Origin of the sequence: Pseudomonas sp. 31 R 17 (assembly GCF_900004915.1) — a bacterium.
Lineage (GTDB): Bacteria > Pseudomonadota > Gammaproteobacteria > Pseudomonadales > Pseudomonadaceae > Aquipseudomonas > Aquipseudomonas orientalis_A.
Map to the genome: position 1 here is coordinate 146,263 of NZ_CVTN01000062.1, position 49,746 is coordinate 196,008.

The 49,746-nt window shown below is 61.7% G+C and carries 44 protein-coding genes (1 of these 44 only partly in view); 23 read left to right on the plus strand and 21 right to left on the minus strand.

Annotated elements, in window-relative coordinates; genetic code table 11:
• The 3 genes in view from dgcB to BFP89_RS10645 are tightly spaced (at most 10 nt apart) and all read left to right on the plus strand, a layout consistent with a single transcriptional unit that may run on beyond the window.
• Positions 1-827 carry the 3' portion of a dimethylglycine demethylation protein DgcB gene (gene dgcB / locus BFP89_RS10635; RefSeq protein ID WP_065885438.1) on the plus strand. 1,117 nt of this gene lie to the left of the window's left edge, so the window shows 827 of its 1,944 coding nt (coding positions 1,118-1,944); its start codon lies off the left edge, out of view; it ends in the stop codon at positions 825-827.
• On the plus strand, positions 827-2,047 hold the full coding sequence (locus BFP89_RS10640; protein WP_065885439.1) for an electron transfer flavoprotein subunit alpha: 1,221 nt from the start codon (positions 827-829) through the stop codon (positions 2,045-2,047). Before dgcB ends, BFP89_RS10640 begins: the two co-directional genes overlap by 1 nt.
• 10 nt (positions 2,048-2,057) lie before the next feature.
• On the plus strand, positions 2,058-2,828 hold the full coding sequence (locus BFP89_RS10645) for an electron transfer flavoprotein subunit beta (RefSeq protein WP_065885440.1): 771 nt from the start codon (positions 2,058-2,060) through the stop codon (positions 2,826-2,828).
• 841 nt (positions 2,829-3,669) lie between these two features.
• Here the strand turns inward: BFP89_RS10645 and gbcA are convergent.
• Complete coding sequence (gene gbcA / locus BFP89_RS10650) at positions 3,670-4,965, minus strand: glycine-betaine demethylase subunit GbcA (RefSeq protein ID WP_065885441.1); 1,296 nt, start codon at positions 4,963-4,965, stop codon at positions 3,670-3,672.
• 282 nt (positions 4,966-5,247) lie between these two features.
• On the opposite strand from gbcA, the gene gbcB reads away from it, so the two are divergent.
• Positions 5,248-6,348 (plus strand): glycine-betaine demethylase subunit GbcB, encoded by a 1,101-nt coding sequence (gbcB, locus tag BFP89_RS10655; protein WP_065885442.1) that lies wholly within the window; start codon positions 5,248-5,250, stop codon positions 6,346-6,348.
• Here the strand turns inward: gbcB and BFP89_RS10660 are convergent, their stop codons facing one another.
• Together BFP89_RS10660 and BFP89_RS10665 are read right to left on the minus strand one after the other, a co-directional pair.
• Positions 6,349-7,164, minus strand: a complete 816-nt coding sequence (locus tag BFP89_RS10660; RefSeq protein WP_065885443.1) for a nitrilase-related carbon-nitrogen hydrolase — start codon at positions 7,162-7,164, stop codon at positions 6,349-6,351.
• A gap of 2 nt (positions 7,165-7,166) precedes the next feature.
• Positions 7,167-8,603, minus strand: a complete 1,437-nt coding sequence (locus BFP89_RS10665) for a purine-cytosine permease family protein (protein ID WP_065885444.1) — start codon at positions 8,601-8,603, stop codon at positions 7,167-7,169.
• Between the two features lie 275 nt (positions 8,604-8,878).
• On the opposite strand from BFP89_RS10665, the gene BFP89_RS10670 reads away from it, so the two are divergent.
• A complete protein-coding gene (locus BFP89_RS10670) occupies positions 8,879-10,696 on the plus strand; it encodes a flavin monoamine oxidase family protein (protein WP_065885445.1) in 1,818 nt (605 codons plus the stop codon).
• A gap of 67 nt (positions 10,697-10,763) precedes the next feature.
• On the opposite strand, the gene BFP89_RS10675 is transcribed toward BFP89_RS10670, so the two are convergent.
• A complete protein-coding gene (locus BFP89_RS10675; RefSeq protein WP_065885446.1) occupies positions 10,764-10,967 on the minus strand; it encodes a hypothetical protein in 204 nt (67 codons plus the stop codon).
• A 187-nt stretch (positions 10,968-11,154) separates the two neighbouring features.
• Positions 11,155-12,195: a threonine aldolase family protein gene (locus tag BFP89_RS10680; protein WP_065885447.1), complete on the minus strand. Its 1,041-nt coding sequence runs from the start codon at positions 12,193-12,195 to the stop codon at positions 11,155-11,157.
• Between the two features lie 90 nt (positions 12,196-12,285).
• Here BFP89_RS10680 and BFP89_RS10685 point away from each other — a divergent pair, with 90 nt between their 5' ends.
• The 8 genes from BFP89_RS10685 to fdhA all read left to right on the plus strand — a co-directional run bounded on the left by BFP89_RS10685 (position 12,286) and on the right by fdhA (position 22,273).
• Positions 12,286-13,014 (plus strand): TraX family protein, encoded by a 729-nt coding sequence (locus BFP89_RS10685; protein WP_065885448.1) that lies wholly within the window; start codon positions 12,286-12,288, stop codon positions 13,012-13,014.
• 236 nt (positions 13,015-13,250) lie between these two features.
• Positions 13,251-14,504 (plus strand): serine hydroxymethyltransferase, encoded by a 1,254-nt coding sequence (gene glyA, locus BFP89_RS10690; protein ID WP_065885449.1) that lies wholly within the window; start codon positions 13,251-13,253, stop codon positions 14,502-14,504.
• A gap of 22 nt (positions 14,505-14,526) precedes the next feature.
• Positions 14,527-15,777 (plus strand): sarcosine oxidase subunit beta, encoded by a 1,251-nt coding sequence (locus BFP89_RS10695; RefSeq protein WP_010207084.1) that lies wholly within the window; start codon positions 14,527-14,529, stop codon positions 15,775-15,777.
• A 15-nt stretch (positions 15,778-15,792) separates the two neighbouring features.
• A complete protein-coding gene (locus BFP89_RS10700) occupies positions 15,793-16,095 on the plus strand; it encodes a sarcosine oxidase subunit delta (protein ID WP_065885450.1) in 303 nt (100 codons plus the stop codon).
• On the plus strand, positions 16,092-19,109 hold the full coding sequence (locus BFP89_RS10705; protein ID WP_065885451.1) for a sarcosine oxidase subunit alpha: 3,018 nt from the start codon (positions 16,092-16,094) through the stop codon (positions 19,107-19,109). Before BFP89_RS10700 ends, BFP89_RS10705 begins: the two co-directional genes overlap by 4 nt.
• 116 nt (positions 19,110-19,225) lie before the next feature.
• Complete coding sequence (locus BFP89_RS10710; RefSeq protein WP_065885452.1) at positions 19,226-19,858, plus strand: sarcosine oxidase subunit gamma; 633 nt, start codon at positions 19,226-19,228, stop codon at positions 19,856-19,858.
• A gap of 161 nt (positions 19,859-20,019) precedes the next feature.
• A complete protein-coding gene (purU, locus tag BFP89_RS10715; protein ID WP_016977808.1) occupies positions 20,020-20,877 on the plus strand; it encodes a formyltetrahydrofolate deformylase in 858 nt (285 codons plus the stop codon).
• Between the two features lie 196 nt (positions 20,878-21,073).
• The gene (gene fdhA, locus BFP89_RS10720; protein WP_065885453.1) at positions 21,074-22,273 is read left to right on the plus strand and encodes a formaldehyde dehydrogenase, glutathione-independent; all 1,200 of its coding nucleotides are present in this window, start codon (positions 21,074-21,076) and stop codon (positions 22,271-22,273) included.
• A gap of 158 nt (positions 22,274-22,431) precedes the next feature.
• On the opposite strand, the gene BFP89_RS10725 is transcribed toward fdhA, so the two are convergent.
• Entirely contained in the window at positions 22,432-22,890 is a 459-nt protein-coding gene (locus BFP89_RS10725) for an anti-sigma factor domain-containing protein (protein WP_065885454.1), read from the minus strand.
• Positions 22,891-23,014: 124 nt separating this feature from the next.
• Between BFP89_RS10725 and BFP89_RS10730 the strand changes: the two genes are divergently transcribed.
• Positions 23,015-23,587 carry a DUF2780 domain-containing protein gene (locus BFP89_RS10730; protein WP_065885455.1) on the plus strand — a complete coding sequence of 191 codons (573 nt, stop codon included), beginning with the start codon at positions 23,015-23,017 and terminating at the stop codon, positions 23,585-23,587.
• On the opposite strand, the gene BFP89_RS10735 is transcribed toward BFP89_RS10730, so the two are convergent.
• The gene (locus BFP89_RS10735) at positions 23,584-24,471 is read right to left on the minus strand and encodes an acyltransferase (protein WP_065885456.1); all 888 of its coding nucleotides are present in this window, start codon (positions 24,469-24,471) and stop codon (positions 23,584-23,586) included. The genes BFP89_RS10730 and BFP89_RS10735 overlap by 4 nt on opposite strands.
• A gap of 231 nt (positions 24,472-24,702) precedes the next feature.
• Here BFP89_RS10735 and BFP89_RS10740 point away from each other — a divergent pair, with 231 nt between their 5' ends.
• A complete protein-coding gene (locus BFP89_RS10740) occupies positions 24,703-25,158 on the plus strand; it encodes a retropepsin-like aspartic peptidase RloA2 (protein ID WP_065885457.1) in 456 nt (151 codons plus the stop codon).
• Positions 25,159-25,177: 19 nt separating this feature from the next.
• On the opposite strand, the gene BFP89_RS10745 is transcribed toward BFP89_RS10740, so the two are convergent.
• The 8 genes from BFP89_RS10745 to BFP89_RS10775 all read right to left on the minus strand — a co-directional run bounded on the left by BFP89_RS10745 (position 25,178) and on the right by BFP89_RS10775 (position 34,110).
• A complete protein-coding gene (locus BFP89_RS10745; protein WP_065885458.1) occupies positions 25,178-25,807 on the minus strand; it encodes a glutathione S-transferase in 630 nt (209 codons plus the stop codon).
• 107 nt (positions 25,808-25,914) lie between these two features.
• On the minus strand, positions 25,915-26,085 hold the full coding sequence (locus tag BFP89_RS28920) for a hypothetical protein (protein ID WP_165386097.1): 171 nt from the start codon (positions 26,083-26,085) through the stop codon (positions 25,915-25,917).
• Positions 26,082-27,185 (minus strand): PepSY-associated TM helix domain-containing protein, encoded by a 1,104-nt coding sequence (locus BFP89_RS10750; protein ID WP_065885459.1) that lies wholly within the window; start codon positions 27,183-27,185, stop codon positions 26,082-26,084. Before BFP89_RS10750 ends, BFP89_RS28920 begins: the two co-directional genes overlap by 4 nt.
• 63 nt (positions 27,186-27,248) lie before the next feature.
• Complete coding sequence (locus BFP89_RS10755) at positions 27,249-29,687, minus strand: TonB-dependent siderophore receptor (RefSeq protein ID WP_065885460.1); 2,439 nt, start codon at positions 29,685-29,687, stop codon at positions 27,249-27,251.
• Between the two features lie 218 nt (positions 29,688-29,905).
• Positions 29,906-30,874: a FecR domain-containing protein gene (locus BFP89_RS10760; protein ID WP_065885461.1), complete on the minus strand. Its 969-nt coding sequence runs from the start codon at positions 30,872-30,874 to the stop codon at positions 29,906-29,908.
• On the minus strand, positions 30,871-31,389 hold the full coding sequence (locus BFP89_RS10765; RefSeq protein WP_057723624.1) for an RNA polymerase sigma factor: 519 nt from the start codon (positions 31,387-31,389) through the stop codon (positions 30,871-30,873). The genes BFP89_RS10760 and BFP89_RS10765 overlap by 4 nt, the downstream gene beginning before the upstream one ends.
• Positions 31,390-31,483: 94 nt before the next feature.
• A complete protein-coding gene (locus BFP89_RS10770) occupies positions 31,484-32,191 on the minus strand; it encodes a 3'-5' exonuclease (protein ID WP_065885462.1) in 708 nt (235 codons plus the stop codon).
• On the minus strand, positions 32,188-34,110 hold the full coding sequence (locus BFP89_RS10775; protein ID WP_176718409.1) for a putative nucleotidyltransferase substrate binding domain-containing protein: 1,923 nt from the start codon (positions 34,108-34,110) through the stop codon (positions 32,188-32,190). Before BFP89_RS10775 ends, BFP89_RS10770 begins: the two co-directional genes overlap by 4 nt.
• A 244-nt stretch (positions 34,111-34,354) precedes the next feature.
• Between BFP89_RS10775 and BFP89_RS10780 the strand changes: the two genes are divergently transcribed.
• The gene (locus tag BFP89_RS10780) at positions 34,355-34,801 is read left to right on the plus strand and encodes a response regulator (protein ID WP_065885464.1); all 447 of its coding nucleotides are present in this window, start codon (positions 34,355-34,357) and stop codon (positions 34,799-34,801) included.
• A gap of 178 nt (positions 34,802-34,979) precedes the next feature.
• Here the strand turns inward: BFP89_RS10780 and BFP89_RS10785 are convergent, their stop codons facing one another.
• A complete protein-coding gene (locus BFP89_RS10785) occupies positions 34,980-37,157 on the minus strand; it encodes a malate synthase G (protein WP_065885465.1) in 2,178 nt (725 codons plus the stop codon).
• Positions 37,158-37,520: 363 nt separating this feature from the next.
• Between BFP89_RS10785 and BFP89_RS10790 the strand changes: the two genes are divergently transcribed.
• Positions 37,521-38,033 carry a glycine cleavage system protein R gene (locus tag BFP89_RS10790; protein WP_065885466.1) on the plus strand — a complete coding sequence of 171 codons (513 nt, stop codon included), beginning with the start codon at positions 37,521-37,523 and terminating at the stop codon, positions 38,031-38,033.
• Between the two features lie 110 nt (positions 38,034-38,143).
• Here BFP89_RS10790 and rarD read toward each other — a convergent pair whose 3' ends face one another.
• The 5 genes from rarD to BFP89_RS10815 all read right to left on the minus strand — a co-directional run bounded on the left by rarD (position 38,144) and on the right by BFP89_RS10815 (position 44,420).
• A complete protein-coding gene (gene rarD / locus BFP89_RS10795; protein WP_065885467.1) occupies positions 38,144-39,028 on the minus strand; it encodes an EamA family transporter RarD in 885 nt (294 codons plus the stop codon).
• Positions 39,029-39,218: 190 nt separating this feature from the next.
• Positions 39,219-40,193 (minus strand): serine/threonine protein kinase, encoded by a 975-nt coding sequence (locus BFP89_RS10800; protein ID WP_003176519.1) that lies wholly within the window; start codon positions 40,191-40,193, stop codon positions 39,219-39,221.
• A 689-nt stretch (positions 40,194-40,882) separates the two neighbouring features.
• Positions 40,883-42,781 carry a PhoX family protein gene (locus BFP89_RS10805; protein ID WP_065885468.1) on the minus strand — a complete coding sequence of 633 codons (1,899 nt, stop codon included), beginning with the start codon at positions 42,779-42,781 and terminating at the stop codon, positions 40,883-40,885.
• A 79-nt stretch (positions 42,782-42,860) separates the two neighbouring features.
• A complete protein-coding gene (locus BFP89_RS10810; RefSeq protein WP_065885469.1) occupies positions 42,861-43,625 on the minus strand; it encodes a TOBE domain-containing protein in 765 nt (254 codons plus the stop codon).
• A gap of 57 nt (positions 43,626-43,682) precedes the next feature.
• Positions 43,683-44,420 carry a ComF family protein gene (locus tag BFP89_RS10815; RefSeq protein WP_065885470.1) on the minus strand — a complete coding sequence of 246 codons (738 nt, stop codon included), beginning with the start codon at positions 44,418-44,420 and terminating at the stop codon, positions 43,683-43,685.
• A gap of 92 nt (positions 44,421-44,512) precedes the next feature.
• Here BFP89_RS10815 and bioB point away from each other — a divergent pair, with 92 nt between their 5' ends.
• The 6 genes from bioB (at position 44,513) to BFP89_RS10845 (ending at position 49,488) form a co-directional block, all read left to right on the plus strand.
• Positions 44,513-45,568, plus strand: coding sequence for a biotin synthase BioB (gene bioB, locus BFP89_RS10820; RefSeq protein WP_065885471.1), 1,056 nt, complete (start codon positions 44,513-44,515; stop codon positions 45,566-45,568).
• A gap of 144 nt (positions 45,569-45,712) precedes the next feature.
• Positions 45,713-46,894: an 8-amino-7-oxononanoate synthase gene (bioF, locus tag BFP89_RS10825; RefSeq protein WP_065885472.1), complete on the plus strand. Its 1,182-nt coding sequence runs from the start codon at positions 45,713-45,715 to the stop codon at positions 46,892-46,894.
• Positions 46,887-47,618 carry an alpha/beta fold hydrolase gene (locus tag BFP89_RS10830; protein WP_065885473.1) on the plus strand — a complete coding sequence of 244 codons (732 nt, stop codon included), beginning with the start codon at positions 46,887-46,889 and terminating at the stop codon, positions 47,616-47,618. Before bioF ends, BFP89_RS10830 begins: the two co-directional genes overlap by 8 nt.
• A complete protein-coding gene (gene bioC / locus BFP89_RS10835; RefSeq protein WP_065885474.1) occupies positions 47,611-48,423 on the plus strand; it encodes a malonyl-ACP O-methyltransferase BioC in 813 nt (270 codons plus the stop codon). Before BFP89_RS10830 ends, bioC begins: the two co-directional genes overlap by 8 nt.
• A complete protein-coding gene (gene bioD / locus BFP89_RS10840) occupies positions 48,420-49,100 on the plus strand; it encodes a dethiobiotin synthase (RefSeq protein WP_065885475.1) in 681 nt (226 codons plus the stop codon). Before bioC ends, bioD begins: the two co-directional genes overlap by 4 nt.
• Before the next feature lie 106 nt (positions 49,101-49,206).
• Positions 49,207-49,488, plus strand: a complete 282-nt coding sequence (locus tag BFP89_RS10845; RefSeq protein ID WP_065885476.1) for a pyrroloquinoline quinone biosynthesis protein PqqE — start codon at positions 49,207-49,209, stop codon at positions 49,486-49,488.
• Positions 49,489-49,746: the final 258 nt, after the last annotated feature.

Sequence of the window (49,746 nt, forward strand, 5' to 3'; positions counted from 1 at the left end):
TCGCCCCCGGCGGTCGCCTGAACTGGGCGGCGGACCTGAACCTGCCGCTGCTCAGCGACAAGAGCAGCTGCGACGTGCTGTTCTGGGTCGGTGACGGTGCCTTCGACATGCGTAACCAGCGCACCCTGCGCGCGTTCGTCAAGGTGCTCAAGGCCGCCGGTGTGGACTTCGCGGTACTCGGTCTTGAAGAGCGCGACAGCGGCGATGTGGCGCGGCGCCTGGGCGATGAAGCGACGTTCCAACTGCTCGCCTCGCGCAATATCCAGACCCTGGCCAGGTACAGTTTCAAACGCATCGTCACCTGCGACCCGCACAGTTTCCACGTGCTGAAAAACGAGTACGGCGCCTTCAACGGCAACTACCTCGTGCAGCACCACAGCACCTTCATGGCCGAGTTGATCGGCGACGGCGCGCTGAACCTGGGCCAGCACAAAGGCACCAGCGTGACCTACCACGACCCGTGTTACCTGGGCCGCTACAACGGTGAATACGAGGCGCCGCGCCAAGTGCTGCGCGCGCTGGGTATCGAGGTCAAGGAAATGCAACGTTCGGGCTTCCGTTCGCGCTGCTGCGGCGGCGGCGGCGGAGCACCGATCACGGACATTCCCGGCAAGCAGCGTATCCCGGATATGCGCATGGACGACATCCGCGAAACCGGCGCCGAGCTGGTGGCCGTGGGTTGCCCGCAGTGCACCGCAATGCTCGAAGGCGTGGTCGAACCGCGCCCGCTGATCAAGGACATCGCCGAACTGGTGGCCGACGCGCTGCTTGAAGACGCTGCGCCTGCGAAGGCGCCCCCCAAACGTGAACCTGCGGAGGTGCACTGATGAGCGACATTATCCGCCGCGACCCACGGGCCGAATGGATCGCCCGCAATCGCCTGCACCCGCTGCATGCGGCGATGCAGCCGGTGCAACAGAGCTGGATGGGGCCTAACGGCGTCATCCGCAAGAATGTGCACGGTGTGGGGTTTATCGGCCCCAACGGCATCAAGCGCATTGACCGCAGCGGCGCGCAACAGGGCGGTGCAGCCAAGCGTACGGCGGCGGTGCAAGTGCAACTGCCGCTGCATCAGGTTGCGGCGCCGGCGTTCTACATCAACGTGGTGCCGGATATGGTCGGCGGCCGCTTGAGCAGCCACGACCGCGATGTGCTGGGCCTGGCCCGACAACTGGCCGGCAGTGACGGCGCGGTACTGGCGGTGGTGTTTGGTGAACACAAGGAAAATGCATTTGCCACCGCCGGCGTAGACCGCCTGCTGGTGCTGGACGGTCATGAATTCGACGGTTATTCACCGGAGCAACGCGTCCAGGGTCTGCGGGCTGTGGATAACCAGTTCAACCCGCGTCACTGGTTGCTGCCCGACAGCCGCAGCGGTGGCGGTGAACTGGGCCGCCGTTTCGCCGCCAGCCTCAAGGAACGCCCGGCTACGCGGGTGTGGCAGATCAAGGGCGAGTCGTGTATCGGTCGCGCCGGAGCGGGCCAGGAAGATTTGGCGCGGCCGCTGCCGCGCCTGATTCTCGCCGCCGTCGAATGCGCCGATCCGGTCAGCGAGACGCGCCATGAAGTGTTGCCCGTGGAGTTATCCACAACCCTGGCACGCAGCCTGCCGCGTATCGAAGACCTTGGCGCGGTGGCAGTGGACCCGGCGGCGATTCCGATGGCCGAAGCCGAATTCATTTTCTCCGGCGGTAACGGCGTGAAGGATTGGACGCTGTTCCACCAGACCGCCGCCGCCCTGGGCGCCACCGAAGGCGCTTCACGGGTCGCGGTGGACGATGGCTTCATGGCGCGTGATCGCCAGGTCGGCGCCAGCGGCACCTGGGTCACGGCGCGGGTGTACGTGGCCGTGGGTATTTCCGGGGCGATCCAGCACCTGCAAGGCATCGGTGCCTGCGACAAGGTGGTGGCGATCAACCTCGACCCCGGCTGCGACATGATCAAGCGTGCCGACCTGTCGGTGATCGGCGAAAGCGCCGCGATTCTGCACGCCTTGATCGCTGCGGTCGAGGCCTACCGCAACGGCGCCAAGCGCGATGCAGCCTAGGGACATGACCATGACAACCAATGTAATCAGCCTGGTATCCATCGGCGCCCATCCCACTTCCGGGCGCCCGCGCCGTGCCGAACAGGATGCGCGTGCCGTCGAGCTTGGCCTGCAAATGGCTGGGGATAAGTTGCAGGTGCTGCACGCCGGCGACATCAGCGAGCCGACCTTGCGCAGCTACCTGGGCATGGGATTGGCGCAACTGCATGTGCTGGAACAGCCGGCCGGTGCCGATGCGTTGCCGGTGTTGAGCGACTATCTGCGCGACGCCGGCGCCCAGGTGGTGCTGACCGGCAGCCAGGCGGAAACTGGCGAGGGCTCGGGCATGCTGCCGTTCCTGTTGGCCGAGCAACTGGGTTGGCCGCTGATTGTGGGGCTGGCTCAAGTCGAGTCCATCGACGCCGGTGTGGCTCATGTGCTGCAGGCGTTGCCACGCGGCCAGCGACGGCGCCTGAAGGTACGCCTGCCGTTTCTGGCGACGGTGGATAACGCCGCCCCCAAGCCGCGCCAGAGTGCCTACGGCCCGGCGCAACGTGGCGAGCTTGCCGCCCACGACGTCGAAATTGAACAGGATGAGTTATTCACAGACGCGCTGCTGCAACCGGCCAAGCCACGGCCCAAGCGCCTCAAGGTGATCAAGGCCAAGAGCGGCGCTGATCGCATGAAGGCCGCAACGGCCAAGGCCAGCGGGGGCGGTGGGCAGGTGCTCAAGGGCGTGAGTCCTGAAGAGGGCGCGCAGGCCATACTCAAATTGCTCATAGAAGAAGGCGTCGTACGCTGATCCGCTGTAGGAGCGAGCTTGCTCGCGAAAAACGTTAACGATAACGCAGCGTGTCCGGTTTTAACGCGGCGCTCTCTGGTTCTTCGCGAGCAAGCTCGCTCCTACAAATGTTTACTCACAATCGCTGTTGATGCGCCTGTGGATAACCTGTTCGCGGTTGTCTACACCCCCAGTGCATCATGCCCTGCAGCCCTCTGTACGAAAAATAACCAGCCTAACTGGCGGTTTTTCCTGAGGTTTTTCCCGTATCGACGCACAGACTTGCCCCCAAAGTCTGTTGGCGCTTCTGTGGATAAGATGTTCGCTGTCGGCTGGGGGCCTTATAGATAAAGGCTTTGCTCGATACGATCAAAATATGATCAATTGTCGTGTTTACCTCTCTAAACACCCCTGAATCCCCCGGGATATGCAGCTTTGAGGTGGTTTTCCACAGTGTGGGCAAAGTTGCCCCCAAAGTCTGTTGGTGCTTCTGTGGATAAGGTGTTCGCGTACCGCTGCAGGGCATGTAGCCCGTGGCTTTCAATGGATTGATCAAAAAACGATCAGGCGCGTGTTAAATCCATGAATATGAATAAGTCACGGTTTTTCCTGGTTTAATTTTGAAGGCGGCCGGCAGTTGCCCACAATTGCTGTGGGTGGCTTTGTGGATAAGTTGTTGGGTAACCGCTGAAGCGCCCAGCCGCAGCGGGCTAGGCTATTGTTGCTCAAATTTTGAACAGCTCAGATTCTTAATGTGGGAGGGGGCTTGCCCCCGATAGCGGTGCATCAGCCCATGAAGTTGCCGGCTGAACCACTGCAATCGGGGGCAAGCCCCTCCCACATTTGATCCACGGTGTGTCAGTTACTCGTGCGCGGCCACGCCCTTGAGGTAAGGCGCAGGCGCTGCCCCCAGGTTGTTGAGCATGCGCTCGCTGTACCAATCCACAAAATTCACCACACCGAATTCATAGGTCTTGGAGTACGGCCCCGGCTGGTAAGCGGTGGAGTTGATGCCGCGCTGGTTCTCTTCGGCCAGGCGCCGATCCTGGTCGTTGGTGGCGTCCCACACCTGGCGCATGCGCTCCACGTCGTAGTCCACGCCTTCCACGGCGTCCTTGTGCACGATCCACTTGGTGGTGACCATGGTTTCCTGGGCGCTGATCGGCCACACGGTGAACACGATGATGTGGTCGCCCATGCAGTGGTTCCACGAGTGGGGCAGGTGCAGGATTCGCATCGAGCCCAGATCGGGATTTTTGATCCGGCCCATCAACTTGGCGCAGCCCTGCTTGCCGTCCAGGGTCATCGACACGGTGCCCTTGAGCAGCGGCATGCGCACGATGCGGTTACGCAGGCCGAAGCTGGCGTGGGCGTAAGGAATCTTCTCGGCATCCCAGGCGGCGGCGGAAGCGGCGACGTGGTCCTTGAACGCCTGGTCGGCGCGCGGGTCGGTGACGTCGTCCCATTCCAGCAGGGTTTTCAGCAGTTCCGGGTGCGACGCGTTGCAGTGGTAGCACTCGCGGTTGTTTTCCAGCACCAGCTTCCAGTTGGCTTTCTCGAACAAGGTGGTCTGGATCGCCACCTTGGTGTTCTCCATGTCGTAGGGTTCCATGTAGTGGTTCAGGGTCGACAGGAAGTCATCGATGGCCGGCGGGTTCTCGGCCATGCTGATGAAGATGTAGCCGCCGGCGGTCTTCACGTTCACCGGTTTGAGGCCGTACTGCTTCATGTCGAAGTCGGCGCCCATCTCGGTGCCGGCAAACAACAGGCGACCGTCCAGCTCGTAGGTCCACTGGTGGTAGTGGCACACGAGCTTGGCAACCTTGCCCTTGTCGCTGGTGCACAAGCGCGAACCACGGTGACGGCACACGTTGTGAAACGCATGCACCACGCCTTCGGCGCCACGGATCACGATGATCGGGTTCTTGCCCACTTGCAGGGTCAGGTAGTTGCCCTTGGTGGGGATTTCGCAGGTCATGCCGGCGATCAACCACTCTTTCTGGAAGATTTCCTGCATGTCGATATCGAACAGCCGCTCATCAGAGTAAAACGGCTGCGGCAGCGAATAGGTGCGTTCGCGCTCTTGCAGCATGTGCGCGGTGGCCTTGCGTGCGGGTTCCAGCGGATCGCCCAAGCTTAAGGTTGCGGTGACGTCCATCGTGTATGTCCTCATGGCCATTCTGTGTGGCCGGCGAATAGTGGCTGATCAGGTTTGCAGCAAGGCGTAAAGAACGCATCTTTGTTGGGAGCGAGTGTGGGCCCGGCGTGGGGTCGAACCTTATCCATGGGCGACATGGCCCAATCTGATCCCGACGCGCAAGCCCCTGTCGTTGGGGGCTGGTCGCGGTAAGTATGTGAATGTCGCAGATAGGTAAATGGGCGATTCGCGCGTTACGCAGAATCGCCACCATAAGGCCGAGCCTCGGCGGTGGAGAACAACATGTCCAATAATTTCCTGAACCCGGTAACCACCCAGACCTGGGCCAATGGTCGGCACATTGTCCGTTGCGTCAAAGTCATCCAGGAAACCTGGGACGTGCGCACCTTCTGTTTCATGGCCGACCAGCCGATCCTGTTCTTTTTCAAGCCGGGGCAATTCGTCACCCTGGAGCTGGAGATCGAAGGCCAGCCGATCATGCGCTCGTACACCATTTCCAGTTCGCCGTCGGTGCCCTACAGCTTCTCGGTGACCATCAAGCGCGTGCCGGGCGGCCGCGTTTCCAACTGGTTGCACGATACGCTGCATGAAGGCCAGGAGCTGGCGGTGCACGGGCCGGTCGGGCTGTTCAATGCGATCGACTTCCCGAGCCCCAAAGTGCTGTACCTGAGCGGCGGCGTCGGCATCACGCCGGTGATGTCCATGGCACGCTGGTTCTACGACACCAACGCCAATGTCGACATGACGTTCGTGCACAGCGCCCGTTCACCCAAGGACATCATCTACCACCGCGAGCTGGAACACATGGCGTCGCGGATCGACAACTTCAGCCTGCACCTGATCTGCGAAAAGCATGGTCTTGGAGAGCCCTGGGCCGGCTACCGTGGCTACTTGAACCACAAGATGCTGGAACTGATGGTGCCGGACTTCCTGGAGCGCGAAGTGTTCTGCTGCGGCCCCACGCCGTACATGAGCGCGGTGAAGCGCCTGCTGGAAGCCGCCGGTTTCGACATGACGCGCTATCACGAAGAGTCCTTTGGCGCGACGCCGGCGGAAGCGCGGGCCGACGCGGTGGAGCAGGCCGAACAAGCGGCGGATGCGCCGGAAGTCGACCTGGCGGACCTGCACCAGGTGGAATTCATCGCATCCGGCAAAAGCATTCGCGTGGCGCCGGGCGAAACGGTGCATGCGGCGGCGGCCAAGCTTGGGCTGTTGATCCCGAAAGCGTGCGGCATGGGCATCTGCGGCACGTGCAAGGTGATGAAGCTGGGCGGGGAGGTGGAGATGGAGCACAACGGCGGGATCACCGAGGAAGACGAAGCCGAAGGCTACATCCTGTCGTGCTGCAGTGTGCCCAAGGGCGATGTGCGCATCGAGTTCTAGTCAGTACAGAACGGGCCTTCGATCATGGTGAACATGGTTATGCTCGCTGATGAACTTGTCTCTGGCCTCGGCCAGAGGCAGTTGAGCGACGAGCCGCTGTTCCTGCTGATGGGAGACTGCCCCGGCCAACGGGTAACCGTCGGCATCGACAATGGTCGAGCCGCCTACCCAATTGATGCCTCGCTCCGCGCCGTAGCGGTCGCAGGCGGCAATGAACATGCGATTGACTGCCGCGCTGGCTTGGACTCGGACAATTTCCCCCGGCCGCTCGCCGGCCGGGCGTGGACCCTCCGGCCAGTTCACTGGAGCGCATAGCAGGTCGGCACCAGCCAAGGCTGCAAGGCGGACCCACTCAGGCAACTCCAGGTCGTAGCAAATCATCGTTGCGATCCGTCCGACCCGGGTTTCAACGACGGGAGGAGGTTCGGTGCCCGGCGTGAAGATCAGCTTTTCCCGGTTCCATAAGTGGGCTTTTCGATAAACCGTCAGCCGGCCCTCGGGTTGGATCAGCGCAACGCTATTGGCTACTCGTCCAGCACTCAGGCGTTCACAGAAGCCGGCGACGATGATGATATCCAGTTCATTGGCCAGCGCACACCATAGGCTCAGCGTCGGACCGTCATCTGCTTCGGAGGCCGCATACGCCTCCTCGCGGGTCATGAAGGCGTAGCCACTTTGCATCAGTTCCGGCAGAACGATGACTTGCGCTGCGAGGCCGCTTGCGCCACGGATCGCCCCCTCGCTGAGCGTCCGGTTGTAAGCAAGATCGCCAATGCGGGGTGCCAGTTGATGGCACGCGACCGTTATCAATGTCATGACTACTCTCCCTCTAACAGGCGTTCACTGGCCTTGATGGCACGGACCTCGCGGGTGTGATCGATGCTGCGGGCCATGATGCAATAGGTGGTAGCCGAGACGGTAAGGCCCACCACGAATGCAATGTCGGCCCCGCCCAGCCACACGGCTGCCGGCCCTTGGTAAAAGCCCAGGGACATGAACGGGATCATCGCCGCGATGCCTACGAAATACGCAGTGAGCCCTGCACTTGACCAGCGGCCGTAGATGCCGGCAGGGTTGAACAGTTCGCTGATTGCGTAGCGCCCTTTTCGCACAGCATAGAAGTCTGCGAGGTTGACCGCCGTCCAAGGCACCAGGAAATACAGCATCAAGAGTACGAAGTTATTGAAGCTGTGCAGGTAACTCTCCGGGATGCTCAGGGCGATCACAAAAATCACTGCGGCCACCAGGCTGATACCGATGATTCGACTCTTGAGGCGTGGCTTGATTGATCTGAAGCCATCGATGGCACTGATTCCGGTGAGCATGGCGCCATAGCAGTTGACCGCCATGATGCCCACCAGTGCTGGTACCGCGATCAATACGGTAAAGGTACCAAAGCCGGGTATGACTTGGTTGCCCACGGCCTGAACGCTGGCGATAGCATCAGGGGAGGGCAGGGCCGATGCAAGGAAAGCCCCCAGTGACATCAGCCATAGCGCCGAGCCGGCGGCTCCCAGATAGGTCCAGGTAACGACGCTGCGCGCGGGTGTGGTATGCGGCAGGTAGCGCGAGTAATCCGAAACGTACACGGAGTAGCTGATCTGGTACCCCGCAGCGGCTGACAGTTGAATCAAGAAGGCCGACCAGGAAAAGTGTGCGTCGACCACTGCCGAGTCGGCTTGCAGGCTCATTAATGCAGCCACCGTCAACACGGCAAAAACACTGATCATCACGTACGTCAGCCAGCGTTGTATGGTGTGCAGGAGGTCGTGGCCGACCACGGCAATGATCACCGCCAGAATGATCATCAAGGCGTACCACGGCGCGCGGTCGCCAGGCAGCACCGTGTTGATGGCATCTGTTGCGAGAATCACGTTGAAGACGTTGAAACCGATGTACACGAAGACCACCGCGATGAACGGTACTATCGCCCCCCGCAGGCCGAACTGCGCCCGCGATTGGACCATCTGCGGCAAGCCCATGCGAGGGCCTTGATTGGCGTGGAAGGCCATGGCAAAGGTGCCCAGGCCTACACCGATGACAATCGCTAGAAGCGCATACACCAGGCTCAGGCCCAAGGCTGCACCGGTAAACCCGGTAACCATGGTCGTCAGTACGAAGTTGCCGGTGAACCAGAAAGGTGCCTGGTGCCAGACTTTGCCGTGGCGTTCATGACGCGGTATGTAGTCGATGGAGCGGGTTTCAATCTTCAGTGCGGGGCTGGAGGCTGCCGTTCGGTCGCAGGATGTGCTCATAGGTTTCGCGGTCTGTTTTTATTGAGTGATCGGCGAAGAGTCTGTCAACCAAAAGTACAATTGAATCGGTATTTGTAAATAATCACTTCAGGAATTTCTGAACTGATTGCGCAAAAGCTTGCACTGGTGAGGTTTGTTTTATGGGGTGCCTTTTTATTTCGAAGTGATATAGAGACAATTCCTACGGTCTTCTACGCTATGAATTGAATTCGTCGTTGTCGCCCTTCGCAGTGAAGCAGTAGGTGGACGTCCTCTCCCCTCCAAGGATGCCCAACATGTCTGCTATTCCTTCCCGCACTAAAGGCGCGTTGCGCTTGCTGGCTAACGATGTCACCGCACTTGTTCCAGACTTCCCTTTTCATTACGCCCAGTTCCTTGATCAGGCTGCCAGCAACGGTACGCCGTTGGGGCAGGTTTCCATTAGTGCCCTCGGTAGCAAGGTATTGATCGTTGGGGCGGGCGTCGCCGGCCTTGTCGCGGCTTATGAAGCCATGCGCATGGGCTTGCACCCTGTGGTAGTGGAGGCTGGCGACCGTATTGGCGGGCGACTCTATTCCTATGTGGCGGGCGATCCAGAAGACGCAGCCAACAGCGTCATCTGCGAGATGGGCGCCATGCGTTTTCCCGTTTCCGGCAAGGCGTTGATGCACTATTTCGACAAGGTCGACATGAGTGCCAATTCGACGGACTTTCCTAACCCCGGTTCGCCCGCAACCCCCAGCACAGTGGTCGATTATCAGCAGCGCCAGCTCTATTACGAAGGTGATAACTTGCCCGAGGAATATGCCGAAATTGAGCGTAAGTTGTTCGACGTTTTCCTGGAGCAGGACCCAATCAAGTTCAGTGAGATGGAAGCTGCAATGTCCGAGGGCAGCATTGATCAGGCGAAAATCAAGACACTGTGGAACGCGATTATTGACGCAGGGTGGGACAATCTCAGTTTTTTTGCTGCCATGGTCGAGCAGGCTGGCTGGAGCCGCGAAGACATTGATCTGTTTGGCCAGATCGGTTTTGGTACGGGTGGGTGGAATACCGACTATCCGAACTGCTTTCTTGAGGTGCTGCGAGTGCTGTACACCGGCCTGGATACCAACCATAAATTGATGTACGACGGTTCCAGCGAGCTGCCTCGCCGGCTGTGGGGGCGTAGCCCTGATGCGATGGGCGACAGCATGGCCCACTGGTCTGCAGGTACCACCGTCGAGAGCCTGAGCACCCAGGTCATTCCCCAGATTTTCAAGCAGGAGGTGCGACAGATCATGCGGCGCTCGGACGGCCAGTTCGACGTGTGGATCTTTGATCACAACCTGGGAAGCAGCCACCAATACACTTTCCCTGCCGTGGTCTATACACCCCACAAACGGATTCTGGACAAGTTCCGCTATATGGATGGTGCCGAACGCTTCAACCTCATGAATGGCCTGCTGTCTGCTAAAGAATGGGAAGCGGTGATGTACACCCATTACATGCAGTCGGCCAAAATCTTTGCCCAGACCAAGAGGCCCTTCTGGAACGATGTGGGTGTGGACCAACAATACCGGATGAGTGTGACGTTATCGGACCGTATTACCCGAGGCACCTACCTGCTGGACTACGCTGCGAGTCACGGTGCCTACAGGGGCAGCGGAATGTTTTTGTCTTACACCTGGAATGACGACAGTCTCAAGTTCCTGGGTGATCGCATCGCGCCGTTGCCGTCCCATGTGGCGGTATGTTCGACCTTGCTGGATTCAGTGTATGCCCATCATCAGTTGGACCTTGCCGCAGAGTTCGGCATGACCGATCCATTTGTCGAAATCAACTGGGAAGAGCAGCCGTTTTTTCTATGTGCTTTCAAGATGAACCTGCCGGGGCAGTACGAATACCAGCGCCTGTTGTTTTCACAGTTCATGAACGGTGTGCATAGCGAGAATCCCGATGGGTTCATTCTTGCAGGGGATGATGTGTCCTTTACCGGCGGATGGGCGGAAGGCGCGGTGACCACTGCGCTGAACGCGGTTAACAAGCTGGCGGTGAAGTTCGGTGGAGGCACCTTTATCAATAACCGTGGCCCCATTGACGATTGGACGGCGCTCCAGCCGAAGGCATTGTAGGTAAGCGATGGTCAGTACCGCGTCGGAGGTCATGAGTCTCCGGCGCGGGCCCTAGGCGTTAGCAGGATTACTGGGCGTAGATGTGTACGACGAAGTGCTGGCCTGAGGCTGTCAGTTCATAGACTTTGTCGTAGATCCTCAGCGTCCTCGATGGCTCGCGGATGGTATCGCCGACCTTTGCGTATTTCCTGAACTCATCCCAGTCGATAACGGTGGTGCTGATGGTGTTGTCGCCTTGCACCAGGGTGTTGACGTTGCTTTGATATTCCATGATTGAGCTCTCCATTGGATTTGCAGCCGATTATTCGGCAGGCAATAAACCCGGAAGGTGGCAGTTATCGCTGCGTTTTCCTTGCGGGTTCCAAGAGGCTAGACAATGAAATTCGAGTGCGCTGCTGTCAGAAATATCAAAAAACAGACTCGGCAATCGGCCAGCACGCACCGTTCTGATTTCTACTTCAAGCGTTCATCACTTCCCTGATGTCGGCTGCCAATTCTCTTACACGCTCTTCTTCGGTATCCCACGCACACATGAAGCGCGCGCCGCCTTTGCCGATGAAGGTGTAGAAGCGCCAGCCCTTGGCCGTCAAGGCTGCGATAGCCGGCTCCGAGAGTTGCAGGAACACGCCGTTGGCTTGCACCGGGAACATCAATTCCACGCCGGGGATGTCCGCCACCAGGCTGCTGAGCAATTGCGCGCAGTGGTTGGCGTGGCGAGCATGCTTGAGCCAGGCGTCGTTTTCGAGCAGGCCCACCCATGGTGCGGACAGGAAGCGCATTTTCGACGCGAGCTGGCCGGCCTGTTTGCAGCGGTAGTCGAAGTCTTCGGCCAGCTTATGGTTGAAGAACAGGATAGCTTCGCCCACGGCCATGCCGTTCTTGGTGCCGCCGAAGCACAGCACGTCCACACCGGCCTTCCAGGTCAGGTCGGCGGGCGAGCAGCCCAGAAACGCACAGGCGTTGGAGAAGCGCGCGCCGTCCATGTGCAGGTTCAGGCCCAGCTCTTTGCAGGTGGCGCTGATGGCGCGGATTTCTTGCGGGGTGTAGACGCTGCCGACTTCGGTGGCCTGGGTGAGGGTGACCACGCGCGGTTTCGGGTAGTGAATGTCCTGGCGCTTGAGGGCGATTTCGCGGATCGACTCCGGCGTCAGCTTGCCGTTTTCGGTGCGTGCAGTGAGCAGCTTGGAGCCGTTGGAGAAAAACTCCGGCGCGCCGCACTCATCGGTCTCGACGTGGGCGGTTTCCGAGCAAATCACGCTATGGTAGCTCTGGCACAGCGAAGACAGCGCCAGGGAGTTGGCGGCGGTGCCGTTGAAGGCGAAGAACACTTCACAGTCGGTTTCGAACAGATTGCGGAAACCGTCGGCGGCGCGGTGGGTCCACTCATCATCACCGTAGGCACGCTGATGGCCCTGGTTGGCTTGTTCCATGGCGGCCCAGGCTTCCGGGCAGATGCCGGAATAGTTGTCGCTGGCGAATTGTTGGCTCTTGTCAGTCATGGCCCATTCCTGTGGTCGATGTTGGTGCGCACTTTAACCAAGATTGGGAGGGGGGCGCACGCACTGTAAATGCAAAGTCGGTGGGGAATTATGCACGGTACTGACACCTTGCCTGTCGGACGTGTCCGAGATGGCGCTTTGGACCTGCTCAAGTGGCTGGCGCTGCTGAGCATGGTGCTCGATCACCTGCGCTACGTGGGCTTGAGCCTCGATGGCTTGTATGTGCCGGGGCGCCTGGCGTTCCCATGGTTTTGCCTGGCGATTGCGGCGAATTTGCACCGGGCTCGAAACGCCCCGGTGACCGGCCACTGGCGCTACTTGGGTTGGTTGTTGCTGTTCAGCGTGATCAGCGAAGTGCCGTATCGGATGTTCATCGAAGACGTCGACACCTTGAACGTGTTGCCGACCTTGGCGCTGGGTTTGCTGGTTGCCCGAGGATGGCAACAGAACACGTTGGTTGATCGAGGATTGGCGCTGATCGCTGTCACAGTAGCGGCCGTGTTTTCAACGCAGCTGATGTTCGGTTTCTTTGGTGCAGTGCTGCCGCTGGCGATGCTGCTAGTGTTTCGCCGGCCCTGGTATTTCAGCGTGCTGCCGGGTCTGGTCTGCGTCGCTGCCAATCAATGGCAGATTCTGCTCAACAGCGGCAGCCTGGTGGCGATGCTTGGGTTGGCGACGTGTCTGGTTGCGCCGCTGGCAGGATTGGTCTTATTGCGACACGCCAGAAACGTCTCACCACCGGCCATGCGCCGTTGGGCCTATGCCCTTTATCCAATGCACTTCCTCCTGCTGCTCCTCGTCCGCAAGATCATCGCCTGACCCCTGTGGGAGGGGGCTTGCCCCCGATTGCGGAGTGTCAGTCACCGCATGTACGAGATGATCCACCGCCATCGGGGGCAAGCCCCCTCCCACATTTGTTCTGTGTCTCTGAAGGAATGTCGTAAACGCACCTTTGCGTGGCGTGCGCAGGCATTTGGCCCGCACGCGCCAGCCCTACCATCGCATCAAAGGGCCCTGCGAGGGCCTCAACAATACGAAAGGCTGGGAGAGACGCGATGTTCAGCAAACAAGACCAGATCCAGGGATATGACGACGCACTGCTGGCGGCGATGAATGCCGAGGAGCAGCGTCAGGAAGACCATATCGAGCTGATCGCGTCGGAGAACTACACCAGCAAACGTGTGATGCAAGCGCAAGGCAGCGGCCTCACCAACAAATACGCCGAAGGCTACCCAGGCAAGCGCTACTACGGTGGCTGCGAGCATGTGGACAAGGTCGAGGCCCTGGCCATCGAGCGCGCCAAGCAGCTGTTCGGTGCCGATTACGCCAACGTGCAGCCGCACTCCGGTTCGTCCGCCAACAGCGCGGTGTACCTGGCGCTGATCAATGCCGGCGACACGATCCTGGGCATGAGCCTGGCCCACGGCGGCCACCTGACTCACGGCGCCAAAGTGTCGTCCTCGGGCAAGCTGTACAACGCGGTGCAATACGGCATCAACACCGACACCGGCCTGATCGACTACGACGAAGTCGAGCGCCTGGCCGTGGAGCACCAGCCGAAGATGGTCGTGGCCGGTTTCTCCGCCTACTCCAAGACCCTGGATTTCCCACGTTTCCGTCAGATTGCCGACAAGGTGGGCGCGCTGTTGTTCGTCGACATGGCCCACGTCGCCGGCCTGGTTGCCGCCGGTCTGTACCCGGACCCGCTGCCCTACGCCGACGTGGTCACCACCACCACCCACAAGACCCTGCGCGGTCCGCGTGGCGGCCTGATCCTGGCCAGGGCCAACGAAGCCATCGAGAAAAAGCTCAACGCTGCCGTATTCCCCGGCGCCCAGGGCGGCCCGCTGATGCATGTGATCGCCGGCAAGGCGGTGTGCTTCAAGGAAGCGCTGGAGCCCGGCTTCAAGGCGTATCAGCAGCAGGTGATCGACAACGCCCAGGCGATGGCCGAGGTGTTCATCAAGCGCGGCTACGACGTGGTCTCCGGCGGCACCGATAACCATTTGTTCCTGGTCAGCCTGATCCGTCAGGGCCTCACCGGCAAAGAGGCGGACGCCGCCCTCGGTCGCGCCCACATTACCGTCAACAAGAACGCCGTGCCCAATGACCCGCAGTCGCCATTCGTGACCTCGGGCCTGCGTATCGGCACCCCGGCGGTGACCACCCGTGGTTTCAAGGTGCCGCAGTGCATCGAACTGGCCGGCTGGATCTGCGACATCCTCGACAATCTCGGCGATGCCGATGTCGAGGCCAACGTGGCCAAGCACGTGTCTGCCCTGTGCGCTGATTTCCCGGTTTATCGCTGAGCGCGGTTTTGGAGTAATGACTATGCAACGCTACTCAGGCTTCGGCCTCTTCAAGCACTCCCTCAGCCATCACGAAAACTGGCAGAAGATGTGGCGCACGCCGACCCCGAAAAAGGTCTACGACGTGGTCATCGTCGGCGGCGGCGGGCATGGTCTGGCGACCGCCTACTACCTGGCTAAAGAGCACGGCATCACCAATGTGGCCGTGGTCGAAAAAGGTTGGCTGGGCGGCGGCAACACCGCGCGCAACACCACCATCGTGCGTTCCAACTACCTGTGGGACGAGTCGGCGCACCTGTACGAACACGCGATGAAACTCTGGGAAGGCCTTTCTCAAGACCTGAACTACAACGTGATGTTCTCCCAGCGTGGCGTGTACAACCTGTGCCACACCCTGCAGGACATCCGTGACTCCGAGCGCCGCGTCAGCGCCAACCGCCTCAACGGCGTGGACGGCGAACTGCTCAATGCCAAGCAAGTGGCCGACGAGATTCCGTACCTGGACTGCTCGAAGAACACCCGCTACCCGGTGCTCGGCGCCACTGTGCAACGGCGTGGCGGCGTGGCCCGTCACGATGCCGTGGCCTGGGGCTTTGCCCGCGCCGCTGACGCACTCGGCGTGGACTTGATCCAGCAGACCGAAGTGATCGGTTTCCGCAAGGAAAACGGCGTGTGCATCGGCGTGGAAACCAACAAGGGCTTTATCGGCGCCAAGCGCGTCGGTGTGGTGACGGCCGGTAACTCCGGGCACATGGCCTCGCTGGCCGGTTTCCGCCTGCCGATCGAATCCCATCCACTGCAAGCCCTGGTATCGGAGCCGATCAAGCCGATTATCGACAGCGTGATCATGTCCAACGCCGTGCACGGTTACATCAGCCAGTCCGACAAGGGCGACCTGGTGATCGGCGCCGGTATCGACGGCTACAACGGCTACGGCCAGCGCGGCTCGTACCCGGTGATCGAACACACCATCCAGGCCATCGTCGAGATGTTCCCGGTGCTGTCGCGGGTGCGCATGAACCGCCAGTGGGGCGGCATCGTCGACACCACGCCGGACGCGTGCCCGATCATCTCCAAGACCCCGGTACCGAACATGTTCTTCAACTGCGGGTGGGGCACCGGTGGCTTCAAGGCCACGCCGGGCTCAGGCAACGTGTTTGCCGCGAGCCTGGCCAAGGGTGAAATGCACCCGCTGGCCGCACCTTTCTCCATCGACCGTTTCCACAACGGTGCGCTGATCGACGAACACGGCGCTGCGGCCGTCGCCCACTAACAGGAGAACCACCTCATGTTGCATATCTTCTGTCCTCACTGTGGCGAACTGCGCTCCGAAGAGGAATTCCACGCGTCCGGCCAAGCGCACATCCCGCGCCCGCTGGACCCGAATGCCTGCACCGACGCCGAGTGGGGCGACTACATGTTCTTTCGCGACAACCCCCGTGGCCTGCACCACGAACTGTGGATTCACGCCGCCGGTTGCCGCCAGTATTTCAACGCCACCCGCGACACTGTGACCTACGAAATTCTTGAAACCTACAAGATCGGTGAGAAGCCTCAGTTCACCGCCAAGGCCTCTGGAGAGAAGGTATGAGCCAGATCAATCGCCTGTCCAACGGTGGCCGGATCGACCGCAATAAAGTCCTGACCTTCACGTTCAACGGCCAGAGCTACAAAGGCTTTGAAGGTGACACCCTGGCCGCTGCCCTGCTGGCCAACGGCGTCGACATCATCGGCCGCAGCTTCAAATACTCGCGCCCGCGCGGCATCTTTGCCGCCGGCGCCGAAGAGCCGAACGCGGTGCTGCAGATCGGCGCCACCGAAGCCACCCAGATTCCCAACGTGCGCGCCACGCAACAGGCGCTGTACCAGGGTTTGGTCGCCACCAGCACCAACGGCTGGCCGAGCGTCAACAACGACATGATGGGCATTCTTGGCAAGGTCGGCGGCAAGCTGATGCCGCCGGGCTTTTACTACAAAACCTTCATGTACCCGCAATCGTTCTGGATGACCTACGAGAAGTACATCCGCAAGGCAGCCGGTCTTGGCCGCTCGCCGACCGAGAACGACCCGGACACCTACGACAACTTCAACCGTCACTGCGACGTACTGGTGGTCGGCGCAGGCCCTGCCGGTCTCGCCGCAGCACTGGCGGCTGCGCGCAGCGGTGCGCGGGTGATCATCGCCGATGAGCAGGAAGAGTTCGGGGGTTCGCTGCTCGATTCCCGCGAAAGCCTGGACGGCAAGCCTGCCACCGAATGGGTTGCCAGCGTCATCGCTGAACTCAAGGCCCTGCCGGACGTGGTGCTGCTGCCCCGCGCCACCGTCAACGGCTACCACGACCATAACTTCCTGACCATTCACGAGCGCCTCACCGACCACCTTGGCGACCGCGCGCCGATTGGCGTGGTGCGCCAGCGTATCCACCGTGTGCGTGCCAAGCGTGTGGTGCTGGCGACCGGTGCGTGCGAGCGCCCGCTGGTGTACGGCAACAACGACGTGCCGGGCAACATGCTGGCCGGTGCGGTCTCTACCTACGTGCGTCGCTACGGCGTGGCACCGGGCAAGAAACTGGTGCTGTCGACCAACAACGATCACGCCTACCGCGTTGCACTGGACTGGCTCGACGCGGGTCTGCAAGTGGTTGCGGTGGCTGATGTGCGCCACAACCCACGCGGTGCCCTGGTTGAAGAGGCTCGCGCCAAGGGCATTCGTATCCTCACCGGCAGCGCCGTGGTCGAAGCCCGTGGCACCAAGCGCGTGAGCGCTGCGCGAGTGGCTGCGATCGATGTTAAAGCCCATAAAGTCACCAGCCCCGGCGAGTGGCTGGACTGCGACCTCGTTGCCAGCTCCGGCGGCTACAGCCCGGTGGTGCACCTGGCTTCGCACCTGGGCGGCAAGCCGACCTGGCGTGAAGATATCCTCGGTTTTGTGCCGGGCGAAGCGCCGCAAAAACGCGTGTGCGTCGGCGGTATCAATGGCGTCTACGGCCTCGGTGATTCCCTGGCCGACGGCTTTGAAGGCGGCGTGCGCGCGGCCAGCGAAGCCGGTTTCGCCCCGGTTGAAGGCGTGCTGCCTAAAGCCTTGAGCCGCCTTGAAGAACCGACCCTGGCGCTGTTCCAGGTGCCCCACGAAAAAGCCACTGCTCGGGCGCCGAAGCAATTCGTCGACCTGCAGAACGACGTCACCGCCGCCGCCATCGAACTGGCGACCCGCGAAGGTTTCGAGTCGGTCGAGCACGTCAAGCGCTACACCGCATTGGGCTTCGGCACCGACCAGGGCAAGCTGGGTAACGTCAACGGTTTGGCCATCGCCGCCCGTTCGCTGAACGTGACCATCCCGCAGATGGGCACCACCATGTTCCGCCCCAACTACACGCCGGTGACTTTCGGTGCGATAGCGGGCCGTCACTGTGGGCACATTTTCGAACCGGTACGCTACACCGCGCTGCAAGCCTGGCACGTGAAGAACGGCGCCGAATTCGAGGACGTCGGCCAGTGGAAACGCCCGTGGTATTTCCCACGCAACGGTGAAGACCTGCACGCCGCCGTGAAGCGCGAATGCCTGGCCGTGCGCGACAGCGTCGGCCTGCTGGATGCGTCCACCCTCGGCAAAATCGATATCCAGGGCCCGGACGCCCGCGAGTTCCTCAACCGCATCTACAGCAACGCCTGGACCAAGCTGGACGTGGGCAAGGCGCGCTACGGCCTGATGTGCAAGGAAGACGGCATGGTCTTCGATGACGGCGTGACTGCCTGTCTGGCCGACAACCACTTCCTGATGACCACCACCACCGGCGGCGCCGCCCGCGTACTGCAGTGGCTGGAAATCTACCAGCAGACCGAATGGCCGGACCTCAAGGTGTATTTCACCTCGGTCACCGACCATTGGGCGACCATGACCCTGTCCGGCCCCAACAGCCGCAAGCTGCTGGCGGAAGTGACTGATATCGACCTGGACAAGGACGGCTTCCCGTTCATGACCTGGAAGGAAGGCCTGGTCGGCGGCGTTCCGGCGCGGGTGTTCCGTATCTCGTTTACCGGCGAGCTGTCGTATGAAGTCAACGTGCAGGCCGACTACGCCATGGGCGTGCTGGAAAAGATCGTCGAGGCCGGCAAAAAGTACAACCTGACCCCGTACGGCACCGAAACCATGCACGTCCTGCGTGCCGAGAAGGGCTTCATCATCGTCGGCCAGGATACCGACGGCTCGATGACCCCGGACGACCTGAACATGGGCTGGTGCGTGGGCCGTACCAAACCGTTCTCGTGGATCGGCTGGCGTGGGATGAACCGTGAAGATTGCGTGCGCGAAGAGCGCAAGCAACTGGTGGGCTTGAAGCCGATCGATCCGAATGTGTGGCTGCCGGAAGGCGCGCAGTTGGTGTTCGATCCGAAGCAGACGATTCCGATGAAAATGGTCGGCCACGTGACTTCAAGCTATGCGCACAACTCCCTGGGTTATTCGTTCGCCATGGGCGTGGTGAAAGGTGGTTTGAAGCGCATCGGCGAGCGGGTGTTCTCGCCGCAAGCGGATGGCAGTGTGATCGAGGCTGAGATTGTGTCCTCGGTGTTCTTTGACCCCAAGGGTGATCGGCAGAACATTTGAGTCGCCTGCATCGGGGGCAAGCCCCCTCCCACATGTTGAAATGCATTCCTCTGTGGGAGGGGGCTTGCCCCCGATGAGGCCATCAGCCTCACAACAGAATTCAGAACAGGTGCTTTATGACAGCAGCCAATGTTTACCAACAACGCCCCACCACCGGCGCCAAGGCCGAGTCGTCGCTGCACCATGCCGACCTCGCCAGCCTGGTCGGCAAGGGCCGCAAGAACGCCGGCGTGACCGTGCGTGAAAAGAAACTCCTCGGCCACCTCACCATTCGTGGCGATGGCCACGATGCAGCGTTCGCCGCCGGGGTGCACAAGGCCCTTGGCATCGAGCTGCCCGGTGCCCTGAGCGTGATCTTCAAGGGTGAGACGAGCCTGCAGTGGCTCGGCCCGGACGAATGGCTGCTCATTGTCCCGAGCGGCGAAGAGTTCGCCGCCGAACAAAACCTGCGCGCGGCCCTGGCTGATTTGCATATCCAGATCGTCAACGTCAGCGGCGGCCAGCAGATTCTTGAGCTGAGCGGCCCGAACGTGCGCGACGTGCTGATGAAGTCCACCAGCTACGACGTGCATCCCAACAACTTCCCGGTGGGCAAGGCAGTGGGCACGGTGTTCGCCAAGTCGCAACTGGTGATCCGGCATACCGCTGAAGACACCTGGGAACTGCTGATTCGTCGCAGTTTCTCGGATTACTGGTGGCTGTGGCTGCAGGATGCCTCGGCCGAGTTCGGTCTGAGCGTTCAAGCCTGACATGGCGCTCGCGCTGTCTCACCCCTTCACTGTAGGAGCGAGCTTGCTCGCGAAAAACTCAAAGACGCCGCGTTCATTCAGCATGCACGCATCATCGTTGGCGTTCTTCGCGAGCAAGCTCGCTCCTACAGTAGATAGCGTTGTTTGAGGAGTTACCCGCTATGAGCCGCGCACCCGACACATGGATTTTGACCGCCGACTGCCCCAGCGTGCTCGGCACGGTGGACGCGGTCACCCGCTACCTGTTCGAGCAGGGCTGCTATGTCACCGAGCACCATTCGTTCGATGACCGCCTCTCGGGCCGTTTTTTTATTCGGGTGGAATTCCGTCAGCCTGATGGCTTTGACGAGCAGGGTTTTCGCGATGGCCTGGCCACGCGCGGTGAAGCGTTTGGCATGATCTTCGAGCTGACGGCGCCGAACTACCGGCCAAAAGTGGTGATCATGGTCTCCAAGGCCGATCACTGCCTCAACGACTTGTTGTACCGCCAGCGCATTGGTCAGCTGTCGATGGACGTGGTCGCGGTGGTGTCCAACCACCCCGATCTGAAACCTTTGGCCGACTGGCATCAAATTCCCTACTACCATTTCCCCCTCGACCCCAACGACAAACCGTCCCAGGAGCGTCAAGTGTGGCAAGTGGTGGAAGACACCGGCGCCGAACTGGTGATCCTTGCGCGCTACATGCAAGTGCTGTCGCCGGAGCTGTGCCGCAAGCTGGACGGCAAGGCCATCAACATTCATCACTCGTTGCTGCCGGGGTTCAAGGGCGCCAAGCCGTATCACCAGGCGTACAACAAGGGCGTGAAACTGGTCGGCGCCACGGCGCATTACATCAACAACGATCTGGATGAAGGGCCGATCATCGCCCAGGGTGTGGAAGTGGTGGACCACAGCCACTATCCCGAGGATCTGATTGCCAAGGGGCGGGATATCGAAGGGCTCACGTTGGCGCGGGCGGTGGGGTATCACATCGAAAGGCGTGTGTTTTTGAATGCCAACAGGACGGTGGTGCTCTGACTGGCGCCAATCGGGAGCAAGTCGAATCGTCGCACCGCCCCTCCCACATTTGAAATGCATTCCCCTGTGGGAGGGGGCTTGCCCCCGATGAGGCTCTCACCCACAACACAAGAAACAGCATCTGTACCCAAGCACTTAACGCGCTGCCCACTCAACGGGCAACGCAGTTCCATAAAAACAACAGCGAGGTGAAAGCATGTCTGGTAATCGTGGTGTCGTGTATCTCGGCAACGGCAAGGTCGAAGTACAGAAAATCGACTATCCCAAAATGCAGGACCCGCGCGGCAGGAAGATCGAGCATGGCGTCATCCTGCGCGTGGTTTCCACCAACATCTGCGGCTCCGACCAACACATGGTGCGCGGCCGCACCACTGCCCAGACCGGCCTGGTGCTGGGGCATGAAATCACTGGCGAAGTGATCGAGAAGGGCAGCGACGTCGAGAACCTGAAGATCGGCGACCTGGTCTCCGTCCCCTTCAACGTGGCCTGCGGTCGCTGCCGCTCCTGCAAGGAAATGCACACCGGCGTGTGCTTGAGTGTCAATCCGGCGCGCCCGGGCGGTGCCTACGGCTATGTCGACATGGGCGACTGGACGGGCGGCCAGGCCGAATATGCGCTGGTGCCTTACGCCGACTTCAACCTGTTGAAACTGCCGGACCGCGACAAGGCCATGGAGAAAATCCGTGACCTGACTTGCCTCTCCGACATCCTGCCCACCGGTTACCATGGCGCCGTCACTGCCGGCGTCGGCCCGGGCAGCACGGTCTACATCGCCGGTGCCGGCCCGGTCGGCCTGGCCGCTGCGGCGTCAGCACGTCTATTGGGCGCTGCAGTGGTGATTATCGGCGACGTCAACCCGATCCGCCTGGCCCACGCCAAGGCCCAGGGTTTCGAGATCGCCGACCTGTCTACCGACACGCCATTGCACGAACAGATTGCCGCGTTGCTCGGCGAGCCTGAAGTGGACTGCGCCGTCGATGCCGTCGGCTTTGAAGCACGCGGCCACGGCCACGACGGCGTCAAGGCCGAAGCCCCGGCCACCGTGCTCAACTCGCTGATGGGCGTGGTGCGCGTGGCCGGCAAGATCGGTATCCCCGGCCTCTACGTCACTGAAGATCCGGGTGCCGTCGATGCCGCTGCAAAAATGGGCAGCTTGAGCATTCGCTTTGGTTTGGGCTGGGCCAAATCCCACAGCTTCCACACCGGGCAGACGCCGGTGATGAAGTACAACCGCCAACTGATGCAGGCGATCATGTGGGACCGTATCAACATTGCCGAGATCGTCGGCGTGCAGGTCATCAGCCTGGATGACGCGCCACGCGGTTATGGCGAGTTCGATGCGGGCGTGCCGAAGAAGTTTGTGATTGATCCGCATAAGCTGTTCAGTGCGGCGTAAAGCGTTCGGCAATTAAAAAGGGCGACCCATGGGGTCGCCCTTTTCATTGTGGGAGGGGGCTTGCTCCCGATGGCAGTGTGTCAGTCAATCGATGTACGACTGATCCACCGCTATCGGGGGCAAGCCCCCTCCCACATGGGTGTTGTGGTGTTTGGGGATCAGCGTGAGGCCAGTGCGCCCTGGTAGACGGTCGGGCCTGTGGGTTGTTTGCTGATGGAACCACCCTTGGTCTCCGAACTGACCATCAACTCCACCGGCTTGCTGATGGTTTCCTGCTGACGCGGGTTCAGGCCGATGATGCCCTTGCCGTCCTCCGGCAACAGGCCCAGGGACACAGGCGTGCCATCTTTGGGAATTGCCCACAGCTCCAGGCTCTGGTCCGGCGCAGGTGCCGTGGCGGCAATCGGCTGCACTTCCAGGTAATCCTTGTGGGCCATGATTTGTGCGGCCGGCTGCTGGGTGGTGGTCACCAGGGTCGCCGCGGACTTGACGCTGTCCTGGGTGTAGAGCGCGCCACCAATACCGGCAACAACCACCGCGCAGGCGCCAATGAACAGGCGAGGGCGGCTCCAGAATGCAGGCTTGTGCTCAATCGCTTCGGGGTGGATCGCAGTCATAAGTCTCTTCCTGACAAATTTTGTAGTCAGTTCATGGACCCGCTTATCCCCAATGGGTTCCGGAACATCCGTCGGTATACCCAGTCCAAAGCGTGCTTTGCACCTATCTCCTGAGGTTGTCTTGATGAAGATTTCACGCGGTTTTGCCCTTTCCTGCCTGTTGAGCGTGGCCGCCGGCCCGGTCTTCGCCGCAGGTTTCAGCCTTGGCGATGCAGCCAACGCCATTTCCGGCATGCAGGGTGGCAACAACAAAGCTGCCGCCGCCGCGCCGACATCGGAAACGGCCGACCTGCTGACGGCCCTGACCTCGCAACTCAATATCACCCCCGAGCAAGCGGTCGGCGGCACCGGCGCCATGCTCGGCCTGGCCAAGAACAAACTGAGCGGCAACGACTTTTCGCAGCTGGGCAACAGCGTGCCAGGCCTCGATCAACTGTCGGGTAACAATGCATTGGGCAGCCTCGGCGCTTTGAGCGGGATGCTCGGCCAGAACGGCGGCAGCAAGACCAGTGGCCTGGACGGCCTGCTGGGTAACGTGAAAAACACCAATGACTTGAACACCGCATTCAGCGCCCTGGGCATGGACAGCGGCATGATCGGCCAGTTTGCCCCGGTGATCCTGCAATACCTGGGCGGTCAAGGTGCCAACAGCTCATTGCTGAGCAAGCTGGCCCAGGCCTGGGGCACCGGCAGCTAAGGCTGCTCGGCGCGCAATTGTTCGATGCGCGCATCCTTCTCCTTCCAGAGCTGGTTGACCCAGTTCTGGACGGTCTGGCGAAATGCCGGATCGTTCTCGTAATCCCCCTGCCACAACGCCGGGTCCAGGTCACGGGTGCGGATATCCACAATCACCTTCGGCACCGCGCCGCTGATCAAATCCCAGAACCCTGGAATCCTGGGTTGCGGGTAGACCACGGTCACGTCGAGGATGGCGTCCAGTTGCTCACCCATTGCCGCCAGCACAAACGCGACGCCGCCGGCCTTGGGCTTGAGCAGCCGGCTGAACGGTGAATCCTGCTGCGTGCGTTTGGCCTCGCTGAACCGCGTGCCCTCCAGGTAATTGACCACGGTCACCGGCTGGCGCTTGAACAGCTCGCAGGCCTCCCTGGTGATTTTCAGGTCCTGCCCGGCCAGCTCCGGGTGTTTGGCCAGGAATGCCTTGGTGTAGCGCTTCATGAACGGATAATCCAGTGCCCACCAGGCCAGGCCGAGGAAGGGCACCCAGATCAGCTCTTTTTTCAGGAAGAATTTGAAGAACGGCGTACGCCGGTTCAGCGCCTGGATCAATGCCGGAATATCCACCCAGGACTGGTGGTTGCTGATGACCAGGTAAGAGGTATCACCCCGCAGGTTCTCACCGCCGCGAATATCCCATTGGGTTGGAATGCACACGGCGAAGATCAGCTTGTCGATCTCGGCCCAGGTCTCGGCGATCCACATCACTGCTCGGGACGCATAGTCACGCGAGCGGCCCGGCGCCACCAGCTTGAGCAGGGCGAACACCATCAAGGGGCCGATCAGGATCAGCGTGTTGAGCAACAGCAGCAGTGTGACCAGACAGCCGGTGAGCAGGCGGCGCATAAATAACTCTTGGAATCTTGTGGGCTTGCCATCATAAGCAAGGTGAGTCTAGAGGCCAAATCGCAAATGGCCGGACGAATGTTTCACAATGTGCCGGTTATGCTCGGTCATCCAACTAAGTGCTGTGTGTGCGGTCTAGAATTCGCCCACTTCTTTCGAGGAAATCATGCCGTGAAATTGCTCCTTGCCGCGTTTGCCCTAGCTATTCCCGTTCTGGCTGCTGCGCCTGCCATGGCCGCCGAACCGACTCTCTACGGTCGTTACGAATACATCCAGTTGCCGGAAATCGGCCAGACCTTCAAGGCCAAGATGGACACCGGCGCGCTGACCGCCTCGCTGTCGGCCCGTGACATCGAGACCTTCACCCGTGATGGCGACGATTGGGTGCGCTTCCGCCTCGGCGGCAGCGATGCGGGTAACAAGGTCTACGAACACAAGGTGTCACGCATCAGCAAGATCAAGAGCCGCGCCGACGAAGATGACGACAAGGACGAAGCCAGCGTGGCCAAGCGCCCGGTGATCGACCTGGAAATGTGCCTGGGCGACGTCAAGCGTACCGTGGAGGTCAACCTTACCGACCGCAGCAGCTTCAACTATCCGCTGCTGATCGGCGCCAAGGCCCTGCGTGAATTCGGTGCGGCGGTGAACCCGGCGCGTCGCTACACCGCCGACAAACCGGACTGCTGACGGACCCACATGGGTGATATCAGGCAGGCGGTTGGGTCTGCTGCATCGAAGGCCGCTGGCTGACCTCGGCGTACCAGGCGGCCAGCTTGGGGTTATCCGCGCGCCAGTGCAGGTCCGGGTGGCGAAAGTCGAGGTAGCCCAGGGCGCAGGCCACGCTGATGGCGGCGATGTCGAAGTGGCTGGCCAGTTCGGCGATGGCGTCCTGTTCCAGCTCGGCCAGTGCACGCCGCATCTTGTTGCGCTGCTCGTCCAGCCACGGCTCCCAGTGCTTCTCCACCGGGCGCATGGCGGTTTCGTAGCGCACCAGCACGGCGGCGTCCATGATCCCGTCGGCCATCGATGCCAGGGTCAGGCGGCGCCAGCGGGCCGAGCCGTCGCGGGGGATCAGCGGGTTGCCGACGTGCTGGTGGTCGAAGTAATCGAGGATCACCCGGCTGTCATGCAGCACCGAACCGTCGGCCAGGCGCAGGGCCGGGATCTTGCCGACCGGGTTATCCTGTAGCAGCTGCGCATCCGGGCTGATCGGGGTTGGCATGCAGGCGTGCAGCGCGACGCGGTCCTGCTGGCCGGTTTCAACCAGCAGCACGCGTACCTTGCGCACGAACGGTGAAGCGGGGTTGTGGAACAAGGTCATGCTGGGCGCGGACATGGATATTCCCTGTGTAGGAGCGAGCTTGCTCGCGAAAGACGTCAACGATAACGCAGCGCATCAGGTTTGACGCGGCGCTCTCAAGTTTTTCGCGAGCAAGCTCGCTCCTACCGTAGCTTGTAAACCGCAATTGCCGCCGGAATGCCCAACCCCACCCAACTCAAAGAATCCCACCACCCATCCCCCAGCAACGCCGCAAACAACCCGGCGGCGCTGAGCAGGCCAATCCCCAGCGGGATGCCAAACACCTTCCAGAAATTCGACTGCCGCGGCTTCATGCCTTGCCCGCCTTGCGTCGCACGATCCATAAGTAAATGCCGCTGACCAGCACCACGATGGTCAGCACATCCAGCAGCGCCCAGAGGATTTTCATCGGCATGCCGCCGTAGTCCCCGAAGTGCAGCGGCTGGGACATGCCCATGGCGTCCATGTACCACGGCCGTTGGGCGATGGCGGTGACGGCCAGGGTGCTGGCGTCGATCAATACCGGTGTGAGCAGATGGGAGGTGAGGTGGGTACTGCCTTTCATGAACACGGCGTAGTGATGCTCGCTGGAGAAGCGCGTACCGGGGAAGGCGATAAAGTCCGGTTGCATGCCGGGCGCAGCCTTGGCGGCGATGCTCAGCAAATCGCTGGCCGGCGCGCGTTGGGTCAGCGGCGGGGCGTCTTTATAGGGTTCGATCAGGGCGCTGAGACTGTCTTGGCGCCAGGCGGCGATGATCAGGTCGGCACAGGCGCTGATCACACCGGTCACACCCACCACCAGCGCCCAGGTCAGGGTGACCACGCCGATCAGGTTGTGCAGGTCGAGCCAGCGCAGGCGGGTGGATTTGTCCTGGCGCACGGTGGCGAACTTCAAGCGGCGCATGAACGGCAGGTACAGCACGGTCCCTGATACAAGCGCCAGCACGAACAGCAAGCCCATGAACGCGAGCAACAGCTTGCCGGGCAGCCCGGCGAACATGTCCACATGCAGGCGCAACAGGAACAGGGTGAGCCCGCCATTGGCTGACGGCATCTCCACCGTTTCGCCGGTGCGCGCATCGAGCATGAAGGTATGCGACGCATTCGGCTCGGTACCGGCCGTGGCGGCCATGATCGCGATGACGCCGTTCTTGTCATCCTCGTCCCAGGCCAGGTACTGCATGGCCTCGCCGGGGCGATGGGCCTGCGCTTTGGCCACCAGCTGCTCCAGGTTGAGCTGCGGCGTATCGGCGGGCATCTGCTTGAGCTCGGGTTCGTTGCCCAGCAGGTGATCGATCTCGTGATGGAACACCAGCGGCAGGCCGGTGAGGGCGAGCAGCAGCAAGAATACGGTGCAGATCAGGCTGGTCCAGGTGTGGATGAAGGACCAGCGGCGGATGGTTTTGCTTTTCATCACGGCTCCAAAGGCAAAAGGGCCGCGGTTCAGGCGGCCCTCTATCAGCGGTTGTTCACCGTCTTAGAATTTGTAGTTCACGCTGGCAACCACATTACGTTGATCTCCGTAGTAGCAGTAGAAGCCGTCGCAGGTAGACAAGTAGTCCTTGTTGAAGATGTTTTTCGCGTCAACGGCTACGGTCACACCTTTCATGGTGCTGTTCAAACGGCCAAGGTCGTAGTGCACTGAGGCGTCGTATACGGTGTAGGAGCCTACATGGCCCAGTTCGGTGTTGGCGGCATTGCCATAAGTGTCGCCGACGTAGCGCACGCCTGCGCCGACACCGAAGCCATCCAGCATTCCGCTGCGCCAGGTGTAATCTGCCCACCCGGTAGCCTGGTTGCGAGGCAGTTGGTTCAGCCGATTACCCTTTTCAGCGGCTGCACCCTCGGTAATTTCACTGTCGTTGTACGTATAGGAGCCCACCAGCTTGAGGCTTTCGGTGACGTCAGCGCTGGCTTCCAACTCCAGACCTCGGACCCGTACCTCACCCACCTGACGAGTGATACTGCCTTCTGTGACGGAGGTGTTTTGTTGTGTCAGGTCGAACACCGCTGCGGTGAACAGGGCTTGGGTGCCGGGCGGCTGATACTTGAGCCCGGCTTCGTACTGCTTGCCTTCGGTGGGTTTGAACGCCCCGGTGCTGCCCACTTGGGTGCCCGACCCTGCCTGGAATGATTCGGCGTACGACAGGTACGGCGTAATGCCGTTTTCGAAGACGTAGCTCAGTGCTGCGTTGCCGCTGAAGTGCTTGTCACGCTGAGTATTGGTAGCGTCGTTCAGATTATGGAACGTTGTGCCAGTGTGTACCCAGTCCTCGCGCCCACCCAGGGTCAGCCGCCAGTTGTCCAGCGCCATTTGGTCCTGGACGTAGAGGCCGGTCTGTTGCGTTTTCTGGGTGTAGTCGTACATGGTGAAGTACTGGACCTTGGAAAAGTCCTGCCCATATACCGGGCGGTTGAAGTTGATGGTGGGTACACCGCCCGAGCCCCACAGCCAGCGTGCGTCACTGTCCGAGCGCTGGTGGTCGAGCCCCAGCAATAGCGTATGACTGATCGAGCCGGTCTTGAAGTCGGCCTGGAAATTGTTATCTACAGCAAATTGTCCGACATTCTCATCGACCTTGCCGGCGGAGCGACTCACATTACCGTCAGCGTCGACCGCGACTTCAGGTCCATTCGGGAAGAACGCGCCACCGGCGGTTATGCCTTGGAACGACAAGTCATTCTTGGTGTAGCGCAGGTTCTGGTGAAACTGCCACGTATCGTTCAAGCGTGTTTCGAAGGCATAGCCAAGTGCGTAGTAGGTGCGATCATAAAATTCCCATTCAGGATCACCCAGGTTCTTGTGGTGGGAGATTTTTCCGGCAGGCGAGCTTAGTTTGGTGCCCTGCAGTGGCAGGAACTGTCCAGTGATTCCGGTATCGTCGCGCGTGAACTGGGTGAGCAACGTCAGCTTGGTATCGTCGTTGATGTTCCAAGTGAGGCTGGGGGCAACGTTGTAGCGCTTGTCGGGGATATGGTCCACCGCAGTATTGCTGTCGCGCACGACGCCGCTGACGCGGTAGAGGAATTGGCCTTCGTCGTCGATTTTGCCCGTGCTATCGAAGTTGATCTGCTTGTGGTTATTGCTGCCGGCCTGCACCTCAATTTCGTTCGAGGCTTCGGCTTGGGGACGTCGGCTGACCATATCCAGCAACCCCCCCGGCGGTGTTTGCCCGTAGACAGACGATGCCGGGCCGCGCAGGACGGCAATTCGCTCAAGGTTCCAAGTGTCGATTTTTGGCGTGGCATAGTTGCCTTTCGGCAGGGGTAGGCCATCGAGGAATTGAGTGGGGACGAATCCTCTTACCAGCAACCAATCGCTGCGGGAATCCGAGCCATAGCCGCTGCTTTGCACGCCTGCGGTGTAGCGCAATGCGTCGTTAAGGTTGAGAACGGAGCGGTCATCCATTTGCTGGCGAGTAATAACCGTGACCGAGCGGGGCAATTCTGCGATGGCTGTGTCGGTTTTGGTTCCCGCCGCAGTGCGAGTGGCGACATAGCCCTCCACCGGCCCCCAGGCGCTCTCGTAATTGCCTTGGCCAATAATGCTGGTCTGCGGCAATGCCACCACGCCGTCCGCAATCGCCACCAGGGTAAAGGTCCCGGCGCTGCTCTGCTCCAGCTGCAGCCCGGTTCCGCGCAAGGCTTCGCGCAATGCGCCCTGGGCATCGAATTGGCCCTTGACCGGTGCCGAGGTCTTGCCGGCGGCGAGCGTCGGGTTGAGGGTGAGCGCGAGACCGGCCTGGCTGGCAATCTGGTTCAGGGTGGCTGCCAGTGGCGCAGCCGGCAGGTTGTAGGCGCGCACGCTGGCGGACTGTTCGGCGGCGATCAGCGTGGGGCTGATCAGCGGGGCACCGAGGGCAATGGCCACGGCTAACAGGCTGGGGCGCAACAGAGTGTCTAGCGTGCGGGACATGGGTGGCTCCTGAATGGAAATATTTCTCAATTGCCTAGGTGCCGGACGAGAATCGGAAAGTGATAGGGCGGGGTGAAAATATTTTTTGGGTAGGGCCTGAGGGCGCTATCGGGGGCAAGTCGAATCGTCGCACCGCCCCTCCCACAATGGACCGCGTTCACAAATTAAAGTGTGGGAGGGGGCTTGCCCCCGATGGCGATCTTCAGATGCCGCAGAACCTAAGGCCTACCCTTGACGGTCACCCACCACGGCGTGTGCTGCTCGATCCGCACCGGCAGGGTCGGCAACAGCGCATTGAGCGCCAGGGTGGTGTCGTGCAGCGGGAAGCTGCCGGTGATGCGCAGGTCGGCCACGCTGTCATCCACAGCCAGATAACCGCTGCGATAACGGCCGAGTTCGGCCACCACATCGCCCAGGCGGGCGTTGTCGACCACCAGCATGCCGCGGGTCCAGGCGTCGCTGGCCGGTGGGACGGCAAGCAGCGCGCCAAGGCCGTCGCTGCGCATCAGCACTTGCTGGCCGGCCTTGAAAATCCGTTCCTGAGGCAGTGCTTCAGGCTGGGCGGCCACCGCCGATTGCAGCACGCTCAGGCGCGTGGCGTGGTCTTCGCGTCTCACGATGAACCGCGTACCCAGCGCCCGCAGGTTGCCGTCGCGGGTCTGTACAGAGAATGGACGCGCATCGTCATGGCCGGTCTCGACCAGGATTTCGCCCTCCTGCAACACAATCACGCGGCGTTTATCGTCGAAGCGCACGTCGATGGCCGTGTGGGTATTGAGACTGATCCGGGTGCCGTCAGCCAGCTCAAGGGTGCGCTGCTCACCGGTGGCGGTGCGTTGATCGGCCAGCCAATAGTGGATGGGCACATAGCGCTCACCGGCAAACAATGCCAGCCCGCACACCAGCACAATGCTCGCCAGGCCACGGCCCAGTTTGCGCATGCGCTGGCGCGCACTGTCGTGGGAGTGCAACAGCGCGGCCCGCGCGGGGCCGGACGCTGCGCTGAAACGCTGGTCGAGCATGCCCAGCTGGCGCCAGGCGCGGGCGTGTTCTTCGTCGCTGGCCAGCCACTTGGCGAACTCTTCCTGTTCCACCACGCCGCCGTCGCCGGAATCAAGGGACAGCTGCCAGGCAATCGCGGCGTCCAGCACGCGCGCCGACACCGGCTTGCCACTGATCAGGCTCATGATGGCTCGCCATACAACGCGATGTAGCACTGGCGAATGCCCTGGGCCAGGTACTGGCGCACGCGCGGCACCGACACACCCAGGCGCTGGGCGATGTCTGCATGGCCCAGGCCGTCGAGGCGGTTATAGAGGAAGGCGGCGCGGGCTTTGCTCGACAGTTTGCCGAGCAGGCGGTCGATGGCCTTGAGGTCTTCGAGGATCAGTTGCTGTGCCTCGGGCGATGGGTGTTCGCTTTCCGGGATCAGCATCAATTCGGTGAGGTAGGCCTGTTCCAGGGCGGCGCGACGGAAGTAGTCGAACAGCAGACCCTTGGCAATCGCTACCAGGAAGGCGCGTGGCTCGCGGGGTTCGCGCAGGCCGTCACGGCCGAGCAGGCGCATGAAGGTGTCCTGGCTCAGGTCTTCGGCGCGGCTCGGGCAGGCCACGTTGCGCCGCAGCCAGGCCAACAGCCAGCCACGATGGTCGCGATACAACGCGCCAACAAGCTCACTGTGTGGGGTCTGGGCCGACGACAAGGCATCACCGAATAAAGTTTAAACTAACGAGAATTATTCGCGATTGTCTCAGAGGCGTGTGGTGGGCGCAATTGGCGTCTGTCGGGCAATGCCACTAAAACGATGGCGCCTGTTTACGCCGTCGCCATTGGCTCAAGCGCTCCTGCAGCGCCTGGGGCGTGTCGATGTGTTGCCGGCGTGCACGGCTGAACAGGATCAGCATCAGCTCCGCCGTGGCCAGTGCATCGGCGCTGGCGTGATGGCGCTCGCCCACCTGCAAGTTGAAATGGTTGATCCACTCATCCAGACCGGCCTCACGGATGTTCGCCTCGGGGCACAGCAGCGGGGCGATATCGGCCACATCGAGAAAGGGATGCACCAGGCGATAACCCAGGCTCTCCTTGAGCGCCCGGCCCAGCATGTGTTGATCGAACGGCGCATGGAAGGCCAGCAGCGGGCTGTCGCCCACGAACGCCATGAAATCGAGCAGCGCATCCACCGGGTCGCTGCCGGCCGCGATGGCGCTGGGCCCCAGGCCATGGATCAACACGCTGGGGCTGAGTTTGCTGGCGGTGCGTTGCAGGGTGCGTTCGAACATCTGCGAGAAATCCACCGCGCCGTCCTCGATCACCACAGCGCCGATGGACAGCACCTGGTCACGGTTGAGGTGCAGGCCGCTGGTTTCCAGGTCGACCACCACCCAGCGCTGGCTGCGCAAGGGCTCATTGCCCAGTGCGGCGGGAGCGGGCAGTTGGCCCAGGCGTAGCTGCTGCGCCGCATCGAGCCGCGGTTTTTTCGCGCGCAACCAGTTGAACAGGCTCACAGCTGATACCGCAAGGTCAGGCTGCTTTGCAGGCGCTGGGCCTGACGCAGGGATTCGCGCAGGATGCGCCGGTCCAGGTGATTGAGGCTGTCGGGATCGACGCGGTTGGAATACGGCAGGTTTTCCCGGGTCTGCATCTGATGCTGCTGCATGCGGGTTTGTTGAATGAAGTGGTAAGCCTCTTCATATGCCGCGCCGTCCAGCCGCTCGATCACCTGCCGGGCGACCAACTGGCGCAGCCGCTCCAACGTATTGTTGGCGTGGATGCCATGGGCCAGGGCCAACACACGCGCAGCGTCCACGAACGGCGTGAGGCCCTGTACCTTGAGATCCAGGGTGGCCTTTTCCCCGCTTTTGCGCGTCAGCACAAACTCGCGAAAGCGCCCTACGGGTGGGCGTTGGCGCAAGGCATTCTCGGCCAGCATGCGCTGGAACAGCCGGTTGTCCGCCACCTGATCCAGAATGCCCTGGCGCAGTTGCTCGCAACCCTGCTCATCGCCCCACACCACGCGCAGGTCGAAATAGATGCTCGAACCCAGCAGGTTTTCCGGCGTGGCTTCGCGAATGAACGCGGCAAACCGGCGGGCCCATTCGGCCCGTGACAGGCACAACTGCGGGTTGCCGGCCATGATATTGCCCTTGCACAGGCTGAAGCCGCACAGCGCCAGGCTCTGGTTGATCTGCTGCGCCAGGGGCAGCAGGCGCTCGCGAATCTCGGCGGCTTCCACGGCGTCTCGGGCCTCGAACAGGATGCCGTTGTCCTGGTCGGTGTACAGCGTCTGTTCACGGCGGCCTTCGCTGCCAAAGCACAGCCAGCTGAAGGGCACGCCGGGGTCGCCTTTTTCCGCCAGGGTCAGCTCGATGACCCGGCACACGGTGTGATCGTTAAGCAAGGTAATGATGTGGGTGATCTGCGTAGACGACGCACCGTGGGCCAGCATGCGTTCGACCAACTGGCCGATCTCGCCGCGGATCGCCACCAGTTGTTCCACACGGGATGCGTTGCGGATGGTCCGCGCCAGATGCACCAGGTCGACGCGCTGCAGGGAAAACAGGTCGCGCTCCGAGACCACGCCGCACAGGCGCTGGTCCTGCACCAGGCATACGTGGGCGATATGCCGCTCGGTCATGGCGATCGCCGCGTCGAACGCGCTGTGGTCCGGGCTCAGGAAGAACGGCGCCTGGGTCATATGACCGGCGATGCCTTGACTGAAATCACCGGTGCCGTCGGCCACTACCTGGCGCAGGTCACGCAGGGTGAAGATGCCCAGCGGCGCCTTGTGTTCATCGACAATCACAATGCTGCCGACCTGCTGCTCGTGCATCAGCCGCACCGCTTCTCGCAGCGAGGTGTCCGGGCTGCAGGTGACCGGGTGGCGCATGGCCAGCTCACCCAGGCGAGTGTTCAACGAGTATTGGGTGCCGAGGGTCTCCACGGCTTTTTGCTGCACCTGCTGGTTGACCTGGTCGAGCAGGCTGCTGACGCCGCGCAAGGCGAAGTCACGAAACGGGCTGGAAAGGGCGAACAGCTTGATGAACGCCATCTTGTTCAGTTGCAGGCAAAAGGTGTCTTCGCAGGCTTTGTGCTCGGTGCGGGTGGCGCGTTCACCGAGCAGGGCGGCGAGGGGGAAACACTCGCCGGTGGTGATTTCGAACGTGGGGTCTGTTGAGTCCGGCCGCTCGCCGACCACGCGGCCCTGCTTGACGATATAAAAATGCTCGACCGGCCCGCCCGACGGTTTGAGGATGCTGTCGCCGGGGCCATAGAAACGCAGTTGGCACTGTTCCACCAGAAACGCCAGGTGCGCATTTTCCATCTGGTTGAACGGCGGGAAGCGCTGCAGGAATTGCAGGGTGCCGTGGATGTTCTGCAACACGGCGGTTTTACCCGCCTGTGTGAAAGCATCAGCTTTACTCATAACAGTGACCGCAGTTTTTTTGTCGTTATCGTGCTGCATGGTCGACTTCTGCACGGCGGGTGCCCATTGGACGTAAGTCTAGGTCGGGGACCCCTGCGCAAAACTAGGGAAAAGCCTTACATGACTATCGTCCAAAACCCGTAGAACGCCCACTAGGCAAACTTTCCGACGAAGTGCACATTGTTCGCCCTTCCGCAGATGTCTGACGAGTGCTGGGAGATTGATAAGAATTGCTGAGAACCGTATGTCCGACCACGATATTTTGAGTGATGCCGAGCGCGAGGCGCTGAGCGCCGTGATGCTGGAGCCTGATTTACCGCCACAACGCGTGTTGATCGTGGACGACGACAAGGATGCGCGTGAACTGTTGGCGGAAATCCTCGGGCTGGACGGTATTCGCTGCATGACGGCTGACAACGGGGAGAGCGCGTGGGCGTTGTTGAAGTCGCACAGTTCCATTGGATTGCTGATCACCGATTTGCGCATGGCGCCGAGCGACGGTTTGGAGTTGATCCGCCAGGTGCGCGAATCGCCCCGTGCGGCGTTGCCGATCATCATCATATCCGGGGACGCCGAAGCGCCGGATGTGATTGATGCGATGCATTTGAGCGTGGTGGACTTTCTGCTCAAGCCGATTGATAGCGAGAAGTTGGCGAAGTTGGTGAAGCGGGAGTTGGGGATGGAATCTTGATTTTTGTGGTGAGTGTGATGGCCTCATCGGGGGCAAGTCGAATCGTCGCACCGCCCCTCCCACACTTGAGCTTCGCCGCGGTCAACATGTGGGAGGGGGCTTGCCCACGATAGCGCCAGTCCAGCCACCACAGCCCGCAAATAAAAAGCCCCGATCTCACGATCAGGGCTTTTTTCATTTACAGGCCATTTTTAGCCTTGAACTCCCGACGCCGGCGGTGCAGCACCGGCTCGGTGTAACCGTTAGGCTGTTTGGTCCCTTCAATCACCAGCTCCACCGCCGCCTGGAACGCGATGTTGCTGTCGAAATCCGGCGCCAGCGGGCGGTACAGCGCGCCCCCGGCATTCTGGCGGTCCACCACCGGCGCCATGCGCTTGAGGCTTTCCATGACCTGGGCTTCGGTGACGATGCCGTGGCGCAACCAGTTGGCGATGTGCTGGCTGGAGATGCGCAGGGTGGCGCGGTCTTCCATCAGGCCCACATCGTTGATGTCCGGCACTTTCGAACAACCGACGCCCTGGTCGATCCAGCGCACCACATAGCCAAGAATGCCCTGGGCATTGTTGTCCAGTTCGTTGCGGATCTCTTCTTCGGACCACTCGGTATTTTGCGCCAGGGGAATCGTCAGGATGTCATCCACCGAGGCGCGTTCACGCTTGGCCAACTCGGCCTGGCGGGCGAACACATCGACCTTGTGGTAGTGCAATGCATGCAGTACAGCCGCCGTTGGCGACGGTACCCAGGCCGTGTTGGCGCCGGCCAGTGGGTGGGCGATTTTCTGTTCGAGCATCGCGGCCATCAGGTCGGGCATTGCCCACATGCCTTTACCGATCTGGGCACGCCCTTGCAGGCCGGTGCTCAAGCCGATATCGACGTTCCAGTTTTCGTAGGCGCCGATCCACTTCTCGGCTTTCATGGCGGCCTTGCGCACCATGGCGCCGGCTTCCATGGAGGTGTGGATTTCGTCGCCGGTGCGGTCGAGGAAGCCGGTGTTGATAAACACCACACGTTCGCTGGCCGCCTGGATGCAGGCCTTGAGGTTGACCGTGGTGCGGCGCTCCTCGTCCATGATCCCGACTTTCAATGTGTTACGCGGCAGGTTCAGCACGTCTTCGATACGGCCGAACAGCTCGTTGGTGAACGCCGCTTCTTCGGGGCCATGCATCTTCGGTTTGACGATGTACACCGAGCCGGTGCGGCTGTTCTTGCGCGAGCTGTTGCCGTTGAGGCTGTGAATCGCCGCCAGGCTGGTGAGCAGGCCGTCGAGGATGCCTTCCGGCACTTCGTTGCCGTCTTTATCGAGGATTGCGTCGATGGTCATCAAGTGGCCAACGTTGCGCACGAACAACAGCGAGCGGCCGTGCAGGGTGACGTCGTTGCCATCCACGCCGGTGTAGACACGATCAGGGTTCATGGTGCGGGTGAAGGTCTTGCCGCCCTTGGCCACTTCTTCGGCGAGGTCGCCCTTCATCAGGCCGAGCCAGTTGCGGTAGATCACCACTTTGTCGTCGGCATCCACGGCGGCGACGGAGTCTTCGCAGTCCATGATGGTGGTCAGCGCAGCTTCCACCAGCACGTCTTTGACGCCGGCGGCGTCGGTCTGGCCGACCGGGGTGCCGGCGTCGATCTGAAGCTCGAAGTGCAGGCCGTTGTGCTTGAACAGGATCGCAATCGGCTCGGCCGCCGGGCCCTGGAACCCGATCAGCTGCGCGTCGTCACGCAGGCCGCTGTTACTGCCGCCCTTGAGGCTGACGATCAGCTTGCCGTCGACGATCTTGTAGCCGGTGGAGTCGACGTGACTGCCGGCGCTGAGCGGCGCGGCTTCGTCGAGAAAGGCGCGGGCGAAGGCGATGACCTTGTCGCCGCGCACTTTGTTGTAGCCCTTGCCCTTCTGCGCGCCGTCGGCTTCGCTGATGGCATCGGTGCCATACAGCGCGTCATACAGCGAACCCCAACGTGCATTGGAGGCATTGAGGGCGAAGCGGGCGTTCATCACCGGCACCACCAACTGGGGGCCGGCCATGCGTGCGATTTCGTCGTCGACGTTTTGGGTCGAGGCCTGGAAGTCTGCGGCTTCTGGCAGCAGGTATCCGATGTCTTGCAGGAAGGCTTTGTAGGCCACCGGGTCGTGGGCCTGGCCGGCATGGGTTTGGTGCCAGGTATCGATGCGCGCCTGGAAATCGTCGCGTTTGGCGAGCAGGGCTTTGTTCTTCGGCGCCAGGTCGTGAATGACCTTGTCGGCACCGGCCCAGAACTGGTCGGCAGTGATGCCGGTACCGGGAATGGCTTCGTTGTTCACGAAGTCGAACAGGACTTTGGCGACCTGCAGGCCACCGACTTGAACGTGTTCAGTCATTGCTTGCCTCACTCTGCGGAGCTTATGCGCTTTTTCAGATTTTCATTATGTAGTGCACGGTTGGGCATACTACATGATGACTTGCGGTTGTGAAAATTAGACTAAATACGTCGTTTAGCGACCCACTTTGGTCGGACGGTCACAGCGGAGAATCGGATGTTCTCAAAAAACTATTGGATTGTTCCAGATAAATCTAAAAATGGTACACGATTTGTTTTCAAGCTACCGCGCGTCCACCTTGTAGGAGCGAGCTTGCTCGCGAAAAACCTGAGAGTACCGCTGATGTCAGTTTTTTCGCGTTATCGTTGATGACCTTCGCGAGCAAGCTCGCTCCTACAGGAATCGCACCCGAGGTATTTCGCCATGGATCATCTTGTACTCACAATTATTGCCGCCGACAAACCCGGCCTGGTTGAACGCATCGCGCACACCATCGCCGCCCAGGGTGGCAACTGGCTGGAAAGCCGCATGGCCCATATGGCCGGGCAGTTTGCCGGGATTCTGCGCGTCAGCGTTCCTGCAGAGAATCGTCAGGAACTGGTGGGGGCGCTGGAGGATTTATCCACCCACGGCATTCGCGTGCTGGTGGGCGAGGGCAGTTCCGGCCAGGCATCGGTGTCCAAATCGATTGTGATGACCCTGGTGGGCAATGATCGCGCCGGCATCGTGCGGGAGATCACTGCGCTGTTGAGCAAGCAGGGTGTCAACCTGGAGCGCTTGAGCACCGACGTGCGCCCGGCCCCGATGAGCGGCGATCCGCTGTTCAACGCCGAGGCCTTGTTGCAGGTGCCGTCAAGCTTGTCCCTGGAGGCGTTGCAGACGTCCCTGGAAACCCTGGCAGACGATCTGATGGTGGAATTGCGCAACGATGAATGAGCACCCATGAGGTTATGCATGGAAATCTTGCATGGACCTGTGGATAACCTTTGGGTCAATGTCTGCAAGCCAGGCCGGCTAAGGCTTGCAGAGCTTTGAGCGTTTTTTGATCAGCGTTTGCGCACGCTCAGCCAGATATCCACGCTGTACACCACCAGGCCCGCCCAGATAAAGGCAAAGGCGGTCAGCGTGCTGGGCGCCAGGTGTTCGCCGAACAGCAGCACGGCTTCCAGCAGCACCAGGGTGGGCGCTACATACTGCAAAAAGCCCAGTGCGGTGTAAGGCAGATGCCGCGCGGCGGCGTTGAAACAGACCAGCGGGATCAGCGTCACCGGGCCTGCGGCCACCAGCCACCAGGCTTCGGAGGTGCTCCAGAATTCCAGCTGTGCGCTGTGGGCCGTCGGGTTGAACAGCAACCAGGCGATGGCAATCGGCACCAGCATCCAGGTTTCCACCACCAGCCCCGGCAGGGCTTTGACCGGCGCCTGTTTACGGATCAGCCCGTAGAAGCCAAAGGTCAGCGCCAGTACCAGCGATACCCACGGCAAACTGCCCACTTGCCACACCTGTTGCGCCACACCGACCGCCGCCAGAACCACGGCCACCCATTGCAGGCGGCGCAGGCGTTCGCCGAGCAGCAGCATCCCCAGCAGTACGTTGACCAGCGGGTTGATGTAGTAACCCAGGCTCGCTTCCAGCATGCGCCCGGTGTTGACCGACCACACATACGTCAGCCAGTTGGCCGCGATCAACGAACCGCTGAGGGCCAGGATCGCCAGGCGCCTGGGGTTGTCGCGCAGTTCGCGAAACCAGCCCGGGTGTTTCCACACCATCAGCAGCAAGCCACCGAACAGTGCCGACCACAGCACGCGATGCACGATGATCTCGGCGGCGGGGACACTGGCAATGGCTTTGAAATAGAGCGGGAACAGGCCCCAGGTGATATAGGCGCTCAGGCCCAGGATGTAACCCTTGCGGGGGTTGGCGGCGTGCATGCGGAATCCTTGCTCAGGCAGCTTACAAAGCGCGATTGTAAGGATATTTGTCAGGCAATGGGGACCTGCTTTCTGTAGGAGCGAGCTTGCTCGCGAAGATCGTCAACGATAACGCGGGAGGCCTGTTGCCCAATGGCGCTCTCGGGTTTTTCGCGAGCAAGCTCGCTCCTACAGGAGAGCGTCGCGTTCCTCAGAACAGTTTCAAGGGTTCTTCGTTGAGGGCCGACAGCTGCTCACGCAACGCCAGCACCTGGTCACCCCAATAGCGCTCGCTGCCAAACCACGGGAAGCTGTGGGGAAAGGCCGGATCGTCCCAGCGCCGCGCCAGCCAGGCGCTGTAGTGCATCAGGCGCAGGGCGCGCAAGGGTTCGATCAGGGCCAGTTCCCGGGGGTCGAAGTCGTGGAACTCCTGATAGCCATCCATCAACTCCGACAGTTGGCCCAGGCATTCCTGGCGATCCCCGGCGAGCATCATCCACAGGTCTTGTACCGCAGGGCCCATGCGGCAGTCATCCAGGTCGACGATGTGGAACATCTCGTCGCGGCACATCATGTTGCCCGGGTGGCAGTCGCCGTGCATGCGGATGTTCTTGTGCGGGGTGGCCTTGTAGACCTCTTCCACACGTTTGAGCAGGTCGCGCGCCACGGACTCGTAGGCCGGTAGCAGGCTCTTGGGAATGAAGTTGCCTTCGAGCAGGGTGGTCAGGGAATCGTGACCGAAGTTCTTCACGCCGAGGGCTTCGCGGTGTTCGAACGGGCGGGTGGACCCCACCGCGTGCAAGCGACCGAGCAATTGCCCGAGGCGGTACAACTGGTCGAGGTTGCCCGGCTCCGGCGCGCGGCCGCCACGGCGTGGAAACAGGGTGAAGCGGAAACCCTGGTGCTCGAACAGGCTTGCGCCGTTGTGGATCAGCGGGGCGACCACCGGCACGTCGCACTCAGCCAGTTCGAAGGTGAAGCGGTGTTCTTCCAGGATCGCTTCGTTGGTCCAGCGCTGGGGCCGGTAGAACTTGGCGATCAGCGGTTCGGAATCTTCGATGCCCACCTGATACACGCGGTTTTCGTAGCTGTTGAGCGCCAAAATGCGCGCATCGCTGAGAAAACCGATGCTTTCGACGGCGTCGAGGACCAGGTCAGGGGTGAGTGTTTCAAACGGGTGGGCCATGCGAACTCCTGCGCGCAGCAGGTCGCCGCGTCCGGCCGGGTATGGTAACGCACCGGGGCTGAGATAGGTGGTGGCTGTGCTATTGCTATCGGGGGCAAGCCCCCTCCCACACTTGAATATATTCACAAGTTAAATGTGGGAGGGGGCTTGCCCCCGATGAGCATAGGTATTTACACAACTCCGTAGCACCCACCGTAACCACGATGCGAAGCGAGCCGCTCTTGATCTGCTTTTGATCTCAGGCGCCCCGTTAAACCACGCTGGCCGAACGCAGGCTTGAATCCGTGGGTAACCCGGCAGGACGCCGGGTTAGCCGCCCCGCGCCATGGATGGCGCGTGGCGGCGGCCCACGGATTCAAGCCGGAGAGAGGGCACACCGAGCCTAAGCGAGGTGCCGAGTGGTGGGGCAAGAGCGTTTTGCTTACTTTTGCGCTTTTCAAAAGTGAGCCGCTGTAAAAGCGGAACCATTAGCAGCCGTTACCGCAGAAACGGATATGTACTCGGTCCAATCCAACACCCTGGTCGGCCCCGAGGCCGCCATCGGGGGCAAGCCCCCTCCCACATTTGGATCTGTGGGGTATCAGTAAGATAGTCACAGGCTGCCTGACCCAACGAGGAGCAAGCTCCCTTGCCACAAGTTCGGTGTCACGCCAAAGTTGTGTAGATACCTATGCCACGATGAGGCCCTGTCAGGCGCCGACAACCCCACCATCATCGCGCCGAATCGCCAGCACCGACGAACGCGGCTTGCCGTTCGGCAGATGCTCCGGCCACGTCGAGCCGCCGGTTTCGCCAGGGTGCTGAATACCCACAAACAGCGTTTTCTGATCCGGCGAAAAGCTGATCCCGGTGACTTCACACGCCACCGGCCCGACCATGAAGCGACGAATCTCCCCGGTGCCCGGGTCGGCGCACAGCATCTGGTTGTTGCCCATGCCGGCGAAGTCGCCCGCGTTGCTGTAGTCGCCGTCGGTGAGAATCCACAGGCGCCCGGCCGTGTCGAAACCCAGGCCATCCGGGCTGTTGAACATGTTCTGCGGGTTGATGTTGGACGAGCCGCCCTTCGGCGAGCCCGCGTGTACGCCGGGGTTGCCGGCGACGACGAACAGGTCCCAGGTGAAGTCCGTGGCTCCGTGGTTATCGGCGTCGGCTTTCCAGCGCAGGATCTGGCCGTAGACGTTCTTCTCGCGCGGGTTGGGCCCGCCCACCGGCTGGCCGTCTTCGCCGCGCTTGGCGTTGTTGGTGAGGGTGCAGTAGACCTGGCCGTCCATGGGGCTGACCACGATCCATTCCGGGCGGTCCATGCGCGTGGCTTTCACCACGCTGGCGGCCAGGCGCGCATGGATCAGCACTTCGGCCTGGCTGGCAAAGCCTGTACCGGCATCGATACCGTTTTTGCCGTGGGTAAGCTCGACCCATTGGCCCTTGCCCTTGGGATGATCGGCATCGCCATTGCCCGCGTCGAAGATCGCCACGTACAAGGTGCCGTGATCGAGCAAGTCCTTGTTGGCTTTCGGGTTGTCGTGGTTGATCGGATCGCGGCTGACGAACTTGTAGATGAATTCGCCGCGCTCGTCATCGCCCATGTACACCACCGCGCGTCCGTCGCGGGTCTCGGCCAGGGCCGCGTTTTCGTGCTTGAAACGGCCCAGGGCGGTGCGCTTGACCGGGGTGGATTGCGGGTCGAACGGGTCGATTTCTACCACCCAGCCGTGGCGATTGAGTTCGTTGGGGTTCTTGGCCATGTCGAAGCGCGGGTCGTGGGGGTGCCAGTTGATGTCCTTGCTGGCGGCGACCGCGCCGTAGCGTTTTTGCCCGGCGTCGAAGGCCTGCTGTGGGTTGCTGCTGCCGAAACAGTCGGTGAAGTTCTCTTCGCAGGTGAGATAAGTGCCCCATGGGGTCTTGCCGTTGGCGCAGTTCTGGAAGGTGCCCAGGGCGTGCTTGCCGGTGTTATCGGCGCTGGTTTTCAGCCAGTCGTGGCCGGCGGCGGGGCCGCTCAGGCGGATTGGCGTGTTGCCGTGGATGCGCCGGTTGTAGCGTGAATCCTGGACGAACTGCCAGGTATCGCCCTTGCGCTGAATTTCGATCACCGACACGCCTTCGCTGGCCAGGGCCTTGCGCACGTCTTCGGCCGATTGCGGTGCGCCGCCGTGGGCGTAGAGGTAGCGGTAGTTGGTGTATTCGTTGTTGATCGCCATCAAGGCGCGGTTGTCGTCGCCGGGGAAGGGAAACAGGCTCATGCCGTCATTGTTGTCGCCGAACTGCTGTTCCTGGGCCTTGGCCGTGCCGTTGCCGGAGGGGTCGAAGGCCGGCGCCTGGGTGCTCAAGGGCTGGCCCCAACTGATCAGCACCGAGGCGCTGTAGCCGGGCGGCAGGGTGATGGTGTCACTGGTGGCGGCGGCGATGCCGGTAAAGCCCAGCAACGGGCTGGCGGACGCGGCGTTCACGGCCAGGGCGCTGCGGCTGAGCAGGTTGCCACCCAGGAACATCGCCGCGCCGCACAGGGCGCCGGCGCCGATAAAGCGGCGACGGGTAAGGCCGACCATCTGTTCGAGGTCAGTGGCTTGGTTTTCTTCCAGCAGGCTCATGTCAGGCTCCTTACGGTTTTTGCACACACCTTAAGGAGCGGGCGTGACGAAATTGTTGCAGTTTGATGGCGGGTGCTCGCTACACCGGCGTGCCGAGCAATACCTGGCCGGGGGCGAATTGCACCTGGATCGGCTGGCCGGGCGCGGCGTCGAGTGCGCTCAGTGCGGCGGGCTGCGCCAGGGCACACAGCACCTGACCGCTGGGCAGGCCGATTCGGACTTCGCTGGGGCCGTCTTCAGCGTCGAGAATCGTCTCGATGACACCGCTCAGGCAATTGTGTCCAAGTGTTGCGGTTTGCCCGATCGCCAACAATTCCAGCCAGCCGGCCTTGATCAGGGCCACCACTTCCACGCCGGGCTCCAGCTCCAGCCGTTGCGTGCTGTCGTGCGTGATGTGTGCATCCAGGTACAGGCCACCCGCCAGTTCCAGGCGCACCTTGTCATTACGCCCATGGCGCTCGATGGCGCTGACTCGGCCATGCAGCTGATTGCGCGCACTGGTGCGCAGCATCAGGCGGCCCAGCAAATTGAAGTCGCGGGCCGCTTCGTCGGTGGCGAGCACCTCGGCTTGCAAGGCTTGCAGGCGCTGATAAAGGCGCAGCACGCGCTCACCTTCGCTTGTCAGCCTGGCGCCGCCACCGCCTTTGCCGCCGACGCTGCGCTCCACCAACGGCGTTTGCGCCAGGTTGTTCAGTTCATCGATGGCGTCCCATGTGGCTTTGTAGCTCAACCCGGCACTTTTGGCGGCGCGGGTGATGGACCCCTGTTCGGCGATATGCGCCAGCAACGCGATGCGCTGAGGGCGGCGGATGATGTGCTGGCTGAGCGGCGAGGGCAGGGACATGGGGATACGCCTGGCTGGAATGAGCGGACGTTGCCGCCCGGCGGCCCGGGAGTCAAGTCATGTGCCGGGTTTGGGCGTGCGGGCCAGGCAATACACATCGACCTGACGCGCACCGGCCTTCATCAACAAGCGCGCCAGGCTATGGGCGGTGGCACCGGTGGTCAGCACGTCGTCCACCAGCGCAAGGTGCCGGCCCTGCACCCAGGCGCCGGGTGCCAGGGCGAAGGCATTGAGCAGGTTGCGTTTGCGTGTTTTGGCGTCGAGGTCTTGTTGCGCGATGGTTTCCTGGGGGCGTAGCAACAGGTGCTCATCGCAGGGGATGTCCAGATCGGCACTGAGCCAGCGCGCCAGCATCACGGCCTGGTTATAGCCACGCTGGCGCAGACGCTTGGGGGGCATCGGTACCGGTAGCAGGCAATCGGGGCGGGTGAGTTCGGCATTTTCGAACCGATGTTGCAGCAGCCGCCCGAGCAAGCGTCCCAGCAGATGCCCCAACGGCCAGCGCGCCTGATGCTTGAACCGGCTGATCAGGCTGTCCACCGGGAAGCTGTAGGTCCAGGGCGCAATCACTTGTTGATACGCAGGCGGATGTTTCTGGCATTGGCCGCACACCAAGCCGTCCATGGGCAAGGGCAGGGCGCAGACTTCACAGCGCTCCATCAGCCACGGCAGTTCGGTTTCGCAGGCGTTGCACACACAATCGTCGCTTTCAGCGCGCTCATCGCAGATCAAACAGGTTTGTACGCTTTTTAACCAGATGTAAACCTGGTGTTTGTGGCTTGGTTGACAGTGCATGAATCTTCCTTAAATATGCCGAGCATCCGTGTCGTACCTGTGGGTATTGCCCTTCCCGCAGCGTTAGCCAAAGCATAATCAAGGAATCGCCCATGAGCGCCAGCACCTCTGCCACCCTGCGTCACGATTGGTCTTTGGCCGAAGTCAAAGCCCTGTTCGTGCAGCCGTTCAATGACCTGTTGTTCCAGGCGCAGACCGTGCACCGCGCGCATTTCGACGCCAACCGGGTGCAGGTCTCCACCCTGCTGTCGATCAAAACCGGCGCCTGCCCGGAAGATTGCAAATATTGTCCGCAGTCGGGTCACTACAACACCGGCCTGGAAAAAGAAAAGCTGATGGAGGTGCAGAAAGTCCTCGAAGAGGCTGCCCGCGCCAAGGCCATCGGTTCGACACGTTTCTGCATGGGCGCCGCCTGGAAACATCCATCGGCCAAAGACATGCCCTACGTGCTGGAGATGGTCAAGGGCGTGAAGGCCATGGGCCTGGAAACCTGCATGACCCTCGGCCGTCTCGATCAGGACCAGACCGCCGCATTGGCCCAGGCCGGCCTCGACTACTACAACCACAACCTCGATACCTCGCCGGAATTCTACGGTTCGATCATCACCACGCGTACCTACAGCGAACGCCTGCAGACCCTGGCCTATGTGCGTGAATCGGGGATGAAGATCTGCTCCGGCGGTATTCTCGGCATGGGCGAGTCCCTCGATGACCGCGCCAACCTGCTGATCCAGCTGGCCAACCTGCCGGAGCATCCGGAGTCGGTGCCGATCAACATGCTGGTCAAGGTGGCCGGTACTCCATTGGAAAACGCCAAGGACATCGACCCTTTCGACTTTATCCGCATGCTGGCGGTGGCGCGCATCCTGATGCCGCAATCCCATGTGCGCCTGTCGGCCGGCCGTGAGGCAATGAACGAGCAGATGCAGGCCCTGGCGTTCTTTGCCGGCGCCAACTCGATTTTCTACGGCGACAAGCTGCTGACCACCGCCAACCCGCAGGCGGACAAGGACATGCAACTGTTCTCGCGCCTCGGGATTCTGCCGGAGGCGCGTGAAGAGCATGCCGACGAAGTGCATCAGGCGGCCATTGAACAGGCGTTGGTGGAGCAGAAGAGCAGCGAGCAGTTCTATAACGCCGCCGTTTAACCCAAATGCATTCCAAATGTGGGAGGGGGCTTGCCCCCGATGACGGTAGGTCAGCCAGCACCTGTGTTGACTGAGATACAGCCATCGGGGGCAAGCCCCCTCCCACCTTTTGAACCGCGCACACCCTGCTGAATCGAGGCCTGCATGTCTTTCGATCTCGCCGCGCGCCTCGCTGCCCGCCGTGCCGAACACCTTTACCGTCAACGCCCCTTGCTGGAGAGCCCCCAGGGCCCGGAAGTGGTAGTGGACGGCAAGCCGCTGCTCGCGTTTTGCAACAATGACTACCTTGGCCTGGCCAACCATCCGCAGGTGATAGAAGCCTGGCGCGCCGGTGCGTCCCGCTGGGGCGTGGGCGGTGGCGCGTCGCACCTGGTGGTGGGGCATGCCACGCCGCACCATGAGCTGGAAGAAGCCTTGGCCGACCTGACCGGGCGCCCGCGTGCGTTGCTGTTTACCACCGGCTACATGGCCAACCTCGGCGCGGTCACCGCCTTGGTGGGGCAGGGCGATACCGTGCTGGAAGATCGTCTCAACCACGCGTCGTTGCTGGATGCCGGTTTGTTGTCCGGCGCACGGTTTACCCGTTACCTGCATAACGACGCTGCCAGCCTGGCCAAGCGCCTGGAGAAAGCCACCGGTAACGCACTGGTGGTGACCGATGGCGTATTCAGCATGGATGGCAACCTCGCCGATCTGCCGGCACTGGCCCGCGAAGCCAGGGCCAGGGGCGCCTGGTTGATGGTGGACGACGCCCACGGCTTCGGCCCGCTGGGGGCCAATGGCGCAGGGATCGTCGAGCATTTTGGCTTGAGCCAGGAGGACGTGCCGGTGTTGGTCGGCACCCTCGGTAAAGCCTTCGGCACCGCCGGTGCCTTTGTGGCGGGCAGTGAAGAGCTGATCGAAAGCCTGATTCAATTCGCCCGGCCGTACATCTACACCACCAGCCAGCCGCCGGCGCTGGCCTGCGCCACCCTCAAAAGCCTGGAGCTGCTGCGCACCGAGCATTGGCGCCGCGAGCACCTCAACGGGTTGATCCGCCAGTTCCGCCAGGGCGCCGAGCAGATCGGCCTGGCGTTGATGGACAGTTTTACGCCGATCCAACCGATCCTGATGGGCGACAGCGCGCGAGCCTTGCGCCTGTCGCAGATGCTGCGCGAGCGCGGGCTGATGGTGACGGCGATCCGCCCCCCCACCGTGCCCGCCGGCAGCGCCCGTTTGCGCGTGACATTGACGGCGGCCCACAGCGCAGCCCAGGTGCAGCTATTGTTAAACGCATTGGAAGCGTGTTTCCGGTTGTTAAACACCACGGAGCCCGAGCATGCGTGATCGACTGATATTGCTGCCCGGCTGGGGCCTGGGTGTGTCGCCGCTGGAACCGTTGGCCGCGGCGTTGCACGGCTTGAATGAACACTTGCACGTGCAGATCGAACCGTTGCCGGCCCTGGACTCCAGCGACCTGAGTGAATGGCTCGACGAGTTGGATGCCACGCTGCCGGACAATGCCTGGCTCGGTGGCTGGTCCCTGGGCGGCATGCTCGCCTCGGAGCTGGCGGCACGCCGCGCGGAGCGTTGCTGCGGATTGCTCACCCTGGCGAGCAATCCGTGTTTTGTCGCCCATGACGGTTGGCCGCAGGCCATGCCTGCCGAAACATTCGACGCGTTCCTCGCCGGCTGCCACGCCGATTCCCAGGTTACCCTCAAGCGCTTTGGCCTGTTGTGCGCCAAGGGCGCGGCCGACCCGCGCGGGCTCTCGCGTTTGCTGGTCAGTGGCGCACCGAATACCTCGCCCAGCGTGTTGATGCCCGGCCTGGAATTGCTTGCCCAATTGGACACCCGCGCCGCCTTGCAGGCGTTTCGCGGGCCGCAACTGCACCTGTTTGCCGGTCAGGATGGGCTGGTGCCCGCCGAAGCTGCCGGTGACTTGCTGGCGCTGCTGCCCGATGTGGAAATCGGCCTGATTGAACAGGCCGGTCACGCTTTTCTTCTGGAGGACCCCCATGGTGTAGCGGGGGCCATCCAGGCTTTTTTGCATGAGTGCGTCGATGACTGATCTATCCCATCCCCACTTGCCGGGCGCCTTGCCCGACAAGCGCCAGGTGGCCGCTTCGTTCTCCCGGGCTGCGGCCAGTTATGACAGCGTGGCCGAGCTGCAGCGGGCGGTGGGGCATGCCCTGCTCGCGCAATTACCGGCGGGGCTCGCGCCACAACGCTGGCTCGACCTGGGCTGCGGCACGGGCTATTTCAGCCGTGCACTGGGTGAGCGCCTGCCTGCCAGCCAGGGCATCGCGCTGGATATCGCCGAAGGCATGCTCAACCATGCGCGGCCTGCAGGCGGCGCGCAGCACTTCATCGCCGGCGATGCGGAACGCTTGCCGCTGAAGACTGGCAGCTTCGAACTGATGTTCTCCAGCCTGGCGGTGCAGTGGTGTGCGAACTTCGACGCAGTGCTCAATGAAGCCTTTCGCGTGCTGCAACCGGGCGGCGTGCTGGCCTTCGCCAGCCTGTGCGTGGGCACGCTGGATGAGCTGCGCGAGAGCTGGCGCGCGGCGGATGGCTGGGTTCACGTCAACCGTTTTCGCACCTTCGAGGCTTATCAGCAGCTGTGCGCCGCCAGTGGTTTTCGGGTGACCCGCCTGGAGCGGCGGCCCCATGTCCTGCATTACCCGGACGTGCGCAGCCTGACCCATGAGTTGAAAGCATTGGGCGCACACAACCTCAACCCAGGGCGCCCGGGAGGGTTGACGGGGCGCGCGCGGATTGCGGCGCTGGTGCAGGCCTACGAGCAGTTCCGTCAGGCCCAGGGCCTGCCGGCCACTTACCAGGTGGTGTATGCCGTATTGGAGAAACCGCTATGAACGCCGCTTATTTCATCACCGGCACCGACACCGATGTGGGCAAGACCACCATTGCCGCCGGCCTGCTGCATGCCGCGCGCCAGGCCGGTAAAACCACGGCGGCGGGAAAACCCGTGGCGTCGGGCTGCCAGGTCACGCCCAAGGGCTTGCGTAACGCCGATGCCCTGGCACTGCTTGCCGAATGTTCGTTGCCGTTGACCTATGCCGAGGTCAACCCGGTGGCGTTGGAACCGGCGATTGCGCCGCATCTGGCGGCACGTGAGGCGGGCGTTGCGCTGACGGTGCAATCCTTGCTCCAGCCGATGCGGCGGATTCTCGGACACAACGCGGACTTCACGTTGATCGAAGGCGCAGGGGGGTGGCGCGTGCCGCTGGCCGATCAAGCCAACCTGTCGGACCTGGCCATCGCCCTCAAGTTACCGGTGATCCTGGTGGTGGGTGTGCGTCTGGGGTGTATCAGCCATGCGCTGCTGACCGCCGAAGCGATCGCGCGCGATGGATTGCCGCTGGCCGGCTGGGTGGCCAATATCATCGACCCGAAGACCTCTCGTCTGGAAGAGAACCTCGCCACCCTGGCCGAGCGATTGCCGGCGCCCTGCCTTGGACGGGTGCCGAAACTCAAGCATGCCGGGGCAGCCGAGGTGGCCGCTTACCTGGAAATGGACCTGCTTGACTGATTTTGGCTATCGCTAAGGCAATGTGCCATTAGTGTTTTTAACGGGCCTTTCGCCAGAATGTCTGGTTCAATTGGCCTTCACGATTCTCTAAAGGCAGGCTTACGCCATGCAAATCTCTGGAAGCAGCGCGTTTTATTCGGGCCTGAGCACCATCCAGGCCGGGCAGAACCGTGTCGACCAGGCCGCTGGGAAGATCGCCAGCGCGTCGACGACCCAGCCATCGGCCGCGCAAAGCGACCGTCTGCAAGCCAACGATCGTGCTCAGGCGTCCAACTCGGCGAGCAATATGGTCGAAATGGCCCAGGGCAAGTTTCAAGTGGAGCTGGGCGCGAAAGTCGCCAAGGCTTCGGACGAAATGCTCGGTACGTTGATCGATACCTACGCCTGATTCCCCTGAGGTATGACATTTAAAATGTGGGAGGGGGCTTGCCCCCGATAGCCATAGGTATTTACACAACTCTGTACCGCTCAACCGTAATCACGATGCGAAGCGAGTCGCTCTTGATCTTGATCTGCTTTTGATCTTGATCTCAGGCGCCCCGTTAAACCACTCTGGCCGAACGCAGGCTTGAATCCGTGGGTAACCCGGCAGGACGCCGGGTTAGCCGCACTGGGCCATGGATGGCCCATTGCGGCGGCCCACGGA

Coding starts and splice junctions, on each gene's coding strand:
- BFP89_RS10640 (WP_065885439.1), top strand. CDS start 827: ATGAGCGACATTATCCGCCGCGACCCACGGGCCGAATGGATCGCCCGC.
- BFP89_RS10645 (WP_065885440.1), top strand. CDS start 2,058: ATGACAACCAATGTAATCAGCCTGGTATCCATCGGCGCCCATCCCACT.
- gbcA (WP_065885441.1), bottom strand. CDS start 4,965: ATGGACGTCACCGCAACCTTAAGCTTGGGCGATCCGCTGGAACCCGCA.
- gbcB (WP_065885442.1), top strand. CDS start 5,248: ATGTCCAATAATTTCCTGAACCCGGTAACCACCCAGACCTGGGCCAAT.
- BFP89_RS10660 (WP_065885443.1), bottom strand. CDS start 7,164: ATGACATTGATAACGGTCGCGTGCCATCAACTGGCACCCCGCATTGGC.
- BFP89_RS10665 (WP_065885444.1), bottom strand. CDS start 8,603: ATGAGCACATCCTGCGACCGAACGGCAGCCTCCAGCCCCGCACTGAAG.
- BFP89_RS10670 (WP_065885445.1), top strand. CDS start 8,879: ATGTCTGCTATTCCTTCCCGCACTAAAGGCGCGTTGCGCTTGCTGGCT.
- BFP89_RS10675 (WP_065885446.1), bottom strand. CDS start 10,967: ATGGAATATCAAAGCAACGTCAACACCCTGGTGCAAGGCGACAACACC.
- BFP89_RS10680 (WP_065885447.1), bottom strand. CDS start 12,195: ATGACTGACAAGAGCCAACAATTCGCCAGCGACAACTATTCCGGCATC.
- BFP89_RS10685 (WP_065885448.1), top strand. CDS start 12,286: ATGCACGGTACTGACACCTTGCCTGTCGGACGTGTCCGAGATGGCGCT.
- glyA (WP_065885449.1), top strand. CDS start 13,251: ATGTTCAGCAAACAAGACCAGATCCAGGGATATGACGACGCACTGCTG.
- BFP89_RS10695 (WP_010207084.1), top strand. CDS start 14,527: ATGCAACGCTACTCAGGCTTCGGCCTCTTCAAGCACTCCCTCAGCCAT.
- BFP89_RS10700 (WP_065885450.1), top strand. CDS start 15,793: ATGTTGCATATCTTCTGTCCTCACTGTGGCGAACTGCGCTCCGAAGAG.
- BFP89_RS10705 (WP_065885451.1), top strand. CDS start 16,092: ATGAGCCAGATCAATCGCCTGTCCAACGGTGGCCGGATCGACCGCAAT.
- BFP89_RS10710 (WP_065885452.1), top strand. CDS start 19,226: ATGACAGCAGCCAATGTTTACCAACAACGCCCCACCACCGGCGCCAAG.
- purU (WP_016977808.1), top strand. CDS start 20,020: ATGAGCCGCGCACCCGACACATGGATTTTGACCGCCGACTGCCCCAGC.
- fdhA (WP_065885453.1), top strand. CDS start 21,074: ATGTCTGGTAATCGTGGTGTCGTGTATCTCGGCAACGGCAAGGTCGAA.
- BFP89_RS10725 (WP_065885454.1), bottom strand. CDS start 22,890: ATGACTGCGATCCACCCCGAAGCGATTGAGCACAAGCCTGCATTCTGG.
- BFP89_RS10730 (WP_065885455.1), top strand. CDS start 23,015: ATGAAGATTTCACGCGGTTTTGCCCTTTCCTGCCTGTTGAGCGTGGCC.
- BFP89_RS10735 (WP_065885456.1), bottom strand. CDS start 24,471: ATGCGCCGCCTGCTCACCGGCTGTCTGGTCACACTGCTGCTGTTGCTC.
- BFP89_RS10740 (WP_065885457.1), top strand. CDS start 24,703: ATGGCCGCCGAACCGACTCTCTACGGTCGTTACGAATACATCCAGTTG.
- BFP89_RS10745 (WP_065885458.1), bottom strand. CDS start 25,807: ATGTCCGCGCCCAGCATGACCTTGTTCCACAACCCCGCTTCACCGTTC.
- BFP89_RS28920 (WP_165386097.1), bottom strand. CDS start 26,085: ATGAAGCCGCGGCAGTCGAATTTCTGGAAGGTGTTTGGCATCCCGCTG.
- BFP89_RS10750 (WP_065885459.1), bottom strand. CDS start 27,185: ATGAAAAGCAAAACCATCCGCCGCTGGTCCTTCATCCACACCTGGACC.
- BFP89_RS10755 (WP_065885460.1), bottom strand. CDS start 29,687: ATGTCCCGCACGCTAGACACTCTGTTGCGCCCCAGCCTGTTAGCCGTG.
- BFP89_RS10760 (WP_065885461.1), bottom strand. CDS start 30,874: ATGAGCCTGATCAGTGGCAAGCCGGTGTCGGCGCGCGTGCTGGACGCC.
- BFP89_RS10775 (WP_176718409.1), bottom strand. CDS start 34,110: ATGAGTAAAGCTGATGCTTTCACACAGGCGGGTAAAACCGCCGTGTTG.
- BFP89_RS10780 (WP_065885464.1), top strand. CDS start 34,355: ATGTCCGACCACGATATTTTGAGTGATGCCGAGCGCGAGGCGCTGAGC.
- BFP89_RS10785 (WP_065885465.1), bottom strand. CDS start 37,157: ATGACTGAACACGTTCAAGTCGGTGGCCTGCAGGTCGCCAAAGTCCTG.
- BFP89_RS10790 (WP_065885466.1), top strand. CDS start 37,521: ATGGATCATCTTGTACTCACAATTATTGCCGCCGACAAACCCGGCCTG.
- rarD (WP_065885467.1), bottom strand. CDS start 39,028: ATGCACGCCGCCAACCCCCGCAAGGGTTACATCCTGGGCCTGAGCGCC.
- BFP89_RS10800 (WP_003176519.1), bottom strand. CDS start 40,193: ATGGCCCACCCGTTTGAAACACTCACCCCTGACCTGGTCCTCGACGCC.
- BFP89_RS10805 (WP_065885468.1), bottom strand. CDS start 42,781: ATGAGCCTGCTGGAAGAAAACCAAGCCACTGACCTCGAACAGATGGTC.
- BFP89_RS10810 (WP_065885469.1), bottom strand. CDS start 43,625: ATGTCCCTGCCCTCGCCGCTCAGCCAGCACATCATCCGCCGCCCTCAG.
- BFP89_RS10815 (WP_065885470.1), bottom strand. CDS start 44,420: ATGCACTGTCAACCAAGCCACAAACACCAGGTTTACATCTGGTTAAAA.
- bioB (WP_065885471.1), top strand. CDS start 44,513: ATGAGCGCCAGCACCTCTGCCACCCTGCGTCACGATTGGTCTTTGGCC.
- bioF (WP_065885472.1), top strand. CDS start 45,713: ATGTCTTTCGATCTCGCCGCGCGCCTCGCTGCCCGCCGTGCCGAACAC.
- BFP89_RS10830 (WP_065885473.1), top strand. CDS start 46,887: ATGCGTGATCGACTGATATTGCTGCCCGGCTGGGGCCTGGGTGTGTCG.
- bioC (WP_065885474.1), top strand. CDS start 47,611: ATGACTGATCTATCCCATCCCCACTTGCCGGGCGCCTTGCCCGACAAG.
- bioD (WP_065885475.1), top strand. CDS start 48,420: ATGAACGCCGCTTATTTCATCACCGGCACCGACACCGATGTGGGCAAG.
- BFP89_RS10845 (WP_065885476.1), top strand. CDS start 49,207: ATGCAAATCTCTGGAAGCAGCGCGTTTTATTCGGGCCTGAGCACCATC.